The organism is Microcoleus sp. PH2017_12_PCY_D_A, assembly GCF_020738565.1.
In the GTDB taxonomy this organism is placed as follows: domain Bacteria; phylum Cyanobacteriota; class Cyanobacteriia; order Cyanobacteriales; family Microcoleaceae; genus Microcoleus.
Window position 1 is genome coordinate 1 of record NZ_JAEQCI010000048.1, and the last position, 53,720, is coordinate 53,720.

The window sequence follows — 53,720 nt, forward strand, 5'->3', positions numbered from 1 at the left end:
TCTCGAAGTAAAAACATATAAAATCTCTTTGAATACAACTCGATATTTTCATTATATCATATTAGTTGCTTGTGTAATTAATTTTGTTGAGCTACTTATTCGTCAGCTTGTAAGTTTGTTTGCGGTCTGACCGAGCTAGATCGATTACCGTTTGGGGCAATAGCGCTTGTAGGAGTGTCTCCACTTTGTAAATGCCACTCGCGCGAGAATCGGCTTTCCATCGTCAGATGAAGTGCTAAGCGCAAAGCCATTTCATCATGGTAGGCGTCAATTTTGAGAATGTCCTGAGCTAATAGCCAAACTGATACAAGGCTTCCTTGGCGAAGCAACCTGCTTTGTTCAAGAAGGCATGAGTTCAGAGTCCCGGTTGGACGGTGATGTAGACTTCATCAGGATCTTCTATTTTGCCCTCTAGATTCTGCTGACCTGTTAACTGAATTTGAATATTCCACATTCGCGAGGTGTCAACGCTGGCTCTAATTCCACCTTTTTTGTGTTTGCCTTCAATCCATATGGCTTTGATTGCTAAGCAACCTAGAGCATACGCAGTTTTAGCTATTTCATTCAGTTTTTGAGAGACTGGCAAGTCTGTGCGTTTGTCCCACCCCATTTCCTTGATTAAATCACTGCCTTCGAGAGTGAATAAGCTTTTCCACGGCTCTTCTTGTCTCATAATGTGAGCTGCAAAAATTAGGTGCAATTTGGCAGCAGTCAGCCCAAATTTGTTAATAATTTGCATTGCCTCGTCTAAAGGCAACAGCGTCATGTCGTCGGGGGTGGCAATGTAATGCTTGATGATGTTGTTGGGGTTGCCCTTGGCTCGGTGTTGGAAGTAGCCGACACCTGAAGGGTATTGCTGCCACAAATCTGTTCTAAGTTGTGCGTGGAGGCTAGATACCATAGGAGGGGGCGTCGCAACAGGGGCGATCGGTATATTCGGGTACAGACGAGGTTCTGTAATGGGTTTGTCTGGGGTATCCCTAACTTCAGCCAGACTTTCTGAGCTGGTGCTGTCACTCATAGTTTTAGTCAATAGTTAGAACCTAGTATTTTGCTCACTTTTTTTTTAAATTTTGAGATTTTTAAGTCGGCATAATGTTGTCTAGTTGCAGTTGTAAATTTGGAAATAGGTAAGAAAAAATTGGTTCAAACTAATGGATGCGGATTGCGATCGGATAAATCGCCTCGTGCCGATTCCAGAGAAGCATCCATTATATTCCAATCAATGTCATCATCGGGGAACAGCGATAATTGCCCAGGTGATACGTTGGATTGACCGCGATTATGATACGAAAGGTGACAGGCAGTACAAAGGGCTATTAAGTTTTCTGGGCGATTGTCTTCCGGTATTCGATTGCGGTGGTGCACCGTCAAAGTTAACTTTAAGCGTTCGGATTTGGTTAAGTCACTTTTCTTACCGGGTCGGAGGCATTGTTGGCGGCACTTAGTGCACCGCCATTCCGCACTTTCTTTTATCGAAAGTGCAATCTCTTGCCAATTATCGGGATACCTTTTTGGTTTTCTCATAGCTCATTTCTCACAATATGACGATCGCTTTTATTGCCATCACTCAGAAGCCATCAAGTTAAAGAGTGCTGTAAATTTATTCAATATTCCATATCTCTTAACGCCTTCTTCACTATTATTTCACGCTTGTCTCACTTAAGAGCGATCGCCATCCAGAACGCACAAAGTACAGAAAGTTGCATCAGGCGAAGATTGGGAGAAAAGCGATCGCTCAAAAATAGTCCTTTGAAGTTCTGAAAAATTAGCGATCGCGCGTAGCAACCGTTTCAGACTTTTTCGGTACTGTCGTGGCTAATCAAAAATCACCAATAAAAGTCTACTTGCTATTGACATATTTCGCTATTTAAAGTACGGCGATCGATAGCAAGAGGATTTACGACAACTGCAAATTAATCCTGAACACCATATATCGAGGCTGTACGTAAATATTAAGAGTTTTTAAGCATCCTGCTGTCACACTTGCTTGGGGCGGTGTCTCTGTGTTCGCCCTCAGTGCGATCGATCGCAACTCTATTGTATCTACCTGTCAACCTATATATTTCGTCATTCGCACGAGAGTAAGCTCAGCTACAAACCAGACGTGTTACTTTAACTCTATTGGTACGAAATAGCAGTAAATGAACTACTACCACCGCAAGCTTTATGCCTTGCTGCACGATGCGGAAAACCCAGAAACGTGTCTGTCTCTATGCAGCCAGTTAAACTGTTTTGAAGGGCAATTAGGGCAAATCAATACTTCGGATTTGTCGTTGCCACGGGCGATCGCAGATTCGTCCGATCGCGTAAATCTTCCCAGTAATACTACAACTAGCGATACTTGTGAAGTCCGACACCCGATTAGCGGTCAGCCGCAAACAGGGATTAACAGTAAATTACCTGGGATCGCGATCGATGAGTTGGGTGCGATCGCCAACGAGTCAGATGTTGAAAAAGTATTCTGGTGGTTTTGGCGCTTCTATCCAGATATTTTAGCACAAAAACAAACCGATGCTCTATTAGTTCCCGCCCACAAAATTCTCCCAGATTGCCCGATTCACTCGTACAAAGCAACCGTTTCTGCTTTAACCGGCGCGATGTTTCCCGATGGGGAGTCCGCCGAAAAAGAACATCCGTATTTATTGTTATTTACCTTTTCACCAGTCCAAGAATTTATTAAAGCATCGCGCAAGTTTTTAGACTTCTGGGCGGGGTCATATTTGCTACATTATTTAGGTGCCAAAGTCTGCTGGTACATAGCCGAAAAATACGGTCCAGATGCAGTAATTACGCCATCCTTGTGGGGTCAGGAAATTATCGACGCGCTTATTCTTGAAAAATACCCAAGCTTTGAAGCAGAGTTTCAGAAGTTACAGTTAGGTACAACTCCAGTTACTCGTTTTGAAGTTCAAGACCGACAATCAACCAGTTTGAGTACCGCAGGCTTTCCCAATACAATTACCGTCCTAGTTCCCGGTAAGGCAGCAGCAGAACAATTAGGTAAAGAACTGGAGTTATGGCTTAAAAAAGAATGGCAATATATCGCGCATAAAGTGCGGGAAGACATAAAAATAAAAGTGATCGCATGGTTGAAAGTTGGAGGAAATAGAGATAAAATACTCAGAGATAAAATAGTCAGAGATAAAATAGTCAGAGATAAAATAGTCAAATTGGGTTTCAACACCCCCGCTGACAAGCGAGATTTAGAAAAATGGCAGCAGCCCGGATGTTGGGAATGGAATTATCTTTGGGAAGCTCAAATCAATAATTCTTGGGAAGCTTATTGGACAGCCGTTCCTTTAGGTGATAGCGGTCAATCGCTGATGATTGAAGAAGAAGAAAACGGGAAATTTAACAATGATTGGAAACAAGCACAAGAGGCGATCGCACCTTCTCGTTCCAACCAATCTACACCAACTCCACCCGAAGAACTATTTTATAATACTCTTAATGTCGGTACTTGGTGGGGCAACGTTCAATCACGTCTCGGTCGATTAATTCAATCAATTAAAAATACGCGCACCTGGCAAATTCCCGCCGCACCGGGGGAACGTTCTACACTTTCCGGTCAATATAGTGCAGTGCATCCCAATTTACTTTACAGAGATGACTTTTGTGAAGGTGGGGGAGTATCGGCAGGTTCGATGCGACTGTTTTGGGAAGTGATGGCAAAGGTTTATCCGGGGGTGTTTAACGGTTCCGAAAAACTGAATGCTATTGAATTAACAAAGCGCATGGCTTGGGGATACGGCGGCGTGGCTGAACCTTTGGGAATTTCAATTAATAGAGATGAATCTGCTGGGGGCGATCGCCTTGACTATGAGAGTTTAATTCGCTTTCCTAATTTAAGTTCGATTGCCGCAGCAAGATTTACCTTCGATAATCTTCCCAAAGTGCAGAAATATTGGACTAATTTTAATCAATTAATGCGGCAGGAAATGCCAGAACAGCAAGAACAATTTGCTGCTCGCACGCGCGGCCGTCCTTTTCACGTTTACAAAACCGATCGCAGAATTAACCCTGAAAATCTAGCGGGGCAAAATTATAACGGAGTTATGTTTTCTAGCAAGTGGTTGGCTGAAGACATGAGCTTGGAGGGAGAACAACTTGAAACTCTCAGAAAATTGGTCGATCGAGCGCATAAAGACAGCGGTTTTAACGATGGCAGTCCGGCTGATTGGTGGGCAATTGTTCTGGCTGACGGCGATAGCATGGGCAAATACGTATCAGGCGGCAAACTCAAGGATTACAGGGAATATATAGTCCAACAAGAATCTGAGCAGTATGACAATTTGGATGAACTATTAAACACTAAAAAACGCATGGGTCCAGCCACTCACGTCGGGCTAAACCGTGCCTTATTGGATTTTTCAAATCGGTTAGTTCCTCACATCACAGAAAAGCGATTTTGCGGTAAAGTAGTTTACAGTGGAGGCGATGATGTAATGGCAGTATTGCCACTAGCCGATTTACCAGAATATCTCCTGTCACTGCGAGCTGCTTGGTGCGGCAGTCAAGACCCATTTAATGAATTTAATCACGTCGCTGAAAACGGAGATTCAACTGGATATTGGCAGCCCAGACAAACAATAAAAGGATTGCCAAATCGCCCTCTTTTCACAATGGGGGAAGGGGCAACAATGAGTGCCGGAATTGTCATTGCTCACAAGAGCGTACCTTTACCGACTGTGTTAGAAAGTCTCTGGACTGCTGAAAAGGAAAGAGCTAAGAAAATACCCGGTAAAGATGGCTTGTGCTTCCGCGTAATTTACGGTGGTGGCAATACCTTGGAAGCGGTGATGAAAGGTGATTTATTAGAGTCTTGGTACGGTTTTCTAAAGTCTCCGAGAGAGGAACTCAGCCCGCTGCTTTATCGCCTAGCTGAAGAATTGCCTCGGCGTGCCTGCGTTACCGAAAACAGTCACTTGTTTGAGAAAGCAGCACGAGTAATTATTGACAGACGAGATGAAAGTAAGACGCTGGATAAAAATGTTGAAACATCCCTACTTGAATGGCTAAATGCTTGGGAAAAATGGGTGAAGAGTTTAAAACCTAAAAAACCTGATTCTCAAGAACATGATTTAACTTTAGAAGATTGGCTCAGCACAAGCGAAGCTCAAAAAATGTTAGGAATTCAACCGCAAGATTTGGGTAAATTGTTAAGGTTCAGTGCTTTTTGGGTAGATAAGATGGTGCAGCAAGATAAATGGGGAAGTGAGGAGAATAACTGATGGATGATAAGATAAATTGGTACGCGATCGAACCTTTGGATGTGCTGTTATTTCGCGAAGCTACACCCTTCGTTCCTGGCGAAGGTTCTTGGGCAAAAGGGCAATTTCCGCCAATGCCAGTTACAGTTTTTCAAGCACTGCGATCGATCAAAGATTTTTATGGCGATCGAAAGGAAAATAAACTGCGCGATTTAAAGTTTATTGGCCCGTTTCTGTCATATGAAAATCAGCTTTGGTTGCCAACTCCCAAAGATTTGTTAGCTGTTAAGACTAAGCCAGAAAATCAAGAAGAAACACCCCAAGATGATTTAGACGATAAAACAGATGATTGGGACAGAACCCTGCGGTTTCAGCCGATGACTTCTGAAGCTATGGAAAAATTCGGTTTCGATCGAGATAAATTGCCGCCGATGGTAACTCCTGAGATTGGCAGAAATGAATTTATTTCCCGACCTCAGACTTGGATTAGTGCTGAAGCATTAAGCAAATACCTTCGGGGAGAAACGCTAGAACCTCCCAAGGATAAAAATCAGAAATATTTTCACTCAGATCCTTGGAGCGTGCAAATCATGCCGCACATTCACATGAAATCGGGAGAAAGACAAGTTAAAGAGGAGGAAGGATATTTTACTGAGGTAGCAGTGCGATTGCATTCGGGTTGGCAACTGGTAGCTGGGATGAGCCACAAATTAGAAAAAACTGAGGTTGTGCGCTTGGGAGGTGAAGGACATCGAGCCTTAGTTTCGCCATTATCTGAATTTAAACAATGGGAGCTTTTACAGGAATTTGAAAAACCAGAAGAAGCTAGCAATTTTGCTTATTTACTGACACCTGGACTGGCGGAAAAGCAAACAGCGATGTATGGAGTTTATCCGAGGAATTGGCAGAATTTGTTGAGGGGATGTGCGAGCGATCGCCCTTTGCTTTGGGGGGGCGTATCTAACATTCAACGCCGAATTCTCAATTCGCCAAATAAAGGAGATGCTGAATTTGCTTTGCTGCCGCAGCGGGCATTTGTGCCGCCAGGAACGGTTTACATTTTCAATGAAAAATTGCCTAAAGATGAAAAATTGCCTAAAGATGAAAGATTGTTACCATCTGCGGGAGGGAGTTGGTTAAAGACTTTTCAAGAATTAAGTTACGGAAAATTACTGTGGGGAAAGAGATCATGAATGCTTACATAACTTACTTACACTTGCTCACTGCTTTACATACTGGAGGTAGCGCTAACGAAGGCAATCTCATGGGAATTGCTCGCGAAGTTCATACCGAATTTCCCTACTTGCCTGCTTCTTCTTTACGCGGTAAAATTCGTTCTGAATTGGAACGAAATAATAAAAATGAAGCCGGAATCTTTTTCGGGCAAAAGATTAAAGACGGTCAACAACCTACGGAAGGAGAAGTTTGGTTTGCCGATGCGACTCTCCTATTTTTTCCGATCGCTTCCTTAAGCCACCATCTAGTTTGGATTACTTGTCCGCTGTGGCTGGAACGCTGGAATCGCTGGTTAATAAACTCTCCTTTAACTGCTTTAATTAAACAATGCAGAACAAGTATTACCGAACAAAGACCTGCTTTAGTTAGTTTTACAACCGACAATCTTTACCTGCAAACGGCACTGTTAAGACAGCAGCATCTAAATCTACTAAATCAAGTTGAAAAAAATACCCTTGACAAAGAACTGAAAACATTAACAGGCAATAATGGACTTATCGCTCAGTTAACTAACAAATTAGTAGTTTTGAGCGATGAAGATTGCGCGGCCTTAGTAGAAACTGGATTGCAAAGAGAAGTGCGGGTAGCTTTGGAAGTAGGTAGTAAAACAGTAAAAGGTGGTTCCTTCCGTTCGGAAGAAGCGATTCCGCCAGAAGCAGTGTTGTTCTTTCCTTGGGGAATGAAACCAGCTAAAGAAGCTGGCAAAACCAAGGAGATTCGCCAACAACTCCCAGAATTACTGAAAAAAAGGCTGCAATTTGGAGGGTTGGAAGGTTTGGGTAGAGGTTGGATAGATTTGAAGACAATTGAAACATCGATCGAAATAGCATAACTAACGAGGATAAGTCATGAATCTAGATCCGCGTAAATTTAGTCAAGAAGCTCATACGGCACTGACAGAACTCAAGGACGAGTTGGAAATATTTAACTTAGAAAGAGATAATTTGAGAGATAGACACCATAAAAAAGCTAGTGGACTGATCCAAGGCTTAACTGCTTATATCTCAACTTGGGGATTGCATCGCCTGAGTGGAGATATGAAAAAATTTGAGGGGGGAACTGCTGAAGATACCAGATATAAAGGCAAAGTTTACCGGAAGTTTTTGGTCAAACTTCAAACTTTTAGCGGTGCAGATTTTGATGTCGATCGAGAAGGAACTCTCCTCCATCTAAATTTAAGAAAATACACCGCTTTGAATCGCTTGGCAATCCAGTTAGCTAAAGAATGGTCGTTTTGGGCACCGTCAGTATTAGGAGAGGCTGAGGAAGTATGATTAATCGCAATAACCAGAATCGTAACGATCGAGGAGGAGGTCAAACTCCACAGCAGATGTGGTCGAATTTTCTGCAAAAGCTTCGCCAAGACAAGAATCCTCTTTATGATTTACTTCAAAATAGCGAGCTAACAGCAGCAGATAATTTGATTGTATATGTTCCAGATGGAGAGGTACAAAAACAGGCGAAAAGTAAACTCGGAAGAGTAACAGCAAAACTCTTTGAGCTGTATCCTCAATGGAATAAAAAAAAGCTTTTTTTTGAGGTTGGGAATTTACCTCAAACGGCAGCAATTCCCGAGCAGCAAAATCCCCCTAGAAACGGAGCTGCGACACCAGCTCGCATTCAGCAGGCTGCCGCTGGAAACGCAGCTATAGCAAGGCAACAAACGCTTCGCAGTCCCCTGCAAGCCCTCAATTTAGAGAAATTTGAAAAATCTTATCGGCCAGCTTTAGAAGCGGCTGTAGCGGCAGAAACAACTTGCGATCGCCTTTACCAACAACTAACAGAAAAAACTAAGCTGATTGCTACTGAAGTTTTGACTGTGGAGTTTCCCTGGCGAGTGCGAGTGGGGGGAACGCGCGGCTTTCAAGAAATACTTTTGCCTGTTTTTCATCCAGTATATGGCGTTCCATACGTTCCTTCAAGCAGCATTAAAGGAGCGGTGCTGGCTTGGGCTAGGCAGAACAATCAATCTGGAATAGACCGATTGTTAGGTGCACTGGATAATGGGATTGGTTGCGTGCAATTTTTGGATGCTTTTCCAACTAAGCCGTGTTTAAGTATCGATCTGGCAAATCCTAATTGGCATTGGGATGCCGATCGCATAAAATACAAGCCAGAACCCCATTTTTTGCTGTCAATGGAACAGCCGGAATTAGCGATCGGCTTAGCCCTTACCAGTAGAGGTAACAACCAAAACGACGTAAAAATAGTTAAAGAATGGTTAGAAAAAACTCTAGCAGAATCCGGTATTGGCTCGCGGGTAAGTTCGGGATACGGGCGGACAAAGCTGGCAGTAATAAGCTCGAATCATGGTGTTTTAACAACATCTTACAAATTCGATTTATGGACAGCAGGAATGTATGGAGCATTTGCACCTAATAAAAAAGATCGCCAGGGAACGCCAGAATTTCGCCCGACTGCGGTACGGGGGATGTTAAGATATTGGTTTAGGGCGATAGCTCTTGGTATTTATCCCCTACAGCAATGTAAAACCTTGGAAGCCGAACTTTTTGGTACGATCGAACCTCGGAGCCAAGTAGGTGCTATTCGTATTGCTGTAGAGTGGCAAGAAAAACAAGCAGGCAATCGATCTCGCCCCTTTCATTACAGCGGTACAATTCATTTAGAAGCAAGGCAAACAAATCGACTACCACTGATAGAAAAAAACCTGCAACTAATAGAAAAAATCCTGCAATTATCATCGTATCTTGGAGGAATTGGTCGAGGTTCAAGGCGACCTTTACATTGGAACAATCCTGAGCCTGGTTTGCGCGGATGTTATTGGGAGTTAGAAACTAATCAATTGCCATGCAAGGAAAGAGATTGGCAAAATTTTCTACGAGGAGTAAGGGGGGCTTTTCTTGAAGTACAGCAACCAACAGGAAATCCTGCTACTTGTCCGCCCGGAAAATCAGGCGATCGCAATCAGGATGTTTTGAATGGTCAAAGTAAAATTTATCTAGTTCCTTTTTCCGATTTATTACATCCAAGAAATGTAAAAAGCTGGAATCCTGAAGGGATTGAAGTAGATGTAAGAGGAGAAGCTTTAGAGTTGCTGTACGCACCTCGATTTAAAGGAGTCAATCAGCAAAATATCGGCAACAAAAATGTTGGTGGCTGCATTACTAAAGAGAATGATAATGAATCGACTTCTACTCCATCATATGTCATTATTAAGTCAAATTTTCCCCAAGAGGGAAGGCATTATCAAGCTGTAACTATTTTTGGAGCAAATCACCCCGATCGCGCTAATTTTGTGCAAGCTTTGCCTAGAGGGTCTATCAAAGTGTGGCCTTTGCCCCAAACTCAATGATTTCGTCATTCGCGAGACATTTATAGGATATAAGATGAGCATCGTCTACATTGTAAATACAGGAGCCATGTTGATTTAATTCTCCTAAATCTCGCTACATAGCCGTTGCTAGCAACTAATAACCAAGGACAAATTATGGCAATTCTCATCACCAACATCGGTACATCTGACATAACTGTAAAAATCGACGACTACTACATCCCCGTAGGATTCGATCGCAACGAACCAAACATAGACGAATCTGGATTAACCGACGATGAAAAAACTGTCTGGGACGCACAATTGCGACAAAGTTACATCATCAGCGAACTTTGTCCCGAACTGGGAGTTACTGTCACCGAAAATAGAAACGGTCAAAAATCATTTTCATTTCGCGAACTAACTCAAAAACTGTTAGCAGCTTATGAAAAAGACGAAACAGGAACCTGGCACGATCGCATTCGTCCCGGTCGTATTTGGGGTGTCTTACAAACTGCTACCCAAGACCCTAACTTTCAAGTCAAACAAGCTTACATTTTTGTTACCGACCAACCTGAGTTTATCTTGGATAAGAAATCAGGTAAAGAGAAATTAAATCTGCTGGGCTATCCCTCAGATTCTATCCATCTATTTAACATTCTGAAAAAGTGGTTTCAGCAGGAAATGCCAGACCTGGAATTGATATGTAAAGTCATTCCCAAACATATCCCAGCAGTCGATCGCGATGAATTACTGAACTATTACTATCAGTTTTTTTTCCAGCACATTCGCACCGAACAAACACTTTTAATTGCCATCAAAGGGGGAACTCCCCAAATGCAGTTAGCTTTGACAATGCAGGCGATCGCATCATCTGTCACTAGCCAACTGTTTATCAATCCTCAACTTTCAGTTAAAAATATTCTCAACGGGAAAGCATCAGAATGCGATTTTGCCTCCTACTGGCGGTATATGCGGAGTCAAAAATATCAAGACGTTCAAATTATCTTAGAATCTCGCTGGGATTTTCGAGGTGCTATTTCTATTCTCGACAAATGGCTGGCAACTTTGAAATTTTTAAAGCCCTATATCGATGACCCTAAATTGTCGGCTAGCAATGAATTGCTGTCTCGCATTGTTAAAACTCTGGAAGTTGGCGATTATTGTTTAAATTTAGACAGTCAAACTGCTAAGGATTTTTTGGTAAATAATCCTCAGCTAGCCTCTAAGTTATCTAAAAAGTTAGTTAAGCAAGTCTCAAATTATGACTCCCTGTTAAATCTCTACTCCCAGTGCTGCATTTACTACAACCTCGACCAAATAGCTAACTTTTTGTCAAGAATGAGCTCTTTTTATGAAGGAGTTTTAGAAAAAACTGCGACACAAATCGGAATTGACATAGATTTTCCTTATTTGAAAAACCGCTTTGAGAAGCGAAATTTCATCAGTGAAAAAATCCTACAGCGCAACCAAGCCTCGGAACAGCAAGCTTGGCAGGAAATTCTCTTGCTGTTAAAAAGTTTAGATTATTGGTGCAGTCATCGCAATCAATTGATTCACCACGGCAAAGGAATGTCAAAAAAACGCATGAAGTTATTGTATCAGGAGGAAGTTAAAAAAGAACATCTAGATACTTGTCCTCCCGATCGCATAATTGAGCACATGGCAAAAATCCTCACCAGCAATTTAGAAATCGTCAAACCCGAATATCTGCATCAATTCGTCCGTACTTCCACCCATCATTACATTTATAGCGAAGTCAAAGACTGGGCGATCGCTCAATTATTACACGAAGGACTGCAATAAATACCCTTCTCATCTCTTAGTCTCGCGTTGCGCGGACTTTGTTTGTATAGACGTAGTTTCAACCGCTAGGTGATATCAAATGGCTTCGTTTGTATAGACTGACTAAATTATTAAGACTCGGCGGTTGAAACTGCGTCTACATAAACAAAGTCGGCCTCCGCCGACTAAATCATCAAGCTAATCAATCTAAAATCCCAAATTTCACATCTAAAATTGTCCCAATTTTATCCAAAAATAACATGATTTGTCACCTTCTCATCGGCCCACCCGGCAGCGGAAAATCCACCTTTGCCCAACAACTAGCCACCCTAGCAAACTATCAGATTGTTTCCACCGATCGCATTCGCGAACAACTCTACGGAAATGCCAGCATTCAGGGATATTGGAACGAGATAGAACTTCAAGTATTGCAGCAAATTCAAAGCGCGATCGCACTTAACCAACCAGTCATCTACGATGCCACCAACGCCAAACGCGCATGGCGAATGTCACTCCTCATGCAATTAAATTCCGACTCCTCCCTAACTCCTGGGGACGATCGCAACTTAGAATGCAAATCAGAACCCATATTGTGGATGGCTTGGCACCTCAAAACCCCCTTAGAAATCTGCCAGCAGCGCAATCTACAGCGCGATCGCACTGTACCCGAAGAAGTTATCGTCAGTATGTTCAAATCCCTAAAAAACTTCCCGCCACTTCCCGCCGAAGGATTTGCAGCCGTCAACAATGTTCCCGCAACTGACGGTGAGTTTGACATAATAGCAATTCAGAACAAAATTCAAAATCTCGATCGCACTCTCACCAACCGCAGCAACCGTACCAAACACCGACAAATTACCATACACCAATATTCCCAACTGCAAGATTTCGATCGCCTGCTGCATCTAATAGCACTAATTATCCGCTATCTCGGCATCGGTTATTTGCATATCAATGACCCAAAAATGTTAGAATATATCTTGGGTAAAGTGCAGCCTTTTGCCACTACTTCTTTTAGCAATTCTATTGACGAAATTTGTGCTGTAATGCACCAGCAAAAAGGCAATATTTATGCTGATTATAATGCAATTGTAAGAGATTTGCAATGGTTGCAACAAAATCAATTAGTCAGCATCGAAGATAATACTATTTCTACGGGCGATCGAACAAATCCCATTACTCTTACTACTCCCCCCCGAAGCCCGGGGCGGTTGGGGGGTGTCAAAAATAATATGGGATTGCGGACAGTCAAAAACGGCAATTTGGGAGAAGTCGAAAACGATATTGATGTCACCATAATTGAAGACTCAAACCTAATTACTCACGCTTATTCAGATGTAGAACCATTCAAGCGGTTGCTGAAAATTATTCGATTTATCTTGCAACATCCCTTTTTACCCAACTCCGAAAATCGCAGCCAAAAAGTATTAATCGATACTCTCGCAGAAAACCAGATTCTTATCGGTGAATGCTTGGATACCTTACAGAAAGATATTGAAAATATCCTCAAGCCTTATCAGATTTTGCCGGAATTTCCCCTGCGACACGGCTACTTTGCAGGGACGGCTATTTTATCACAGCGCGAACTGAATCAAGTATTCCGAATTCTGCAATCTCAAGCTAAAAGTTTAGAAGATTCCGAAGCTTTAGCTGTTTTTGAAATGTTTAAAGAACGGATGAAACTCAGCAAGCTTAATTCGCCTGACTATTATCCTGTAAGGGCGATAGCCAATCGCTGCATCATCGATAATGACAGCCTTCCTAAGACCGCACTGTCATGGAAGTTAGACCAATTAGAAACAGCTATTATTAGTGGAGAACTATTAGAATTAAGTCGCGTTCTCGGTGGGGGTCGATTTTCGGGAGATGCGGATGGCTTCTTTTTGGTATGGCCGCTGCAAATAGTTTTTTATAACTTTGCTTGGTATTTGGGGTTTGAATGTGAAAGCAAAAAAGATAAGGGTTTGTTGCGTTTTGAAAGATTGGATAGATTGTTTTTGGGTCAACGTCAAGGGAGAAAGCGCGATCGCACTATTCAAGAAGAATCTTTGCAAAAACTGAACCAACTTTTAGCAGCAAGTGCGGGGATTTTTCTTGGTGACAACACTATTTTGCAGCAGCAATTTCTCAGTTCCGATAAAAAAGTGCGATCGGGCGCTGAAATTACTGTTGAACTTTGGTTTAGCGATGGTAAATTTCGATTTGTTGCTGAGGGAACCAAACGATTTCCCGTGATGAAGATGTCACCTCCTGCAGGAGGGAAACAACCTAGAGGTTCTAAATCTTTGTTTTCTTTGCAGCCAACTGGAGATGCTAAGTTTCCCCATCGGTTTCGAGTTGTGTTGCCGAAGTGGTCTTTAAATGATGTTAATCTCGAACAGTGGATTATCGGGTTTGGTGGCAATGTTAAGGTGGTGAAGCCGCCGGAGTTAGTGGAGAAAATAAAAAATATTGGCGATGGGATTGTGAGGGTTTATTGCGAATAAATTGGAGAATTTGTCGATCGGCTAACTCGCGAATCCGACAGTCCAACCGGGGTTAAAAACCCCTGTTTCATAGCGCAAGTCCTCTCAAAGAGGACTGGAATTGATGATAATTTAATTGAAATTTTCAGTCGGTTTTTAACCGATTTTTGCTAGGAGACGGGGAATTGATTCCCCGGCGGAATTGTGGGTAATGCAAAGACTTTTGACGGCGAAAGATTTTGGGTAATTTTCACAGTCCAACCGGGGTTAAAAACCCCGGTCTCATAGCGAAAGCCCTCTCAAACAAAACTAAGGTTAATGATAATTTAATTGAGGCTTTTATTCGGTTAAAAGCCGACTTTTGCTAGGAGACGGGGAATTAACTTTCCGGCGAACTTATGGGTAATGTAAAGACTTTTGATGGCGAAAGATTTTGGGTAATTTCCACATTTTAACCGGGGTTAAAAACCCCTGTTTTATAGCGAAAGTCTTCTCAAAAAAACTGAGATTAATGATAATTTAATTGAGGCTTGGCAGTCGGTTTTTAACCGACTTTTGCTATGAGACGGGGGTTTTTAACCCCCGGCGGATTCGCGGGTAAATGCAAGAATCTTTGGTTACAAATGAAGGTTGATATTTAGCAGCAACGACAGAATAAGGGTTTCAGAGATCGCCTACCCCCCACGAAAAAGCTAATAGCACTTACACATAGGGCGCCTGAAACCGGGTTTTTTACGAAAAAACTTGATTACAGCCCACAAATTCAGTAAAAACCCGGTTTCTTTGGCGGAGTGCATAAGCCCTAATTTAAATTGTCATTCGCACCAACAGGCTTGCAAAATCAGAGCAAAATCTGTCACCTCAATTCGTCATTCGCACCAATTGTCATTCGCACCAACTCTATACTTGAGTGCCGGAACAGAGAATTAATATGTCAATAACAACAGCGATGTACAAACAATTATCAATTCTCAAAAACGCACAATCATGTTAAATTCACACATCTCAACCAACAGCACCCCTTGGCAAACCTCTGCTAATTTAGATCCTACTGCTTTAGAGACAATTTTAGACCCCTTTGCCAAAACAAATCCCAGTCAAGCAACCAAAAAATTACCTAATGTCGGCACCTTCGTACCGGAACTTAATCTCAACTATCAAACACCAGATATCAGTAACTTTATCCTTGGCGAACAATCCCCAGCCAGTTCAGCAGATCCTTTAACATCAAGCATTGCCAACCTTCCTCAATCTAACGCACCTGTCGATATGCTGACAGGCTCAGTCCTGGGACAAGCTCAACAAATTGCCAGCAGCTACCTCAATAGCTTTGCTAATTCTGCGGATTTCAACCAAGAAATGAAACTCGCCTTTGGAGAAAAAATCGATTTAGCAGCCTCCCAAACTCTAGTACAAACCTTAGCCAGCGGCAACACCAAAAATCTGCCACCCGTAATAGTGATTTCTGGTTCTCAAATCAACAATGCTAACGGTGCTTTTGACAGCTTAAGCGGTCAGATTTATTTATCAAAAGAGTACATTGAGCAAAACGCCAACAATCCCGAATCAGTAGCAACCGTCCTCTTAGAAGAAATCGGACATTTCATAGACTCCCAAATCAACATTACCGATGCTGCTGGGGATGAAGGCGAGATTTTTGCCGCCGTTGTTCGAGGTAAAGAATTGAGCCAACCGGAAATTATCGCTCTCAAATCTGAAGATGATACAGCAACTGTTACCATCGGCGGCAAAACAGTTTTCATAGAACAAGCTTCCCCATCAGAATTTCAGATAAATCTCGGCTCAGTTAATTACAGCCGTGCCGGCAATAAATTTGTTGCTAGTAACGGCACTGGCGGCACCTATCTCTGGTGTACGGACTTTGCTTTTGGTCGAGCCTTAGAAAAAGGTTTGCTTCAAAACCATAGCGGTTTGGGAGGGAAAATTTCAGGTCATGCTGGTGTTTGGGACGACCAAGCCGGTTCCTGGGGCCGTCAAGCACGAGCTAACAGTTTAGTAGTCTGGGATCCCAATCAAGGCGGTGCAGGTAGTGTAGGCCATGTAGGCTTTGTAGAACGAGTTAATTCTAACGGCTCTTTTGTGATTTCCGAAGCCAATTTTGGTACTGCCAAAATGTCTTTTACCTCGCGGACTATTAACCCCGGCAGCAATGCTTTTAATAGTGCTAAGTTTGTATATCTCTCAGGAAATCCGACACAGCAAGATCCGGTAAGACCGGGTACGTTGTTCCGGGGTACAGTAGACGGACAGCTTAACGTCCGCAGCGGGCCGGGAACAAATAATTCGATCGTCAGTTCCCTCAGTCCCAACAGCAGCCGCAATTTTGACGCTGTTTCCCGCGCTACAACGGTTTGGGATGCTCGCGAACAGCGCAATGACGATCGCTGGTTCCGCTTGCAAAATACAAATCAGTGGGTTTCCGCCGCCTTTATCACCGGCAATCCCCTATTTAACGGCACCGCAGATACAACTGTAAATGTCCGCAGCGGGCCGGGGACAAATTTCCCAGTTGTAGGTTCTCTCGGTACGAATAACAGCCGGACTTTTGATGCTACGACTGTGGGTACGACTCACTGGGACCCGCGGGAAGGAAAGAATGAAAACCGCTGGTTCCGCTTGCAAAATACAGATCAGTGGGTATCTGGGGCGTTTATTACCGGCAATCCGAGCTACTAATTTAGCCTTGGACGCAGGCGCAGTCAGAAACCGGGTTTTTTACTAAAATCCTTCGTTGGAGCGCCCAGATTAACTAAAAAACCTGGTTTCGAGGAGTCTTAATGCGTCCAGGACTGTAATTCCAGACTTGTAGGGTAGCGCCGCGCCGTGCCTACCCCCGATCGCCCTTGCTTAACTGTACAATGCCCAAAGCTCGATCGTAATTCTTGTAGGGTGCAATATCTGCAATACTTTTGGGCGGTGCGAGTCTATCCATTCAGGCGGTGCGAGTCAATACTTTTGGGCGATCGTAAATATCAACACATATATTTAAATTTATAGCCCAAAAAACAACATTTTTTAGGCTATTTTTAACAAATATTTTATTTACGTATATAAAAAATGCTCAGCAAAAATTGTAGATGAAGCCTCTTGTTTCCATTATTATGTACCATCAAGCGCGATCGACCTTCCCTCCCATCCCACAAGGTAACACCAGTGAACTTCAACGGAGCAACAACCGACCAAAACGGGTCATTCATCTATTTCGTCTACCCATTTCTATTTGAAACCGCCAACTTTCAAACCCTCAAAAACAGCATATCCCAAACCCAAATACCAGCGCGACAAAACCAAATGCTGTGGGAATCCCAAACATTCCCCAAAGACGACTTACTATTCCACGTCGCCAACTACCTCAACCCCACAGACAATCACCCACCCACAGCCAGCCTCTGGAAACTCAACGAAGCAGCCCGCGACATCCTTGGTTTCCGAGCACAATGGGAATTAATTACCCCCATAGCAAAAATTCCCTTCAACTTTGGCGAAGCAGGAGAAGGCAACAAAGCAGCCCAACTAGCACTATTTCAAATAGGAGTCGGATTTTTAACAATCAGAGCTCAGCCAGAATCCAACAATATCAATCAATGGCTCAACTTTCTGCACTACTTTCGCTTTCTCGAAGGGCAGCAAGGAACCCACATCAAAGCCCAGCGGCGCATCGGTTTAAACCCCGACACAAAACAACCTCAATTCGAGCCATTCTTTCCAGAAATAGCAGGAGGCAATGACCAATATCAAGCAGGTAAAAATCAAGTTCACTTCGGTCAAATAGTGACAGCCTTACTCAAAAAATCAGCATTACCTCCCACAGAATTACCCGAACCCACATCAAAACAATGGTGGACTGAAGTCTTTATCCCCGGACAAATGCTCCCATTTACAGCCTTATTTGCCGACAACCTACCCCCAGACGAAACCCAACTCTTACTATATAAATTGCAAAACTTATTCCATGAAAAACAAGGCAATTATCCAGCCCCAGAAGACCTAGAGCCCAACAATCCAACTTGGCTGCCTTACGCCAGCCGTCAGTGGTTTATCTTCTCCCTAGAAGGCGGCAGCTTCCTAGCAGCCGATGCCCCTAAAAATGATTTTTTCCGCAAAACCCTACCATCTCACCTGCGCGACCAATATTTTTTACTATTTCTAATTGCCCTGCACCAGCGCTTTACCCTAATGATGCTATCATCAAAAGTAGCCATAAATTGGCTATCTGACAGCAACAAAGACACTAACAGCCAGCGCGAACAAATATTTGAAGAAATTCGCAACCAATTATTAGTATTCACAGCGCGGGGCTATTTCACCCAAGTCATGCAGCGCCAACACCACCACCGCTGTTACCGCCAATGGCACGAAGTATTTCAAATACAAGAATTGTACCAAGAAGTAAACGACGAAGTACGCGATATGTACGAATACAGTCTCATGCAGCAAACGCGCCGCCTCGAAACCACAATTCAAGTTATCGGCGTAGCCGTAGGTACAGGTGGCATTATTGCCTCCAGCATTGCTAACTACATCCAAAAGCCGCTCAGCTTGAAACCTACCTGGAAAATAGATACAATTCATCCAGCAGTGTTAGTTTTATTATTAAGTGTAGCAGCCGGTGTAGCAGCAGGAGTAGTGACTTGGTTGAGTACGGGCGGCTGGCATTGGATTTTGAAAGGCATCCAAAAGCGAGACAAAAACTAACATATGTGGTGTGTCTAAATCATTTAGATCCCCCCTAGCCCTCCTTAAGAAGGGAGGACAAGAGTATTCTCTTTCGTCCCCCTTTTTAAGGGGGATGCGAGGAGAAAGAAGCTTCGGACAAAAGCGAAAATTATCAATGGTTCCAGGCTTAAGCTGACACCTATGGGCAATGTTGTATCCTGTGGTCGTGGCTTCACCCTAAAAATCGCCAGGGAATTAATTCCCCGCCCAACTGCGGATTTAACGCCGTTATTCACTAAAATCCACAATTTAAAATCAATCTAAAATCCCATGAATATCTTAATCGCAAACATCGGCACTTCCGACCTCACCATCCAAATTTCCATAGAAGGCGAAAACTACTATTTACCCATCGACTATTTGTCTAACGAAGCCAACATTGGTGAAAAAATTGCTAAATTGAAGCCAAATCTGCAAAAACTGTGGGACTACAAAACACAGCGTAACTATATCGAAACTATCCTTTACCCTGAGTTTGGATTTCCGACTAATGTTAAACAAACTAGCCGCAAGTTAACTCAAATAGTGTGGGAAAAGTACCAAGCAAACGAGATAATCTGGCATCCTCGGATTAAACCAGCCCGCATCTGGGGTGTAATTCAAAAAGCTATTAGCCTCGGTGCAACCAAAGGCTACATATTTGTAACCAACCAAGTGACATTTCAAAATCCAGAAGGTCACGAAAAAGATACAATTTATATGTATGACATTTTAGTGAAATGGCTAGAATTGGAAAATATACCATTCAAAATAGAACGAAAATTTATCGATAGCACAATAGACGCTAACAGATTAGAACCCCTACTCAGCGACTACGAAAAACACCTCAAAGAGATTGCGAATGTTGAAAAGCTAAACCTATTATCCGCTGAACTTCAACCTAAAAATGACTTGGTTATGGCAAGTATCAAAGGCGGGACAGGCACAATGGTAACAGCCTTACAAATTAAAGCCATTGATTCAAATTTTAAGATTTTGGTTTTTATCGACCCTGAGTTAAATCTAGAGAACATTTTGCAAGGAAAACCTTCCGAGTGTACGCTAACTTTGTATTGGCGGCACCTGCGGAGTCAAAAATACGACACCGTAAGGCAATTACTTTTACGCTGGGATTTTGACGGTGCTATTCTGATTCTGGATGGGTGGCAAAAAAATCTGGATTTACTGCCCAGTGGCATAATAGATGAGACTAATATCGAAGCAAGTAAGGTCGCTATAAAATCCGCAATCGCAGCCCTAAATCTAGGCTTATCTTTTATCAATTTAGACCGCGCTGAAACCAAAAATATTCTTAAATTTAACCCGGCAATTTCGGTACTAAGTGAGTTAGAAAAAACTTATGAACCTTGGCTAAACTTATATGCTCAATGTCGCATTTATTGGGAATTGAATCAGGTCGCAAACTTTTTATCGCGCTTGACTTCCTTTTATGAAGAGTTGCTCAGTTATTTAATTATTGAATTAGGTGGCAGTAAATACTTTGCAGGCGATATCTATAATTGGCAGTTGCAAAAAAGCTTGTTTGAACCAGAACTGTGGGATAAATTCTATCAGTATGCAAGCAAAAAAAATAGTAAATTTAAAAAATATGACTTTGACAATCAAAAATATTGGCTAACAAATCGATGGGAAAAATTTAAGTTGGTTGCAATATTAGTGGATTCTCAAGAAACAGACAACCCAAATTGGAAATATATTAAAGAATCATTGCCGATGTTAGAATATTGGATAAAAAAAAGAAATAAAATGATTCATCTAGCCAAGGGTGTATCAAAAACAACCATGTGGGAAATGTTAGAATTAGACCGCAAATCGGAAGACAAACAAATAAAGAATGAAGCAATACAAGCCTGCAACCCGGATGAAATATTGCAGGTGACGAGTGAAATATGCAGCCGAGCTTTTAAATTGCTAGGCTTGGAGGAGAAATCTTTTGTGGGGTACAGCAGCACTACTCCCTACTACCTCTATTCTGAGATAATTGATTGGGTACTCCGCCACCTAGAAACTGACAAATTGAGATAGTTGATGTCAATAATGGCGAAAGCGGGTTTATGAGATTGTTTGTGGGTGTCATAGATGGTTTGTGAACCCGCTTCTACAGGATTTTTGGATGTTTTTTATGAATTAGTAATCCTAGGGTGCGTCGCCCTGAAAAATTTCCAAAAAAATATCAATAATCTCATAGCGACGCACCTGACAAACTACATAGAAATTACAGAATCTCATTTGTAGGGAAACAGCATTGCCGTGTCCGGCGGAGGGTTATGCAAATGAAAGATAATTTTCATAGCGCTAACAATTGCAGCAACTCTTTTTCAGATTGGTATTGCTTTCGCTTTGTTCTTCGTAACAAGTAAAAATAAAAACCGCTGGCAAAATCGCCAGCGGCTTTGACTTTAGGGATACCTAAACTAATGCAGGTGTTTCCATTAATTCGACTTCCAAGAAGCCATGCTGATAGAGTAATTGACACAGCACTCCGAAAGACAGGTCACGCTGATATTGATAAATTCCCTAATTTGTGATACGCCGCTAAATCCTGCTTTTTTCTTCAGTCGGCGTCCGGCAGGCATTGTTTGTATCGACGCGGTTTCAACCGCCGAGTCTTCTTTGTCTAGCCGGGGTTTCAACCGCCGAGTCTTCTTTGTGTAGACGCGGTTGAAACCGCCGAGTCTTCATTCAGAACGCGAACACAGCAGCTTCCAAAGTTCGTCGGGAATCTCCTCAAAATGCTCCAACAGAAAGTCCATTAAAGCCAAATGGCGCAAATCAGCAACAGCAGGGACTCGGCGATTTTTTCCGCGCTTAAACCAACCGCGTACTGTAGAATCAGAACGGGAACAAATAAAAGCGATTTCCTCATAAGTCACTCCCCATTTAGCATAAAATCGCTTCGGTGTCATTCCTAATTGGCATTGACTGTAAACTGCAATCAACCTGCGCTCTCTATCTGTCAAAATCTGCGGTTTTTTCATGCTCAAAAACCTCGAAATGTTCCTCGCACTGTGGAGACGCACCATTTACAGACCTGCAAAAAATTGGATTTACTGCTGCTAGTGCGAATCGATTTCCTGAATCGAAATTGTTTGCTCTCCCGCATACTCCCAATAAAATCTCAAAGCCATTGAAGCCGCAGAACCCCAAACTTCACCTTTTTTGTGTTTGTATCGGTGCGTTCTCAAACTTCTGTATTCTGGCCCCGCAGATGCTATTGTTTGAAAAGCTTTGCGGTATTGTTTTTGAACTTTTACGGGGAGCGCTTTTAGTTGTTTTGTGACTTTGGGAGAAAACCGCAGCCGAAATTTAGCAGCTTCATCGCTCATATATAATCCAAAGTCTTGTAGGGCGGGTTTACCAAAAATATCGATTTCAAAACCAACAATTTCATAAACCCGCCCCGCCCATACCAGCAAGTAGTAGGGTGCGTCAGAGCTGAAATTTGTGATAATTGCCCGAGAAATTCGGCTGACGCACCCTACAAGCACCGCTTAAACGATGAAAGCTTCATCGTCTATGACAAACTTGGGCTGCACTCCCAGCACGATTACTTTGCACCGACAGTGAGCAGAAAGAGGATAAAATCGTATTTGGTCTTGCTGTTTGTTTAGCATTTTCAACAGCCGTTTTTGCAGTTGTTCTTGCCGCTTTTCATCCAACACGCACTCAAATACCGATTTCTGTACTCGGCAACCGCAGGTTTCCAATAACTTAGAAATTTTTAGGCGGCGGCGATCGTCTACAATGTCGTAGCAGATGAGGTAAAACATTACATTTTTACCAGCATGGGATATTCTGCTTCCAAGTCGCTAGCATCGCCAGCAGTGTTGTTTTTTGGAAATGGCCAAACCAGCGGGCGGTAATGCTGAACGTCCCCCAGCACGCAGGCGATATATTCCCGTACTTGCAACTCCAAACAATGGCGGTAGCTAACGGTTCCGGCGTGGGGATGGGTTACTAAAGTTTGCAATTTTTCTTCCCAATGCTGGATGAATGTTTGGAGGGTGCGAGGGGAAAGTAAAGCGCCGCTACCATTTTCAGGGATGATATCTCGCGCGGTAATGATGCGGGATTTGGCTAGGTTGACCGCTAATTCATCTACCAACATCGGGCGAAATTCCGACATCAAATCGCAAACTAGGGGTTTTTGGTGCTGGCTGGGAATGTGCAAGTGACTGATGTCGGCATCCAATCCCAACACCTGCACAAAGGCAGATGTTTGTTGGTGCAAGAGGGTATTTCCTAGGTTCAGCATTCGGTTGATGATATCTGCCGGATTCTGCAAATTGCGCCACCGAAAACCTAGCTCGAAGGGCAGCAAGGAGCCGAGGGCGGGATAATAAAAGCTCTCGGCTGTGACATTGTAACCCTGCAATTCGTCTAGAGAATATGCCATCGGCAAGTCATCTATTAATAGCTTGAAAAATGCGCGGTAAACTTCGGGCTCGAAGGTTGAACTGCTGACGTGCAACTGTTGGAGCAAGATGCTTTGATTGTGCATTTTTGCCCAGGTGATGCTCTCGGCAAAGGCGCGGGCAAATTCGGGGTTTTGCAGGCGTTTGAGCTGCTGGGAGCGATATTTTGCCCGCTTTGATTGGGGTTCGCAACTTCCCAGTTCTTGGCCTTGGCGGCTGATATAATAGATGGGAATTTGGCGGGATGAGGCTAGTTTGACGGCTGGGCGCGACAGTTGGCAAATGCAAAACAGAATAATTTGGGTGACTTGCGTGACTGGTACGCTTTGATAGAGTTTTTCTTTGTGAGTGATTTGGAAGTGCTGGTGTTGGACGCTGAGAGTTGAGCCGGCTTGTGTGATGTATACTGCGGTCATGTTTTCCCTCTTGTGAATGTGGTACTGGGGGAAAGTGGCGGTTTGAGAGGTGTTTGTTTGGCTCTCGTCACACTTTCTTTTGTCCCTGTATTTCCATGTTCTCAGAGGGGTATTTGAATTCGTATTCGAGTAGGAGATTGGTGTATATGAGTTCGTATATGAGTTTCGTAGGTTGGGCTCTTGCGAAGCGAACCCTCTGTTTCCCTACGGCCGATCGCACTTTTTGCACAAATCCTTTAGCCTTACTATATAATTGTACTGGAGTCCAGAAGAAATTAAATTTCAACATCCCTATTTAAGCATGACCATAGACCTTTGTACTGGAGCAGCAAGATTACGATCCAAGTAATGATTAGCCCACAATCTTTGCTGGGAACAGGCATTAAAGTTGAGAAAGTTGATAACCTTCGACTCTTCAAATTTACCGACGAGTTACAATCTCGTCTTGAAGACCTGCTAGAAAATAACAAGACAGGTTTGCTGACCCTAGAAGAAGAGGCAGAACTCAATGCCATAGGAGAACTTGACCGCATCTTTACTTACCTCAATTCCCTCTTGATTGCCCAGCAATGACTATTAATGAATTGACAAGGCAATTTGTGCGGAAACGCGCAGGCTACCTGTGCGAATATTGCCACTCTCCAGAGAAAATCAGCACCTCTCGTTTCACCATCGATCGCATCCAGCCACGCTCTCTAAGTGGCTCTGACAATCCTGATAACCTGGCTCTGGCTTGCAGCCGCTGTAACCAGCGTCGTTATAACTTTATTGTTGGTCGGGATGTGGAAACCTCAGCAATTCTGGCCTTATTTAATCCCCGTCAACAGCAGTGGTCTGACCACTTCATCTGGAATGCAGATGGCACGAAGATTGTCGGTACAACTCCCATCGGTCGAGCCACTTGTGAGTATCTTGACCTCAACGACGAACGCTATAGAGGAGAATGTTCTATCCAAGAAGCCTGTGGGCTATGGGTTCAGGCAGACTGGCATCCTCCCTCAGAAGATCCCCGGCAGCTTGAGTAAACAGAATATGCTACGATCGAGCTGAATTCAGTAACGAGGTAAAGTCTATGAACTTGACTGCTACTCAATACAAGTATATAGAACTGAATGAAAATAACGTTCCCTACATTGGCGGAACAACCATGAAAGTAATTGAATTAGTTTCCGGTCATCTGGCTTTTGGCTGGAGTCCTGAAGAAATTAAATTTCAACACCCCTATTTAAGCATGAGTCAAATTTATTCTACCTTAGCTTACTACTGGGATAATAAAGAAGAACTAGATGCCGATATGCAGCGGCGATTTGAGAAGGTTGAAATGTTACGTCAACAAGCTGGTGAATCTGCTTTAGTTAAAAAACTTCGCAGCCAGGGGCTAATTAAATGACTTTAGATCTTTATATGGATGAACACGTTCGCCGAGCCATTACAAATGGTTTAAAATTGCGGGGTATAGACGTTCTTACGGTACAAGAAGATAGCCGAACTGGTACACCTGACCCAATTTTACTCGATCGCGCTACCGAACTAGATCGAGTTATGTTTACCCAAGATGATGATTTTTTTGTAATAGCCAACCGCCGCCAGCAGGAAGGAGTAAAGTTTAGTGGGGTTATTTACGCGCATCAACAGTATGTAACTGTCGGGGAGTGCGTGCGGGACTTAGAAATAATTGCGAAAGTAAGCGAACCAGAAGATTTAGTTAACCAAGTTCAATACTTACCGTTATGATTAATTTTTGCTAAATTAGAAAGTATTCTCTCTTTTATAGCATCAAAGAAGCATTAATTACTATTCTATCAGATCGCCCAATTCCCAAGCAGCCATTCCAATTCACTTATCACGAGTTCTTGTCCAAAATTCTTAAAACCCTTACAGGGAAAAGAGTTGACACTTATCACGAGTTTCGGCGGTTTGCCAAATACAACTATTATCAAAAGCTCGATCGCACCTGTCACTCCATACTATTCTATCAACGATCGCGAGTTTTCCTTCAACATCAGTTGAAATCAGTTGCAACGAGTTCCTGTCCAGATTCCTTGAAACCATTACAGAGAAAAGATTTGACCGTTGCAACGAGTTTAAAAAATCGCCCTTAAATCTTGCTTGCGAAGCACTATATTTTATTTACTCCTGGACGCACAAATACCAAAGAAACGGGGTTTTTGCGAGAATACTCGTTACAGCCCGCAGAAACGCATAAAAACCCGGTTTCTGACCACCTGTCGCCAACCCGCGATTCCGAGAGTCCAACCGGGGTTAAAAACCCCTGTCTCATAGCGAAAGTCCTCTCAAAGAGGACTGATATTGATGATGATTTAATTGAGGTTTCCCAGTCGGTTTTTAACCGACTTTCGCTATGAGACGGGGAATTGATTCCCCGGCGGACTTGTGGGTAATGCAAAGACTTTTGACGGCGAAAGATTTTGGGTGATTCCCAGAGTCCAACCGGGGTTAAAAACCCCTGTCTCATAGCGAAAGTCCTCTCAAAGAGGACTAATATTAACGATGATTTAATTGAGGTTTCCCAGTCGGTTAAAAACCGACTTTTGCTATGAGACGGGGAATTAATTCCCCGGCGGACTTGTGGGTGAATGCGAGATTTTTTGGTTACAAATAAATGGCAATATTTAGCAGCATCGCCTTTCTATTCCTAATATTTATCAAATCAAATCCCTAGATATTAAAAAATATCTAGGGATTTCTTGTTTCCATTAATTCGACTTCCGAAGAAGCCTAAAGCCACACTTACTGAAGCGTTCAATAAGAAGATCATTGTTTCCATTAATTCGACTTCCGAAGAAGCCTAAAGTTGGGGTGGAACCTCGACCTTAATTGGATCACCTGTTTCCATTAATTCGACTTCCGAAGAAGCCTAAAGTCTGGCATGTGAAAGTACAACCTTTAGATTCAAAAGGTGTTTCCATTAATTCGACTTCCGAAGAAGCCTAAAGCCACAATGCGTCGGGTCACCAGGTCAAAGCGGTACAGGTGTTTCCATTAATTCGACTTCCGAAGAAGCCTAAAGCACGAGAAATATATAGAATCCAAAATACTCTAAAGAGTTTCCATTAATTCGACTTCCGAAGAAGCCTAAAGATTTACTTGTTTACTACTGGGGATTTCATGTAATACCAGGTTTCCATTAATTCGACTTCCGAAGAAGCCTAAAGATTGGGATTTCCGAAAAAATCGAAGAAGCAGAAAGGGTTTCCATTAATTCGACTTCCGAAGAAGCCTAAAGGCGGACGGAGTTGAGGGCTGTCCTCTCGCGGAGTACCCATCGTTTCCATTAATTCGACTTCCGAAGAAGCCTAAAGATGATATCGATCCTGAAGATTCGACAGATTCTTCAAGTTTCCATTAATTCGACTTCCGAAGAAGCCTAAAGATTTGTTTGTTGGTGATGATGAAGATGACTTAGAAGTTTCCATTAATTCGACTTCCGAAGAAGCCTAAAGCTATCACTCCTGCCCAATCTTCTTCAATCCCTGTTTCCATTAATTCGACTTCCGAAGAAGCCTAAAGTTAGAAGCCACCATAGAAGAAGATCCTCTCCCGGAACGTTTCCATTAATTCGACTTCCGAAGAAGCCTAAAGATGAATGTTACTCTGATACCCTACGGCGACCCCGCTGGTTTCCATTAATTCGACTTCCGAAGAAGCCTAAAGTTCACCCTGTACGGACGACTCTACGGCGAGTTGTTGGTTTCCATTAATTCGACTTCCGAAGAAGCCTAAAGCAAATTTTGTAGCTTCATTAAGATCTCCAATTATGGAGTTTCCATTAATTCGACTTCCGAAGAAGCCTAAAGCTCCAACTCCAGCTGCGACTCCAACTCCAGCTGCGAGTTTCCATTAATTCGACTTCCGAAGAAGCCTAAAGCTCCATTCAAATTTCAGCGATTTGGTTTTGGGTAAGTGTTTCCATTAATTCGACTTCCGAAGAAGCCTAAAGCTTGGCAGGTCTAAGTGTCTTTGGGCCAACACAAGCTCAGTTTCCATTAATTCGACTTCCGAAGAAGCCTAAAGTCTTTCTTCGCAAAATTTGGATGGTTTTGGCAGCCAAAGTTTCCATTAATTCGACTTCCGAAGAAGCCTAAAGCCTTATTGCAAATGAGGGCAACATCACTGTTAATGGTTTCCATTAATTCGACTTCCGAAGAAGCCTAAAGGAGTGGTGCGGTTTATGAAAATCTAAGCCAGGCAATGTTTCCATTAATTCGACTTCCGAAGAAGCCTAAAGACCCGCTGAAGACGGTCGCAACCCGCCACCGTGTGTTTCCATTAATTCGACTTCCGAAGAAGCCTAAAGTGGTATAGAAATATACCAAAACACGACCCAGCTCCAACTGTTTCCATTAATTCGACTTCCGAAGAAGCCTAAAGTCGTGTCACACTAGACGACGGGAAAGAGGACTCAGAAGTTTCCATTAATTCGACTTCCGAAGAAGCCTAAAGATTTTCTAAATGGAAATGCCGGGGCTGATTTCCTAGTCATGTTTCCATTAATTCGACTTCCGAAGAAGCCTAAAGTCGTTGTGGATGCCAGCTCGGGTGAGTTGATAGCAACCATTACGTTTCCATTAATTCGACTTCCGAAGAAGCCTAAAGCCAGGCAGAGACGCTCCAGAGGCACCACCGGTGCCACCCGTTTCCATTAATTCGACTTCCGAAGAAGCCTAAAGTAGTAATCCCGGGATGCACCTCGGGGAAAGGAAACTCGTTTCCATTAATTCGACTTCCGAAGAAGCCTAAAGTCCTGCACAGTCTAGTAGCATAGAGCAAATCCTCACAGCGTTTCCATTAATTCGACTTCCGAAGAAGCCTAAAGCTTGCAATTACTGGAGCAAATCGGATTGCCATTTATGTTTCCATTAATTCGACTTCCGAAGAAGCCTAAAGCTGGACCAGGACCAACTACCCACCCCACTAAACATGTTTCCATTAATTCGACTTCCGAAGAAGCCTAAAGCTTTCTTCCCTGTATCCGTAAGGATCTCTCCTTCAGGATTGTTTCCATTAATTCGACTTCCGAAGAAGCCTAAAGCCGTGGAGAACTACAGATTACCGGAAATGAAATCCGGTTTCCATTAATTCGACTTCCGAAGAAGCCTAAAGCTCAGGGAAAGGGGACTGCGTCTCCAATGCATACGGATTGTTTCCATTAATTCGACTTCCGAAGAAGCCTAAAGACTACAGTACGGGAAACTTTCACTATCGCGGAGTTTACAGTTTCCATTAATTCGACTTCCGAAGAAGCCTAAAGCGATACCCTAATTGGAGGGGGAAACAAACCCAATTCGTGTTTCCATTAATTCGACTTCCGAAGAAGCCTAAAGCTCCACTGTCTCTTATATTTTAGGAGATAAAATTGACCCAAAGTTTCCATTAATTCGACTTCCGAAGAAGCCTAAAGCCCTTTTGTGAAAGGGTTGATAAAAGGATTTATGAAAGTTTCCATTAATTCGACTTCCGAAGAAGCCTAAAGTCTTTGCTCATTAACGGAGATTTGAAAGTTTCCGGTTTCCATTAATTCGACTTCCGAAGAAGCCTAAAGCACACGAATTACCGCGTCCATTACGAGAAATGGTAATGTTTCCATTAATTCGACTTCCGAAGAAGCCTAAAGGGTTTCAGGTAACGATAGTGGTAGCTTCACAGTCCAAGTTTCCATTAATTCGACTTCCGAAGAAGCCTAAAGGTGGCAGTGCCTCTGCCTCTGCTCAACAAGCACCAAGTTTCCATTAATTCGACTTCCGAAGAAGCCTAAAGGGAGGCAAAGGCGATGATACCCTAATTGGTGGGAGTTCCAAGTTTCCATTAATTCGACTTCCGAAGAAGCCTAAAGTCAATTTGGAGCAACTCGAGCTACCGTTTTCCAATGTTTCCATTAATTCGACTTCCGAAGAAGCCTAAAGCCACCCCAATGGGTGCGGTGGTTGAAGCATGCTTGACGGTTTCCATTAATTCGACTTCCGAAGAAGCCTAAAGATCCATCTCGGACATCACCTTGATCTAATCTTTTCTTGTTTCCATTAATTCGACTTCCGAAGAAGCCTAAAGGTAACATGACTGCCACCGCCAACTAACTCAACCAACGTTTCCATTAATTCGACTTCCGAAGAAGCCTAAAGTTTTGGAGATTCCCCGCAGACCAACGACATTATCCTGATCTAGTTTCCATTAATTCGACTTCCGAAGAAGCCTAAAGACGAGGATCTGGAAGCCCGTGAAGTGGTGGATCCTGAGTTTCCATTAATTCGACTTCCGAAGAAGCCTAAAGTTTTGGACCCATTTCGGCGTTCTGGCTAATTGTTGTTAGTTTCCATTAATTCGACTTCCGAAGAAGCCTAAAGAAGATCTATTGAACGGATCTTCCCAATTATAGTGTTTTGGTTTCCATTAATTCGACTTCCGAAGAAGCCTAAAGCTGCAGTTGATAGCCATTGCTGGAAAAGAACCCCAGCGGTTTCCATTAATTCGACTTCCGAAGAAGCCTAAAGAAACGAAAATCCTTGGATAGTTTTGATAGTTTTGGAAAGTTTCCATTAATTCGACTTCCGAAGAAGCCTAAAGAGGGGGGACGAAACCCCGCCCCATGCACGGATAAAAAAAGTTTCCATTAATTCGACTTCCGAAGAAGCCTAAAGCTTTTCGCCCTTCAGACTTTAAAAGGCGAGAACGTTTCCATTAATTCGACTTCCGAAGAAGCCTAAAGAGCGGGGAAACCTGTCGCGACCCCGGAGTCGCAGTTCAAGTGTTTCCATTAATTCGACTTCCGAAGAAGCCTAAAGGTGCTCGGTGCAGCGGTTCAGACGATGTATGTGATGTTTCCATTAATTCGACTTCCGAAGAAGCCTAAAGAGGTGGGTACATTACCGTGGATGCGGGTGGAAGTCTTGTTTCCATTAATTCGACTTCCGAAGAAGCCTAAAGAGTGCATCCCCTCCGCGGGACGGCCATGCACACCTCGTTTCCATTAATTCGACTTCCGAAGAAGCCTAAAGCAGGGAATGTGGAGGAGATACCTCCCGTCTAGCAACTGTTTCCATTAATTCGACTTCCGAAGAAGCCTAAAGGCGGCTGTTCTCTTGGGTTTAGTTGGTTTCCTGACTGTTTCCATTAATTCGACTTCCGAAGAAGCCTAAAGATAAAATTGTAGCCAATTTCACCTCCCCGCTGTGGGGTTTCCATTAATTCGACTTCCGAAGAAGCCTAAAGAATCCGGATATCCTACAATAAGAGTATCCGTGGTTGAAGATGGTTTCCATTAATTCGACTTCCGAAGAAGCCTAAAGTTTGCCTCGAAAAGTTTCGGAGCTATCGCCCGAACGTTTCCATTAATTCGACTTCCGAAGAAGCCTAAAGTTTTTTGGTTTTGGAGTGTTTTTTACCTTCGCAGTCGAGTTTCCATTAATTCGACTTCCGAAGAAGCCTAAAGGGATAAAATCGACCCAACACTTGCTTTCCAGTCCATGTTTCCATTAATTCGACTTCCGAAGAAGCCTAAAGCGACAAAAAAAGACGGTGAAGATACCGTAACAGGGTCTAGTTTCCATTAATTCGACTTCCGAAGAAGCCTAAAGGGCAAACGCTAACTCTAGCGGAAATAGCGTAACCGTAGGTTTCCATTAATTCGACTTCCGAAGAAGCCTAAAGCTCTGGATCAAAGTGGGTGTGAAGTACCACTTGACAAGTTTCCATTAATTCGACTTCCGAAGAAGCCTAAAGTGCTCGCCTTCAAGTCCATTGAACAAATGGCAAACGTTTCCATTAATTCGACTTCCGAAGAAGCCTAAAGCGGTGCCACCCCCGCCTCCCCCCCGGGATGAAGACCCGGACGTTTCCATTAATTCGACTTCCGAAGAAGCCTAAAGCCAGCAGCATAATGTTCCTTTCATTATTACAGAAAAGTTTCCATTAATTCGACTTCCGAAGAAGCCTAAAGAACTTGTTCTACAACAAAACGGCAAAATATCTGTGACAATGTTTCCATTAATTCGACTTCCGAAGAAGCCTAAAGTTTAGGTAAAATTGAACCTAATTCCTGCCGAGTTTACGAAGTTTCCATTAATTCGACTTCCGAAGAAGCCTAAAGAACTCTGTGGTGACTCCTGCACAAGCCTCGTCTATTCAAGTTTCCATTAATTCGACTTCCGAAGAAGCCTAAAGATATTTCAGTAGATGTTACTCTTCCGGGAGGAAAAGTTTCCATTAATTCGACTTCCGAAGAAGCCTAAAGTTGAATTCCTTCGGAGACTCCACTTGGTGGTGTGAGTTTCCATTAATTCGACTTCCGAAGAAGCCTAAAGTGCCCTTGCATGTCAACTTGGCCGACCCCGAGCTTCCGGCGTTTCCATTAATTCGACTTCCGAAGAAGCCTAAAGCCGTGGATGTCGTCGGAATAAAAGACGAAGACAAGAAAGTTTCCATTAATTCGACTTCCGAAGAAGCCTAAAGAACTCGTTTTGTCGAAAAAGATACAGTACCAGAAAGGTTTCCATTAATTCGACTTCCGAAGAAGCCTAAAGCAGATGCAGTACCTGCAACGGTACCAGGACCATCATGTTTCCATTAATTCGACTTCCGAAGAAGCCTAAAGAAGTTGCAACCGCAATCACTGCAGTAGCTACTTTAGGGTTTCCATTAATTCGACTTCCGAAGAAGCCTAAAGTAAGAATTGCTGATGTATCAGAGTTGACTTAATCAAAAGTTTCCATTAATTCGACTTCCGAAGAAGCCTAAAGCACTAGAGGACGGAGATTCTCATTCTGGTGATGATACACCGTTTCCATTAATTCGACTTCCGAAGAAGCCTAAAGGTGGTGGCAAAAGAAGGGGAAACAGCCCAAGAAGGTTTCCATTAATTCGACTTCCGAAGAAGCCTAAAGTTGTTCGTGAAGGTGCTACCCCTGTCTTGGTAACTGTTTCCATTAATTCGACTTCCGAAGAAGCCTAAAGCAGTTAAAAGATAAACCAACAACGCCTGGCAAAAAAGTTTCCATTAATTCGACTTCCGAAGAAGCCTAAAGACCTCATCCAACCCTGATGGCACTTTCATTTCCACGTTTCCATTAATTCGACTTCCGAAGAAGCCTAAAGCGCTTGGCGACAGTTGACGGGAGGGTCTACAGCTCGTTTCCATTAATTCGACTTCCGAAGAAGCCTAAAGTGGGAACCCCCGGTTCCAGGCAGAGACGCTCCAGAGGCGTTTCCATTAATTCGACTTCCGAAGAAGCCTAAAGGGTTGAAAGAGGCGGTAACCTACAGGTCTCTGCATGTTTCCATTAATTCGACTTCCGAAGAAGCCTAAAGCAGCGTCCGCCGCTGGACAAAGGCCCCGCCGAGGGATGTTTCCATTAATTCGACTTCCGAAGAAGCCTAAAGGCTAGCCCCTAAAAGCCTTGCCCTGAGCTAAGCCTACAGCACTTTTTCGTGGGATGCAAGTTAAACCCTCTATCCAAGCCGACATCTTGCCAAAAAGCGCCACAATCAGAGACTTCAAAGCCATACCAGGAGAGCAATTCGTGGGATAGAACCACAGAATGCGGGTTTCAGCGTTTTGCCTATCCCACGAAAATCTCTCATGGTTGTGAGTCAACCCTATTCTATTTATCCCAGAGCATCGGGCGATACACCTCCACTTCCCCCATCAAAGCCGAAACATACTCCCGCACCTGCAACTCCAAGCATCGGCGGTACGCCACCTTATAACCTGTATGCGGATGAGTCGTCTCCGACAATAACTTTTCATCCCAATGTTTGAGAAACTTCTTCAAAGCATGAGGCTGAAGAAACACCCCGCCCCCTTCGTCGGGTGGCGTAAAATCCTCAAAAACAAAAATTTTCTTATTCACCAAATAAGTTACCAAAGAATCCACAACCTGAGCCCGAAACTCCTCCATCAAATCCGAAACCAAAGCCGGGTGATTGTCCCGGGGAACGTGAAGATTGCCAAAATGCGAGTGCAACCCCACAGCCTCCACAAACGAACTCACATTCTGACTCAACAAAGTGTAACCCAAACTCATCAAACTATTAATCGGATCCGTAGGAGGGCGCTTCGTGCGAACTTCAAACACAAAGGGGCCCGAAAACAAAGAACCCAAAGCTTGAAAATAAACAGTAGCCGCCTTCCCCTCATAACCCCGCAGCGCATCCATCGACTCAGCCAAAGGCAAACTATCCATCAACATTTCCAGCATTTCCACCGCCTGCAAAACCGACTTTTCCCCCGCATCCTTCGACTTGCGATAGCGGTTCAACCGCATCAGCAGAATCCGCGAATTGTGCAACTTTGCCCGCACAATAGCCTCCGCTTGCAGCCGCACAAACTCAGGATTCATCGAACAAATCACCTGCTTTGTCAAATATTCCACCTTGGCCCGCCCGTCATATTGCAACCGCCCAAAATATCGCCCCCGCTGCGACAAATAGAAAATCGGAATCCGCCGGTGCAGCGCGCAAGCCACCGCCCCGTGAGACACATTGCAGCAACCAAACAAAATAATGTGACTCACCCGACTCACAGGAACTTTGATCCGCAGTTCCTGCTGAGAATACACCTGAAACTGCTGGTTGCGAACGCTGAGATAAGCCCCCTGATCCGTAACATACAACGTACTCATAGGTTCCCTCCAAAAATGTTCCGAATTAGCGCGCGGCAAAATAATCCGCTTCACAGAAATACTGCAAGCCAAAGGCTTCCCAGAAAACACGGGTACTTTGCGAGTTGTCGGGCGAGAAACTGCTGTTCCCGAAGGCCGCAGAACCCGCCGTTTATCCAAAGGAATTTCTGGAGGTTCCGGTGCAAAAACCTCTCCATCGCGAAACAGGTAGCCGAGAAAAATAAACTCCTCATCCGGCGCAAAAATCCGCGTCTTTTCCGGCTGAAGCTTCAAATACAAACTCCCCAGCCAAACACTAATCTGTTCCAAACAGCGATTTGCTTGAATAGAATCCGCACAAGCAATAGCAAAATCATCGCCAAACCGCACCAAATTAAAACCGCGACTCAAACAAAGTCGGTCAAACTCATTCAAGTACAAATTAGCCAAGGCACCGGAAAGAATCGCCCCTTGCAAAACTCCCTGTTGCGGATAAAAAGACTGACCTTTAACAACAATTCCCGATGCAAGCTGCTGTTCGATTAACTGCCGCAAAATCGGTTCCAATTGCAACTTTTCCAAATCAGCCAATAGCAGCGGCCAACAAAGATTGTCAAAAAACTTCTCAATATCGGCCTTGACAACCCAAGCATTCCCGAATCGATAATAGGAATAGAGGTGTTTGACAGCCACCTGAATTCCCCTACCGGGACGGTAAGCGTAGCTGCAATCGAGAAAAACATCCTCCAGCGGCCAATACAGTTCGCCCAGCAAAAAGCGCTGCACAACTCTGTCCCGAACAGTCGGAATGCCAATCAAACGCTTGCCGCCGCTGGCCTTGGGCAGGTAAAAGCCTTTGGCGGGGCGGGGAAAATACGATTCTTGCTGCAACTGTCGCAGCAAGATTTCTAGTTGGTGTTGGGCTACACCTGCGAACAAATCAAGGGTGATGCCGTCAATTCCGGGGCTGCGACTGCCTTTGCGGACTTGGTGCCATGCGCTGTGCAGGGGTTCTGGTGTAAATTCCATGTCCCTCCAGATTGGGTTTTTAACCTTACAACTTCGATTCTGGCAGTGGAGTATTTGAGTTCGGATTCGAGTAATGGGGAAACTTGTATGAGTTCGTGTATGAGTTGGTATTTGACTCATTAAAATTATTTGATTGTCCCACCGTCCGATTGTCGATTGTTCCACAGTCCGACAGGGGTTTAAACCCCTGTCTCAAAGCGAAAGTCCTCTAAAAGAGGACTGAAGAAGTGAAGCAAGATTAATTTTTTGAAATATTGATATTTTGAAACATTGATATTTTAAAATATTAATCTTATCGAGATTTTTCATTACCAACAACCTGTAGGGGCGGGTTCGCCAAGGACTTTTCAGGTAACAAACAAGTTAAATAAACCCGCCCGACCCCACGAATTAACCCCGTATCGGAAAAAAAAATACAATACCTGACATTATGTAACAGAATTTAAGGGCGATCGCAATTTTTTCTTATTTGGCATAATCCAATAAATACAGGGGCAATCGAGATGTTTCTTTATCGTGAATTCTCTAACAAAATCTAGGGTAGATTGGGATTTTTCGTTGGGTGGGGGCGGGTTTATGAGATTGTGGGTTTGAGACAAATATTGTTGGCGAACCCGCCCCTACAATACCTGGAATTCTCTAACAAAATCTAGGGTAGATTGGGATTTTTCGTTGGGTGGGGGCGGGTTTATGAGATTGTGGGTTTGAGCCAAATATTGTTGGCGAACCCGCCCCTACAATACCTGGAATGATGTAATAGGATGCAGGGGCGATCGCAATTTTTCGTTAAAGGGGCAGATTTATTGTATAATCGATCGCAGGCACAGATTGTTGGTGAACCCACCCCCACAAAACTTCACACCTCCTATGTCAAACCGCACTCTCCAAGCCACACCCAAAGGAATCGAACTCGCCAAAAGAGCTTTGGAACGCAAACATTTGACCCAGAAGGCACTTGCCGTTGAACTGCTAATTGCAGCTTGGTCAACCATCAACGGATTTTTTACCGGCAAGGCGATTTCTCGATCGATTTTCATGGATATTTGCGATACCCTAGAACTAGACTGGCAAGAGATAGTTGGTCTAAAAACAGAATCCGATACAATAACTTCCGCTGTATCCGATGAAAGTATCGCCAATTTAATATCAGAAACAATATCAACAACCAGCTACAACCTCCCACCCAGCGACGAACTATTTGCAGCAACAGAACGCAGCGCCGCCCGCGCCAGGGCAGCCCTCAATCCCTACATTCTCCCCCCCATTCCCCGCGAAACCCTGCTGTCCAAATGCTTGAAAGAAATTCGCGCCGGAACCCTTGAAAACAAACGCCGCATCGTCCCAATTTTAGGCGCCGCCGGATACGGCAAAAGCACCATTCTCGGCAGCATTTACGATAAACTGCACGCCGAACAAACCCAATCGGACAGTGGCTGGTTAGCCTTAGCCCGGTGCGACGATTTAATCGAATCCGCTGAAACATTTGCCCTAGAACTCGGTGAAAAAATCAGTGGCAAGCGACAATCAATTGTGGAAGTTGCCCGACAATTAACAACCCAACAAAATCGCGGCATTCTGCTGATTGACACTCTAGACATCGTACTGACAAAACCTTTAGTTACGGTGTTGCGGGGCATTTTGTCCCAACTCTTAGAAATCGGCACAACAGTCGCCTTCACCTGCCGCGATACCGACTACAGCAACTTTTTTGAACCCTACCACGAAAGCTTTGCCGGATTCCGAGAAAGCGTCAGCGATAACTGTAAAATAACCCCCTTCACCACCGAAGAAGTCAGAACCGCAGCCCAAGAATTCATTAAAACCCAACCCGGTTTCAACACCTTAGCCAGCCAGCAATCTTTTGCCAACCAAATTATTGCCCTTTCCGCCGACAGCGTATCCCTGCAAGAAATTGTCTGCCATCCCTTGCTGCTAGCTTTACTTTGCGACTTGTTTGCTGCTGAAGAAACAGTCCCCGAAGATTTAACAGTCAGCCAGTTATACGAAAAATATTGGGATTGGAAAATTGCCAAAGTCCGCCATAACTGGCAGTCCGAACACCTCAGCCTCGCCAAACAAAAACTGTGCCTGAAATTAGCACGACTAATGTATGAAAACTCTGGGGATAGATTGCGTGACTTTGTTTACGAGGGCGATTTAGAACTTAGCGAAACAGAATTTTCTGCTTACAATTCACTCAAAAGCGACGGAATTTTTAAAGATTTAGGAGGAAAGCGCGCGGGATTTTTCCACCAGACATTTTTAGAATATACAGTTGCCCGCTGGATGAATACTAGCGAAACAGGCGAAGGAGCTAAAAACCAACTAAAATATGATTTAATTGCTGCTAAAATAGCTGATTCCAGATATTATATTTGGTCGATATTTCGCCAACTTTTAACCCTCTTAAGTCTACCAGAATTCAACCAAATTTCTGATGAATTAGATACAACCAAAATTTTACCTTTTCGCGCTGTCACCTTTGCCAGTGTTTCCCGCACCGAACCCGAATCCTCAGCCGTGTTGCTGTCCCTGCTGGCGATCGCCCTTATCAGAGACTACAGCTTCCAAGAAACCCTGCTAGCAGCCGCTAGAGGAGCACCACAGCGCCACAGAGACACTGTTTTAGAACTCGCAGTGCAACTGCTGGGAAGAGTCGGCCCGGAACTAATTAATAAAGCAGCCGAAACAGCGGCCGAATTGCTAGCGCGAGTCCCCGCAGCCGGGCCGGCAAATCTCGAATTACCCGGTGAAATTTCTCAGTTCGATCGAGCCCTAGCAGCCATCGCCAACCGACAGTCTCAAATAACCGAAAATAACCAACAGTCTCAAATAACCGAAAATAAACGACAGTCTCAAACAACTGAAAATAACCAACAGTCTCAAATAACCGAAAATAAACGACAGTCTCAAACAACTGAAAATAACCAACAGTCTCAAATAACCGAAAATAACCGACAGCCGCAAATAACCGAAAATAAACGACAGTCTCAAACAACTGAAAATAACCAACAGCCGCAAATAACCGAAAATAAACGACAGCCGCAAATAACCGAAAATAAACGACAGTCTCAAACAACCGAAAATAAACGACAGTCTCAAACAACTGAAAATAACCAACAGTCTCAAATAACCGAAAATAAACTACGACAAGAACGCTATCAGATTTGGGGTAAATTTATCGGTGTTTTTTGTGAGAATTATGCAAACAAACGGACAGATAAGATTGACTTAAAAATTTTAGAAAGCCTAAAAAAATATTACTTTTACTTTGGCGGCAACGTTCGTTCTACTGTCATTGAACTTTACCTAACTCCGGGCATTCCGGCAACAGTACAGCGAGAATTTCTGCTAACAATTATCTCTCAACCAATTTCCGAACAATTCAAAGAACAAGAAAACACCACAAAACTTCTCAGCAGCCTACTACCAAACTTTTTGGCTGCGGGCGACACCCTCTTCGGAACCACTTGGCAAGATGCACTCCGCGCCCCACTAGGCAAATACTGGACTGCGGTTTCCGCCGCTGCTGTCGGTCGCGCTGCCGCATCAGATACACCCTTGCTAGAAGCAATTTTAAAGAGTACATTCAGCGATAGTTTGCCAAGCGATATGGGGGATTTGACAGGGCGCAATCTCGCTGCTATTACATCAGCGATTCACAGTGGTGCGACTGATTTAGTTGCTGCTAGTTTACTAAAAATTTCCATAGAAACTATCCCAGCGAATCGAGCATCAACTATTACTTTAGTATTCAGAGAACTAGCAATTTATGGTAATGGTTTGCATCCCCTCAGCACCGAACTGCAATTAGCTTTGGTTCAGTGGATTGTCCCGGCGATAGAGCGAGCTCCTGTAGAATTCATTCGTGCGATAGATGCCCTTGCTAATAACCTATCGATACAGCAGCTTTTGGCAGAAATCCTAGAACAATTACTTCCCACGCTGCCAGCCTCACAAACAACTCAAATCCTCAAAAAACTCAATAATGTTCCTCCTCGACTCGAACCTTACTTACAAAAAAATGCTGATTCAAAAGAAGTGCGAGCGGCCCTAGTCAAATTGTACCGCCAACAAGCAGAAAATACAGCGGATTCCAGCAATGACAAGACATTAACGTCAGCGGATTCCAGCAATGACAAGACATTAACGTCAGCGGATTCCAGCAATGACAAGACATTAACGTNNNNACATTAACGTCAGCGGATTCCAGCAATGACAAGACATTAACGTCAGCGGATTCCAGCAATGACAAGACATTAACGTCAGCGGATTCCAGCAATGACAAGGCAATACCGTCTCCCTACTCGTTATCTATTTCTGAACTCGCAAAACTATGTTTAGATTCCTCGCGAGATGTAGCCCTCAATGCCTCCACAGCCATACTCGCCCTCGCCGAACAAAAAAAACCGATACAGTTACAGCAATTGCTGCTAATTTTAGCAAAGTCTCCCCTCGTTGGGGTGCGCCAAAACTGTTTAAAATCTTTCATTGAAAAAGTCAACTCGCAAGTAGTTGCAACCTCAGAAATTATCGCTGTTTTTGAAACTTTAGAAAACGATTCGGCTGCCGAAATAGTGCAATTTTTGTACAAATTAATAGACACTGCCCTTTGGAATCATCCTTCAGGCATAAAAACAATTGACCCCGATTTAGCAGAAGCCACCTTTGAGCTAACTCGCAGAATTGTTAAAAGTTCAGATCGAGATGTTATCAGTATGGGAGCAGCTTCAGCGCTGATTGCTTTCAATCAAATAGCTCTTTTAGAACAGAAAGAATTGATGCCCCAGATTGGTACTTGCACTCGCACCTTACTGCGAATTGTAGACATCAGCCGCAAAGTAGATAAATTAGTTGTCACAGGATTGCTGACTAAAATTGCTAAATTTGACTCCGAGTTTTTAGCTGCTATTGTCAGGGAAGATTTGATTGTTGGCGATTCCCTGATGCCAGTACCGAATCAGTGCGCTGTGGCTGTGGCTGTTGCGAACGACTGCGGCAAGAATTCACCGCTGCTAGATGAGATTTTAAACGATGGTAGAATTCCCAATGAGGTCAAAAGTCGCATTATTCGCGATCGGGAAGCTTGAGAATACAAGTTGTTTCATCATTTAATAAAAAGATACCATGCTTAAATTAAATAGAATCCAATCGTTCGGACAAGTTGACTAAACTTTCTTTGAAAGCGATCGCCAATCGAGTTTTCCTTCTGGATTAATCGTGCGATTCTTCATGTTTCCCTTCTGGATTAATCGTGCGATTCTTCATGTTTCCCTTCTGGATTAATCGTGCGATTCTTCATGTTTCCCTTCTGGATTAATCGTGCGATCGCTACTTTGTGGGTGTTCAGTCTGGTACGACGAAGCCGCCTTGGTCAATAAATAAGCCACCAGAGAACTCAGGGAACGCTGCTCGCTCTGGGCCCATACTTCCAACACTTGCTTGACTTCCTTATCCAGGTAGGCAGTAATTACGTCTGCCTTTCTTCGGCTTGGCACTTTTATATCAATCTATACAACTCCTGTCATCTTACCGCTTGCAAAGCGAAAAACAGTTTGTTACACTATATAGCAGTAAGTTACTGTAACAAACCGCTCGAAATCAAAGCCAACAGTACAAGCTCGAAATCAAAGCCAACAGTACAAGCTCGAAATCAAAGCCAGCAGTACAGGCTCACAATCAAAGCCAGCAGTACAGGCTCACAATCAAAGCCAGCAGTACAGGCTCACAATCAAAGCCAGCAGTACAGGCCAGCAGTACAGGCTCACAATCAAAGCCAGCAGTACAAGCTCACAATCAGCTCCACTGGCTCCCAAAACAAAAAAGCTGGCCCGCTAAGACCAGCTCACATTAAATAAGTTAAGGACAATCTATCATGTTTCACTCATCCCCGGACACCAGCGTCGATGTGGAAACCGTCCCAACTCTTGACAGAGGTGCGTTCTCTTCCACGGACATCCCCAAAAGCCTCAAAAAATACCCCTACTCCAGTTCCACCAGTCCCGAAACCATAGTTCAACTAGAAAAGCAAACCTCCGAAATCCGCACTAGCTACCGCACCGTCAGCGTTGCCCTGTTCGAGTTTGGGGACAAACTGCTTGTACTCAAAGAAAAAGTCAAAAAAGCTCGATTGAAGTGGTCAGACTGGCTCCAGTACCATTTTCCCGATACAAACAAACAAACTAAAGACGCAATGGCGATCGCCCGTATTTGGCGGCAGTTGAGGGATACAGAATGCCACCTCGTCGAAAAAATGAGCGGTTGGGGAACCCCCGTCATCGCCGTTTTTTGTAGAGGTGGGATCGAACTCGTCAAAAAGTTTCTGTCTGAAAACGACAACCGCTCGTAAGAACCTTGACAAAGCTACCCAAAAATAGTCAATGTTAGATATCTACGTTGGTAATTTTAGTCCACAGTCCTAAAACTACAGGAATAAACGGCAATCCCTCTATTCCCTTTATGAAGTCGGGAATTACTTTTCTCGCTATATTTATGCTGCCATTAGTATCAGCATTGATTGTTTTGCCAGTTGAGGCTCTATATAAACCACGCTGAACGCGTTTACCGCTAAAAACAGGCTTGACCTCTGTCTTTTTGTTATACCTCGGCAAATTATCACCATCTAAAGCACTCGCTTTCGATGTGTAACTTTCCTCAGTTAATGTAACAACAATCCCTACCAATTGTGCTTTATAGGTCAACAAACTAATCAGCTTGGCATGGGGAATATTGGTAAATGCTTGATTGTTTTTTTTACCAATATTGATTGACTGTTTCCATCCGGGGTTTTTGCCGATAATTAACTGACCAATATCGTTCAACTGACACCAATCAATTACACGACGACTTGCCGTGTGAAGATAGTTGTCAATTCTTCTGTTGCGCTTACTATTTAGTGATTTAATCTGTCTGCTAGCTTCGATTGATTGTGATGCTGCTACCCGTTTATTGAAGAATTGATTAATACTTTTCAATGGTTTACCATTAATCAACAGCGGCTTGATGCCGGGATGATTGGATGTTATAGCCATCAAATTATTTAAACCAAGGTCTACACCAGCCACATATTTCCCGTGGGATAAGGGTATGTCATTAACTGTGTAAACAACTTCAATAACATAATGGTCAAGCTTTGGCACAATCCTTACTTGGTCTACATTTTTAGCTTGAGTAGCCAACTCTATATTAGTCTGAGACAGTTTAACATTCCCGATCGTCAAAGCAGGTTTTGATATTGCATCTATCGGATAAATGACAACATTCCTACCATACTCTTTATGCTTGTATCCTGGTATTTTCGGTTTGCCCTGATATTTTTCAGGGTGTTTTGACCAATCTTTGAGTGCGGTCAACCATCCCTTCCAAGCCTCAGCAACTCTCCGAACAATCTGTTTGCTAACTTTTGTTGGTAGATACCTATAAGCTTCTAAGTTCTTAGTCTGGTGATAAATATTGATGGAGTTGTAATACTTATTGGTTTCAAAAAAGTATTGGCGCTGAACGTAGTTAGCAGAGTTGTATAGATGTTTAGATTGTAATGCCAAATAATCGCATTCCTTCCAAAATCTATGTTGTTTGTTAATTACGTGTTTTTCTACGAGCTGCATTTGACTCGACATGAGTAAATGTATTGTGCTTTGTATTATATACGACTTCCTGCGAGCGTCAACATGGCAGGTCAAAAAATTATAATGATTCCAAAGGCATATTCCTCTGACGCAAGACGCCCGCATCTGTAATCGAATGGCACGGGGGCAAAAACAAATTGAACCAGGGGCAAATAGTCTCGTGCGATCGCCAGAGTTGCGGACAAAGCTACCCAAATAGTCAAGTATGGGTAGCTTTGTTAATAAATTAAGTTACAGTTTCAAACCCCGCAGGATGGACTGTGAAAGCCGTCAAAACTTTCGTACAGCAGTGGAAACAGCCCAACGGCTGCAACAGCAAGCGCAAGCACTCAACAAGAAGTGCCGCCCCCAAAAGTGCAAAACCAAATTTTGAACCCACCCCCGACTCCACCACCAACCGCCGGCTGATTCTTGAACTAGCCCATTTGCGGAACCTGAAAGCCACGCTGAACGAAGAATTGGACGTTTCAGTCACACAAGAAGTCAGGGAGAAGCTCAGACAGGACATTTTGCACGCTGACATCAAGATTGAGAGGGCGATCGCGCAGCTAATCGAATCATCAACACCTGCTGCCGCCTCAAACCAGCAAACTGAAACGGATACAGCCGAAATCCAGACTGAAACGGATACAGCCGAAATCCAGTTAGAATCCAGCTTGCAAATTGAAGAACAACTGCGACAAGAAAACAGATTTCTCAAAGCCAAACTAGAGCAACTGGAAACGCAACAGCAGTTCAATTCAAACCCGCACTCTCCTAAAGTCACTGCCGCGATCGAACAAAATCAACTGCAACAAAACCAACTGCAACAAAACCAACTGCAACAAAACCAACTGCAACAAAACCAACTGCAAATGAGCGCTCTCAAAGTTCAGCTAGAACAACAGCAGCAAGAAAACGCCAGACTGCAACAGCTATTCCAAGAAAAAGAAGCCTTCTGGGTACAGAGTGCAAGCAAAAACTGGCGAACCGAAAAACAAGCACTCGAACATAAAATTGCCGAATTGGAAAAAGCCCTAGAGCAGACAAAAAGCACCGCAGTTAACCCGTCAAATGATGTGACTGCCAACAAGGAGCCAACGCCGACAAACCCGATGACATAGTAAAAATTACCCAACACAGCGCCGAAGCTAACGCTGGCAAAATCGGTAGATTTGCAGGTACGAAAATAGCAGACAGCGGACTGTTTGAAGTTGAGTACGCGATAGTCATGCCTGATGAAGGAGCACCTTTTCAATATCTGTAGTGGTAGGGTGGCCACTAGCCCGCGTCTTGGTGAGTGCCGAGCAAGGGCGAAGCCTTGCTGTAGAAAGATGACGGTGACGTGAGCAAGCCCGCGTCTTGGTGCGCGATCGACCTTACGTCATCCTACCAGTTGGCGATCGGCAATAAATCTAGTTTATTGGTAATTACCTGTTAAAAGAAGAAATTTTAGCGATCGCCCGCAACCAATTTTTAAGGATTTGAGAGCCTTGTTTACCACCTTTTGATTGATTTTGATTTAAGCAGATATCGCGCTGCGATTTTTGAGTGAGAAATTGACCTTAAAACTTATCAAAACAAATCAAGTGCATTGACTGCACAGTTAAAAACTCATGTCAATCTTAAAAACAAAGCGAGATTTGATTTCTGCCCTGCCACTCAAACATTTGAAGGATATACCACCTTCAACTGAGTTGCCGGTCAATTTTGCCAAAATTCATCCTCCGCGCTTTGAGTGCGGCTTTAGGGTGCGCTGGGTCGATGTTGGCGAAGAAGCTGACTGGGGAATAGTTATCGGCAAATTTTACAACTACGAACCGCGCCTGCGCTGTTGGATATGGTGCTACATAATTTGCCTTAATCCTGATTCCAAGAGTGCAGCTTGGTGTCAATTTGATACGGCGTGGGAGGAAGATTTAGAGAGGTATCAGGATGAAAAAGCCATATACTTTGACAGATAGAGAACGCAATTTAATTGCAATTTACAGCCAATGCCAATTGGGCATGACACCGAGACAGTTTTATGTCAAATGGGGGGTAAGTTACGAGCAAATTGCCGAAATTTGTTCCCGCTCTAATTCGACGGTGCGGGGTTGGTTTAAACGCGGAAAAAATCGAAGATTTCCTACTGCTGTCGATTTGCGTCATTTGGCTCTAATGGATTTTCTGCTCGAACACTTTGAGGAAATTCCAGAGATACTGGCGAGCTTGCTGTGTCCGCCTTCTGAATAATAGGGTGCATTCAAAGAGAACGCGGTGAACTACCAGGCGCTGACCGTTTAGGCGGTACAGCGCTGGCTTCCTGATTCATTGGGCATAGCGTCCAACAAAACCGAAGTTTTGCCTCTTCGACTTACATCCCCTCCACAGGCATTAGCGCTAGTTCCTAACGCCAGAATCCGCAAGGCTTCATTTCTAATATTGATCGCTGCATTTACATCGCGGTCATGGTGAGTACCGCAATGCTTGCAAGTCCATGCTCTTACATCAGTCGTTAAGATTGTCAACTCGATTCAGGCAAACATGGCAAGTCTTTGAACTAGGAAAGAATCGATCTCGATCTAAGTTTTTCCGTCGCTTTCAGTCTTGTACTTGAGCATTGTGCAGAACATACCCCAGCCAACATCGCTAATCGCTTTGGCGAGATTATGGTTTTTGACCATGCCCTTGATATTGAGATTTTCTACTGCAATAACTTGGTTTTCGTTTACTATCTTGCGGGATAGCTTGTGTAAAAAATCTTCACGACATCTAGCAGTTTTGGAGTGGACTTTTGCCACTGCCAATCTTGCCTTTTTACGATTTTGACTACCTTTTTGTTTGCGAGATAGCTTTTGCTGTTTACGCTTTAAGTTGCGCTGACGCTTGACAAAGTATTTGGGATTATAAAACTTCGAGCCATCGCTCGTGATAGCAAAGTGAGTTAATCCCACATCAACCCCGATAGCTTTGTCCACCGACAATAATTCGGGATTGGCTTTGCCATCGTCAACTAGGACGGAGACCAAGTATTTACCGTCAGGATTACGAGACACAGTGACAGTTTTGATATTACCTTCAAAGCCACGATGAAGCCGACAATGTACTAATCCAATCTTAGGTAAATTGATATAGTCGCCATTAAATTTGACGTTTTGAGGATAACCAATTGATTGCCTACCATGCTTTGACTTGAATCGTGGCAGGATCGCCCTTTTGCCAAAGAAGTTCTTATAGGCAGTGAATAAATTTAGAGCTACTACTTGCAAACATTGAGAATACGGGTCTTTTAACCATTCATACTCTTTCTTGAGTGCAGGAAGCAAACCTTGTATATATCCTCTCGATAATCCCTTGCCAGTATTCTTATAGGTTTCTTGACATAGGTTTAAGGCGTAGTTCCAAAACCATCTCGCACAGCCAAACGACTTGGTAAGCAAGGTTTCCTGCTCACTTGTGGGATAGATTCTGTATTTGTATGCCTTATACATTTATCAATACTATTGAATACTGATAAGATTATAGCATACAGGAATACCATATTTATTCGCTATCGCTCAATTTGTTTCGGGCTGCGCTTTCATCCCGTCGCTCATCCTTGTAAACGAATAGAGCGCGGGACTTGCCGTTGGCATTAGTTAAAACAATAGTTCGGACACTTTCGGGGAAAATGGCTGCAATGTTTGATTTTTCGTGAGTCCTTACTTACCTCCAACCCTGATTCTGTCTTTGACAATCAAAAACTGTCCGAAGTATTGTTAAAAGAGAATTTGAGCTGTTTGATGCACAAACCTAATTAATTGTCAACATCAACGTGACCTTTCTTGAAGAATATTGTCTCAATTAACGTAATGACAAGCAATCAACAACGACGCAATCTGTTACTGTCACTGCTGAGGTGAAAATGACCTATTCTGATAGATTACATCCGTGGTGCATCGTTAAGTTACTGCCTAATAGTCAGCGTATTATTGTAGCGCGATTTCGCAGGAGGAACGATGCAGACGATCATTTTCGGGTTTTGCAACGGTTAGTCAAAGAATTCACATTTGTGATTGTTTTTGACATCCCACCCAAGCCTATTTTACCTAAAGGATAACGGCGAAGGCAGTTCTGTTTCAAGTCGAATTAATCGACGAGATACCTGGATTAGCTGAATCAGCATTCTAATATCAACTCCCTCCAGGTAGGTGAGAGTTGATATTAGAATGCGACGCTATACACATACCTCTTTGGGAAAACGCTGTGGCACAAGTTTATATTGTTTTTCTAGCCATAACTTCGCCTCTTCATAAGTGAAACTTAAAAATATTAGTTGATAATTTTGAGATGGATCGTAAACACAGCTAATTCCCTGCTTATCTCTAACCAATAGCATAACTTTTAGAGGAAAATTAGTTGTATCTATCCACAGTTCTGTAAATTCCCAGTCATCTGCTGGATGTTCCATGAGATAAAATGATGTACTTTCAATTTCCCAATCAACCCATTCTAACGGATCTTCAAACGCACCTTCTAGCCCAAACAAACTTACTGTTTGACCAACATCGGGAAAATCATCATCTATGAGTGTTCTAGAGTTTTCTTCTAGAGGTTTGAAATGATGAGTTCCAGAAGGTTCTTCTATATATCCGGTTAACTGACGTACCGATGATTTCACTCCCTCGAAAATCAGGTAAGATTTTGACAGGAAAATTATTTCATTTTGGTGATTAAGTGGATGACTTGGTAGTAAGCCTAGTTGACGGGTGGGAATGATGATTTTTGAATCGCGAATTAAAGGTGGATCGAAGTTACAATTGGTAAAATAGAGTAGGTCAAAATGATTGCTAATTATAGTCATTTGATTTTCTCCAAAATAGTAGTTTTTAAGCTAGATAACGGAATTTCTAAAGTGCCATCATTTCTGGGAGTTTCCCTGGAAAATTTTTGGTTGGTAAATCTGGTGTCTAGTGGCGCGTTTTCTTGCACAACTATTAATCCCAGTTGCTCTAGGGTTTCGGCATTTGGGAGTTTGCTGAAAGGATTTCTTTTCGTGGCATTGATATAAATACGACCTCCTAGTTTTAGTACGGGTGCTGCATATTCAAGGAAATATGCCTGGGGGTTACTGGCGATAATTTGGTCTATACTCTGTCTAGGTAGTTTTGGTAACAGTTCAGCAATTGATGTTTTAATTCCTGACTCAGCTATCTTGTCAACGTTAATAGCTTCGGGAATCAGAGATGTTTTACCGCCAAATAAATCGAGGGTTATATTTTGTCCTAAGATAAGTCGATTGGTAATGAACTCGACTCGTTCTGTTATATTTAACCTTAACTCAGAAGAGAAAGCCAACGGATCGCTATTTTGAGCGGGTTCTGTGGGTTCATTAGGCGATGTTGACCGCTCGTCTTCAGTTGGCATTGTGCATATTTTTTGGGGATACTTAAGTTTGGAAAGGGTAAATAATCAAAGCGCGAACTCTTTTATATTTACTCTAGAACATAACATAGATTGCATGGAAAGGCGATCGCACTTTTTTATGCAATGGCGATCGCTCTTTGATCTGGGCGATTGTAATTGGCAAATAAATGATCTGGTTATACCTCTTTTAGGAGCGATAAGTTGAAGGGATTAGGTGCGATCGCAATAATCATATAAAGTCCAGCCCCATATATTGTCTAATTTGTGCAAGTAATCTTGACGCAAGTCTGTTAACCAATACTCCGGACAGTTTTTGGAACGATACTACAAGCTTTACAGGCTAAGGATCGCGAAAAAGTCGAATTAAATGCCGCGTCTGGGGTGGACATGACTTTGATTTAATTATCCACAGTGGCTCAAAGTCAAGCGAGGATAAGTCATTCAGTCATAGAAAAACTGTCCGAAGTATTGTTAACGAAAAACGAGCTTGCATCCCCCGTGCCCCGGCCGTGGGGATGTAAGCGATTCGCGGATGGGGCCGCCAATCTAGACTTCGATCCTTTAGCCTTCCTTACTCCTTGCCGTGGCCACAAGAAAAAACACACGAGTTCGCTCGCCGTCCGGCGAGGATTCACGGAATAAGAGCCAAATCGATCGAAATTTTGCGCCGAAGGCGGCGTAAAATTTAGTATTTATAATATCAGTTTGAAAGAGTAAATGCTCGACTTACTTGGAGAGCAACAGCCAGAAACCTTGAATCTGCCCTGTCCGGTGCCCCTGACTCAGCATCCAGCAGCAGTGTACCTCGACAGTTTGGGGAGCGAACGGTCAAAGGCAACCATGAGAGAAGGACTCAATATCATGGCCCGAATGCTGACTTGTGGGGAGTGTGACGCAATGACTTTGAATTGGGCTGCATTGCGCTACAAACATACGGCGGCTCTGCGCTCGGCCCTGGAGAAAAAGTACGCCCCGGCGACGGTGAACCAAATGCTGTGCGCCCTGCGACGGGTGTTAAAGGAAGCTCTGCGGTTGGATTTAATCGACCCAATAGATTACAGTAAGGCGGTGGATGTCAGGAGTATCAAGCAATCGGGAAAAGTTAGGGGGCGGGCGCTAACGCTCTCTGAGATTGCTGCATTGATGCAAAGCTGCTCTGGTAAGACTCCTATTGATGTTAGGGATAAGGCGCTGATTGCTATCTTGCGTGGGGGTGGCATCCGTCGCGGTGAGGCGGTTAATCTGTTGAGGCGAGATTTTAACTTATCCACGGGAGCGCTGTTCGTCCGAGAGGGCAAGGGTAAGAAAGACAGGACGGTTTATCTCCCGGAGTCTGCTTGCGTTTTGGTGTCCGAGTGGCTGGGGTTGAGGGGAGAGGCTCCGGGCCCTCTGTTGTACCCGATTCGGAAGGGGGGAGAAATTCAGCACCGACGCATGACGGAGGATGGTGTGTTGAAGATTGTGCAGCGGCGGGCTAAACTCGCTGGGGTGGAGTCTTTTAGTCCCCACGACTTCCGGCGCACGTTTTGCTCGGACCTCCTCGATGCTGGGGTGGATATTGTTACGGTGCAAAAGTTGGCGGGTCATGCTTCTCCGGTAACTACGGCAAAGTATGACAGGCGTGGGGAGGAAACTAAGCGGCGGGCCGTGCAGCATTTGGAATTTTAGCGCTCGCTTTGTGACGTTCTCTCCCGTTAAGTGCTGACGCACTTTGACACTCCCCGACCTTAAGGTACGGGGATTCTTAAGACATTTCGATCTTAATATCCCGCGCAAGTGTGCGGGTTCTTGGGCGCAATCCTTTTGCCTAAAAAGGTGGGCTGCTATCCTTGTCTTGCAACAAGCTCCTCAAGCGTTTGGGGATTAAAAAAAATCCCTGGTTTCGCGGAGTCCCCGCGTACCATTTTTAAAGCTCTATCTCTGATTGTTTTTGCAGCACCTATATCGGCGTGTTCGTGATAGCCGCATTCAGTACAGATGAATTTTTCTCCATCTCTGCTAGACTTGTCAATATGACCGCAATTCCTGCATTCAATGCTCGAATATTTAGGATTAACTTTAATTACGACTTTTCCTTGCTTCGCAGCTAGATACTCAATCTTTAAAGTTAATTCAGACCAGCCTGCATCAGAAATAGAACGATTTAAACTTTTCTTTCGGGATTGTCCGTTTTTGAGAAATCTTCCCGTTTTTTTATCGATTTTTACGCGACATCGGCGCATCATTCCTGAAACATTCAAATTTTCTAAGGCAATTGCATCAATATTTCGACCGACTATTTTCCGAGCGATTTTCCATTGATATGCTTGACGCTTATCGCTAATTTTTTGATGAAACAACCCGACTTTTTTAGCTGCTTTTTTGCGATTTTTACTACCTTTGACTTTACGACTAACCCGTCTTTGTCTAATCTTCAGGGTACGTTTAGCTTTTTTATTGGTCGCAAATTTAGGATTTTTAATCTGATGTCCGTCAGACAAATGAACTAATTTGGTAATCCCTAGGTCACAGCCAATTATTTTCACAACATCCACCAGAGATTTTGTCAGGTAGTCGGGAATAGACTTGTCCTCAATTCGGATAGATACATACCAGCCATTTTGCCGTTTTCTTACCGCACAAGCCTTAATGGTAAAACCATCGGGGATTGAGCGCGAGTTGTAAAACCGCATCCAACCTAGTTTGGGTAGGTAAATTTTATTACCTTGTATTTTGACTCCCATTACGAAGGTGAAAGAAGTAAAGTTACTCCGATTTTTGAATTTCGGGAATCCTCTACCTTCAAAGAAGTTTTTGTAGGCAATGTCTAAGCGTTTAACATTCTGTTGTAAAACTGTTGAGTCAATGCCACTATACCAAGGTCTAGCTATTTTTAAGTCAGGTAATGCTGTTATTTGAATGTCGCCTGCACTGCGACGGGGGTTCTTAGTCTTACCTGAAGCATCGGTTTTTGAGTCTTTCCAAGGATTTCCGGTTGCACCATTTTTACTGACATAGCAGGTTAATGGGGAAACTTCGCTTTGAGTTCTAATCTCGCAGTAATTTCCTTGGATGAATTGTTGGTTGTAGTGAGTAATTCTGTCGTTGAGACACCAATTGTAGTGGCTTCTTAACATATCTAACCAGCAAGACATTTTTGAGTCTTGTGTTTGATTTGGACGCAGTTTGTAAACATAGTTTTTGAGCAAGATTGAGTTACCTCTTATTTGAAGAGTGAACTGATTTTATTCTAGTCTCAAAACTTACTTTATTCAAGGATTGTCGCAATTCTTAATTTTTCAATGATTTAAATTTTTACGCATTTACTTGACTTAAAGCCGTCCTAAAAATACGGTGTTTTCAACCCATTTTTCTGATAAAAGGTGGACAAAATTGACATCTAGGACTCTGATGAAACTTATAGTTCCTTTATCAATAGCCTTTGCTAATTCTGGGTTTAAGCTACAGAATAATTGGCTGTTGTCAGGTTTTTCGTAAGCTACTTGAACAACATAATACCAGTCCCAAAAGATCGTGCAACAGTAGCGGCAGTAGGTCGATAGATATGAAGTTAATCCAATAATGCAGATTGTAAGCTTGTAAGATGGCAAGAGCATTGTTCGGATCATCATTTTGACTGAATTCCTGCGCTTCTGCAATTGGCTCTCCTTACTTTATGGTGTATAATGCAATAAACAATACATTTACTAGCGTGGACTTTTAGTTGGACTATATATTAGACTTGCCTGGAGTGAAGGTTGAAAGTTGTACTCAAATTGATGGAAAATTTTTATGTTTGACTGAGAATTTTAGGAGAAGGTAAGGTTTGTCATCACTGTCAAAATTATACCGAACAACTGCATCAGAATCGAGCAATCTTAGCAAGAAATTTGCCAGTCTTTGGTCTTCCTGTTTAAAAAAAATTCCACGGCGGCAGTTTTACTGTCCTAATTGCCAACGATATCCCACAGAAACAATACATTTTTTGTATACAAAAAAAGGCATATTTAACGATACGAACAAAATATTTATGAGCGCGTTCAGCAATCGAATATAGAACAGATTGGGCGATAAAAAAACTGAGTTAGGACGAAATAAAAAGAATATTCGAGCGGGTAATTAAGCTAAAAAAAAACTTGGAAGCCAGCGCCGAGCGAATCTCTCTGGATGAAATAAGGTATGCGGAAAGGTCAAGGAAAGTTTGTGACTGTTATTAGTGATATTTCGGAAGGTGATTTGATTGAAATGATTGACTCTCACCGCTCCGAGTAAATCTTTGAAGTCCTCCCGCTCCGAGTAAATCTTTGAAGTCCTTAGGTCACAAGCGATTGAACTTCGCAAACAAGTTGAAGAAGTGGGTGTTGATATGTGGGGACGATTCCCTAAAGTTATCAAACAAGTATTCCCTCTCTTCCCAAATTGTCATTGACCATTTTCATGTCATGAAAGTGGTAAATCGAGATTTAAATAAATTACGTAGAGCAGCAGGTATTACAGATAGATGTAGTAAATATTTATTATTAAGTAAGGGGAGAAGATCTTAATCCAGAGCAGCTTGATATATTAGATTTCAATAGGGTTGACTTAACGCTTTTTGACGAATGTCCGAGATCGATTTTCTAGGCAATACAGGCATTTGTTGAAAGTCAGATTGTTTTTAAGTCAACCGTATTGGATTAGAACAGACATTAAAAAATCAGAATCTTTGAGAATTGCCTATCAGATAAAGGAAGATTTTATCAAAATACATGAAACTAATTTAACTGTCACAAAACTGCAAAAAAACTTCAAAGAATAGCTGAATCATGCACAATTCTTCTTGAAAGAATCTGCGCCACAATTGAGAATAATTTTGACGGTATTTGCAACTACTTTTTTCATCCCACAACCAGTCGAGTGATGTCATACCAATTCACTATGAAGCTGCACGACCTGGGAAGCCTAAAATCCTTTCCGGTAAAGGATCTATTCCATGCAGCTTCATAGAAAAATGGTATCAGGAATTAACAATAAAATTAAGTTGATTATGCGACAATGGTATAGCTTTTCTAACGCAAGATAATTAGAGAAATCGCGTATTAGCTTGTTTCTTGCATTAGATAAAATTATCACCATAAGTTCTGGAGAGCCGCAAACACTCAAGCGCGATCGCCGTGATGATGCCCAACGATAGCAGCGTCAAGGGCAAAGGTTGGAAAAGTTTCAGAGTCTCGGTGAAGCAAGTAGAGCGGGAGACGGGGCTGAATTTCTTGTCGAACATACCCCCTCCGGTTCAGCAAGTCATTGAGAGCAAAGTTGACAGCCAATAACCCCAGCTTATGACCCCCATCAGTTAAGCTGTCGTTACAGGCCTTTACAAACCTTAACGATACCGTTAATAATAGAGACATCATCCGAACATTGAAAAACCAATAGCAATCATAAACACATGACGGCAACCTTACAGCAGCGCGAAAGCGCCAATATCTGGTCGCAGTTTTGCAACTGGGTCACCAGCACCGACAACCGCATTTATGTAGGTTGGTTCGGAGTCTTGATGATTCCTACCTTGCTAACTGCAACAATC

At 43.2% G+C, this 53,720-nt stretch carries 36 protein-coding genes, 2 pseudogenes and 1 CRISPR repeat array; of the genes and pseudogenes, 24 read left to right on the top strand and 14 right to left on the bottom strand.

What is annotated here, in order from left to right; all coding sequences use genetic code 11:
* Nucleotides 1-355 precede the first annotated feature (355 nt).
* Both JGK39_RS15550 and JGK39_RS15555 read right to left on the bottom strand, forming a co-directional pair.
* Nucleotides 356-1,021 (bottom strand): hypothetical protein, encoded by a 666-nt coding sequence (locus JGK39_RS15550; RefSeq protein WP_293253950.1) that lies wholly within the window; start codon nt 1,019-1,021, stop codon nt 356-358.
* A gap of 125 nt (nt 1,022-1,146) precedes the next feature.
* Nucleotides 1,147-1,527 (bottom strand): HNH endonuclease, encoded by a 381-nt coding sequence (locus JGK39_RS15555; RefSeq protein WP_293253953.1) that lies wholly within the window; start codon nt 1,525-1,527, stop codon nt 1,147-1,149.
* Between the two features lie 617 nt (nt 1,528-2,144).
* Here JGK39_RS15555 and cas10 point away from each other — a divergent pair.
* From cas10 to JGK39_RS15605, 10 genes are all read left to right on the top strand, one after another.
* Nucleotides 2,145-5,234 (top strand): type III-B CRISPR-associated protein Cas10/Cmr2, encoded by a 3,090-nt coding sequence (cas10, locus tag JGK39_RS15560; RefSeq protein WP_293296766.1) that lies wholly within the window; start codon nt 2,145-2,147, stop codon nt 5,232-5,234.
* Nucleotides 5,234-6,406: a type III-B CRISPR module-associated Cmr3 family protein gene (locus tag JGK39_RS15565; RefSeq protein WP_293253959.1), complete on the top strand. Its 1,173-nt coding sequence runs from the start codon at nt 5,234-5,236 to the stop codon at nt 6,404-6,406. The genes cas10 and JGK39_RS15565 overlap by 1 nt, the downstream gene beginning before the upstream one ends.
* Complete coding sequence (gene cmr4, locus JGK39_RS15570) at nt 6,403-7,281, top strand: type III-B CRISPR module RAMP protein Cmr4 (RefSeq protein ID WP_293253962.1); 879 nt, start codon at nt 6,403-6,405, stop codon at nt 7,279-7,281. Before JGK39_RS15565 ends, cmr4 begins: the two co-directional genes overlap by 4 nt.
* Before the next feature lie 16 nt (nt 7,282-7,297).
* A complete protein-coding gene (locus tag JGK39_RS15575; RefSeq protein WP_293253965.1) occupies nt 7,298-7,723 on the top strand; it encodes a hypothetical protein in 426 nt (141 codons plus the stop codon).
* The gene (gene cmr1 / locus JGK39_RS15580) at nt 7,720-9,762 is read left to right on the top strand and encodes a type III-B CRISPR module RAMP protein Cmr1 (protein WP_293296768.1); all 2,043 of its coding nucleotides are present in this window, start codon (nt 7,720-7,722) and stop codon (nt 9,760-9,762) included. The genes JGK39_RS15575 and cmr1 overlap by 4 nt, the downstream gene beginning before the upstream one ends.
* A gap of 135 nt (nt 9,763-9,897) precedes the next feature.
* Nucleotides 9,898-11,526 carry a hypothetical protein gene (locus tag JGK39_RS15585; protein WP_293296770.1) on the top strand — a complete coding sequence of 543 codons (1,629 nt, stop codon included), beginning with the start codon at nt 9,898-9,900 and terminating at the stop codon, nt 11,524-11,526.
* A 239-nt stretch (nt 11,527-11,765) separates the two neighbouring features.
* The gene (locus tag JGK39_RS15590) at nt 11,766-13,991 is read left to right on the top strand and encodes a WYL domain-containing protein (RefSeq protein WP_293253975.1); all 2,226 of its coding nucleotides are present in this window, start codon (nt 11,766-11,768) and stop codon (nt 13,989-13,991) included.
* A 966-nt stretch (nt 13,992-14,957) separates the two neighbouring features.
* Entirely contained in the window at nt 14,958-16,667 is a 1,710-nt protein-coding gene (locus JGK39_RS15595) for a CHAP domain-containing protein (RefSeq protein ID WP_293253977.1), read from the top strand.
* A gap of 411 nt (nt 16,668-17,078) precedes the next feature.
* Entirely contained in the window at nt 17,079-18,686 is a 1,608-nt protein-coding gene (locus JGK39_RS15600) for a hypothetical protein (RefSeq protein ID WP_293253980.1), read from the top strand.
* 291 nt (nt 18,687-18,977) lie between these two features.
* Nucleotides 18,978-20,732 carry a hypothetical protein gene (locus JGK39_RS15605; protein WP_293253983.1) on the top strand — a complete coding sequence of 585 codons (1,755 nt, stop codon included), beginning with the start codon at nt 18,978-18,980 and terminating at the stop codon, nt 20,730-20,732.
* Between the two features lie 653 nt (nt 20,733-21,385).
* Here JGK39_RS15605 and JGK39_RS15610 read toward each other — a convergent pair.
* The 4 genes from JGK39_RS15610 to cas1 (JGK39_RS15625) all read right to left on the bottom strand — a co-directional run bounded on the left by JGK39_RS15610 (nt 21,386) and on the right by cas1 (JGK39_RS15625) (nt 23,538).
* A complete protein-coding gene (locus tag JGK39_RS15610; RefSeq protein ID WP_293253986.1) occupies nt 21,386-21,685 on the bottom strand; it encodes a helix-turn-helix domain-containing protein in 300 nt (99 codons plus the stop codon).
* A gap of 78 nt (nt 21,686-21,763) precedes the next feature.
* Nucleotides 21,764-22,195 carry a hypothetical protein gene (locus tag JGK39_RS15615; RefSeq protein WP_293253989.1) on the bottom strand — a complete coding sequence of 144 codons (432 nt, stop codon included), beginning with the start codon at nt 22,193-22,195 and terminating at the stop codon, nt 21,764-21,766.
* A gap of 3 nt (nt 22,196-22,198) precedes the next feature.
* Nucleotides 22,199-22,477, bottom strand: coding sequence for a CRISPR-associated endonuclease Cas2 (gene cas2, locus JGK39_RS15620; RefSeq protein WP_293253992.1), 279 nt, complete (start codon nt 22,475-22,477; stop codon nt 22,199-22,201).
* Nucleotides 22,477-23,538 (bottom strand): CRISPR-associated endonuclease Cas1, encoded by a 1,062-nt coding sequence (gene cas1 / locus JGK39_RS15625; protein ID WP_293253995.1) that lies wholly within the window; start codon nt 23,536-23,538, stop codon nt 22,477-22,479. The genes cas2 and cas1 (JGK39_RS15625) overlap by 1 nt, the downstream gene beginning before the upstream one ends.
* Before the next feature lie 348 nt (nt 23,539-23,886).
* Between cas1 (JGK39_RS15625) and JGK39_RS15630 the strand changes: the two genes are divergently transcribed.
* From JGK39_RS15630 to JGK39_RS15645, 4 genes are read left to right on the top strand one after another with little or no spacing between them, the layout of a single operon-like run.
* Nucleotides 23,887-24,111: a hypothetical protein gene (locus JGK39_RS15630; RefSeq protein WP_293253998.1), complete on the top strand. Its 225-nt coding sequence runs from the start codon at nt 23,887-23,889 to the stop codon at nt 24,109-24,111.
* Nucleotides 24,108-24,563 carry an HNH endonuclease signature motif containing protein gene (locus tag JGK39_RS15635; RefSeq protein WP_293254001.1) on the top strand — a complete coding sequence of 152 codons (456 nt, stop codon included), beginning with the start codon at nt 24,108-24,110 and terminating at the stop codon, nt 24,561-24,563. The genes JGK39_RS15630 and JGK39_RS15635 overlap by 4 nt, the downstream gene beginning before the upstream one ends.
* 47 nt (nt 24,564-24,610) lie before the next feature.
* Entirely contained in the window at nt 24,611-24,928 is a 318-nt protein-coding gene (locus JGK39_RS15640; RefSeq protein ID WP_293254003.1) for a DUF433 domain-containing protein, read from the top strand.
* Nucleotides 24,925-25,272 (top strand): DUF5615 family PIN-like protein, encoded by a 348-nt coding sequence (locus JGK39_RS15645; protein WP_293254006.1) that lies wholly within the window; start codon nt 24,925-24,927, stop codon nt 25,270-25,272. Before JGK39_RS15640 ends, JGK39_RS15645 begins: the two co-directional genes overlap by 4 nt.
* A gap of 976 nt (nt 25,273-26,248) precedes the next feature.
* A CRISPR array of direct repeats spans nt 26,249-32,931; the repeat unit is 35 nt; unit sequence GTTTCCATTAATTCGACTTCCGAAGAAGCCTAAAG.
* Between the two features lie 221 nt (nt 32,932-33,152).
* On the opposite strand, the gene cas1 (JGK39_RS15650) is transcribed toward JGK39_RS15645, so the two are convergent.
* Nucleotides 33,153-35,180 (bottom strand): CRISPR-associated endonuclease Cas1, encoded by a 2,028-nt coding sequence (gene cas1, locus JGK39_RS15650; protein WP_293254009.1) that lies wholly within the window; start codon nt 35,178-35,180, stop codon nt 33,153-33,155.
* An 867-nt stretch (nt 35,181-36,047) separates the two neighbouring features.
* Here cas1 (JGK39_RS15650) and JGK39_RS15655 point away from each other — a divergent pair.
* Together JGK39_RS15655 and JGK39_RS15660 are read left to right on the top strand one after the other, a co-directional pair.
* Nucleotides 36,048-39,377: an NACHT domain-containing protein gene (locus JGK39_RS15655; RefSeq protein WP_293322270.1), complete on the top strand. Its 3,330-nt coding sequence runs from the start codon at nt 36,048-36,050 to the stop codon at nt 39,375-39,377.
* A gap of 230 nt (nt 39,378-39,607) precedes the next feature.
* Nucleotides 39,608-40,270: a hypothetical protein gene (locus tag JGK39_RS15660; RefSeq protein WP_293302616.1), complete on the top strand. Its 663-nt coding sequence runs from the start codon at nt 39,608-39,610 to the stop codon at nt 40,268-40,270.
* Nucleotides 40,271-40,462: 192 nt separating this feature from the next.
* On the opposite strand, the gene JGK39_RS15665 is transcribed toward JGK39_RS15660, so the two are convergent.
* Nucleotides 40,463-40,678, bottom strand: a complete 216-nt coding sequence (locus tag JGK39_RS15665; RefSeq protein ID WP_293254018.1) for a hypothetical protein — start codon at nt 40,676-40,678, stop codon at nt 40,463-40,465.
* 57 nt (nt 40,679-40,735) lie between these two features.
* On the opposite strand from JGK39_RS15665, the gene JGK39_RS15670 reads away from it, so the two are divergent.
* On the top strand, nt 40,736-41,038 hold the full coding sequence (locus JGK39_RS15670) for a hypothetical protein (protein WP_293308624.1): 303 nt from the start codon (nt 40,736-40,738) through the stop codon (nt 41,036-41,038).
* Between the two features lie 17 nt (nt 41,039-41,055).
* On the top strand, nt 41,056-41,529 hold the full coding sequence (locus JGK39_RS15675; RefSeq protein WP_293254024.1) for a hypothetical protein: 474 nt from the start codon (nt 41,056-41,058) through the stop codon (nt 41,527-41,529).
* 34 nt (nt 41,530-41,563) lie between these two features.
* On the opposite strand, the gene JGK39_RS15680 is transcribed toward JGK39_RS15675, so the two are convergent.
* Entirely contained in the window at nt 41,564-42,787 is a 1,224-nt protein-coding gene (locus tag JGK39_RS15680; RefSeq protein WP_293254027.1) for a transposase, read from the bottom strand.
* A gap of 281 nt (nt 42,788-43,068) precedes the next feature.
* Here JGK39_RS15680 and JGK39_RS15685 point away from each other — a divergent pair, with 281 nt between their 5' ends.
* The 3 genes from JGK39_RS15685 to JGK39_RS15695 all read left to right on the top strand — a co-directional run bounded on the left by JGK39_RS15685 (nt 43,069) and on the right by JGK39_RS15695 (nt 45,022).
* Nucleotides 43,069-43,911, top strand: a complete 843-nt coding sequence (locus JGK39_RS15685; RefSeq protein ID WP_293254030.1) for a hypothetical protein — start codon at nt 43,069-43,071, stop codon at nt 43,909-43,911.
* Between the two features lie 492 nt (nt 43,912-44,403).
* Nucleotides 44,404-44,751 carry a hypothetical protein gene (locus JGK39_RS15690; RefSeq protein WP_293183638.1) on the top strand — a complete coding sequence of 116 codons (348 nt, stop codon included), beginning with the start codon at nt 44,404-44,406 and terminating at the stop codon, nt 44,749-44,751.
* Nucleotides 44,723-45,022 carry a helix-turn-helix domain-containing protein gene (locus JGK39_RS15695; protein ID WP_293183636.1) on the top strand — a complete coding sequence of 100 codons (300 nt, stop codon included), beginning with the start codon at nt 44,723-44,725 and terminating at the stop codon, nt 45,020-45,022. Before JGK39_RS15690 ends, JGK39_RS15695 begins: the two co-directional genes overlap by 29 nt.
* A gap of 47 nt (nt 45,023-45,069) precedes the next feature.
* On the opposite strand, the pseudogene JGK39_RS15700 reads toward JGK39_RS15695, so the two are convergent.
* The 3 genes and pseudogenes from JGK39_RS15700 to JGK39_RS15715 form a co-directional block, all read right to left on the bottom strand.
* A pseudogene (locus JGK39_RS15700) lies at nt 45,070-46,260 on the bottom strand (RNA-guided endonuclease TnpB family protein).
* A 725-nt stretch (nt 46,261-46,985) separates the two neighbouring features.
* A complete protein-coding gene (locus JGK39_RS15710) occupies nt 46,986-47,612 on the bottom strand; it encodes a hypothetical protein (RefSeq protein ID WP_293254036.1) in 627 nt (208 codons plus the stop codon).
* Nucleotides 47,609-48,175, bottom strand: a complete 567-nt coding sequence (locus JGK39_RS15715; protein WP_293254039.1) for a hypothetical protein — start codon at nt 48,173-48,175, stop codon at nt 47,609-47,611. Before JGK39_RS15715 ends, JGK39_RS15710 begins: the two co-directional genes overlap by 4 nt.
* Before the next feature lie 717 nt (nt 48,176-48,892).
* Here JGK39_RS15715 and JGK39_RS15720 point away from each other — a divergent pair.
* Nucleotides 48,893-49,843: a site-specific integrase gene (locus tag JGK39_RS15720; protein ID WP_293254042.1), complete on the top strand. Its 951-nt coding sequence runs from the start codon at nt 48,893-48,895 to the stop codon at nt 49,841-49,843.
* Nucleotides 49,844-49,998: 155 nt separating this feature from the next.
* Here the strand turns inward: JGK39_RS15720 and JGK39_RS15725 are convergent, their stop codons facing one another.
* Complete coding sequence (locus JGK39_RS15725) at nt 49,999-51,363, bottom strand: transposase (RefSeq protein WP_293254045.1); 1,365 nt, start codon at nt 51,361-51,363, stop codon at nt 49,999-50,001.
* Between the two features lie 1,550 nt (nt 51,364-52,913).
* Nucleotides 52,914-53,060 carry a hypothetical protein gene (locus JGK39_RS15730; RefSeq protein WP_293254048.1) on the bottom strand — a complete coding sequence of 49 codons (147 nt, stop codon included), beginning with the start codon at nt 53,058-53,060 and terminating at the stop codon, nt 52,914-52,916.
* A 214-nt stretch (nt 53,061-53,274) separates the two neighbouring features.
* Between JGK39_RS15730 and JGK39_RS15735 the strand changes: the two genes are divergently transcribed.
* Together JGK39_RS15735 and JGK39_RS15740 are read left to right on the top strand one after the other, a co-directional pair.
* The gene (locus tag JGK39_RS15735) at nt 53,275-53,463 is read left to right on the top strand and encodes a DNA/RNA non-specific endonuclease (protein WP_293254051.1); all 189 of its coding nucleotides are present in this window, start codon (nt 53,275-53,277) and stop codon (nt 53,461-53,463) included.
* 119 nt (nt 53,464-53,582) lie between these two features.
* Nucleotides 53,583-53,720 (top strand): annotated as a pseudogene (locus tag JGK39_RS15740) (photosystem II q(b) protein); the annotation flags it as partial.

Bases quoted from the DNA above. Each gene is read 5' to 3' on its own strand.
- cmr1 (WP_293296768.1), top strand. From the start codon at position 7,720: ATGATTAATCGCAATAACCAGAATCGTAACGATCGAGGAGGAGGTCAA.
- JGK39_RS15710 (WP_293254036.1), bottom strand. From the start codon at position 47,612: ATGACTATAATTAGCAATCATTTTGACCTACTCTATTTTACCAATTGT.
- JGK39_RS15585 (WP_293296770.1), top strand. From the start codon at position 9,898: ATGGCAATTCTCATCACCAACATCGGTACATCTGACATAACTGTAAAA.
- cas2 (WP_293253992.1), bottom strand. From the start codon at position 22,477: ATGTTTTACCTCATCTGCTACGACATTGTAGACGATCGCCGCCGCCTA.
- JGK39_RS15690 (WP_293183638.1), top strand. From the start codon at position 44,404: ATGTCAATCTTAAAAACAAAGCGAGATTTGATTTCTGCCCTGCCACTC.
- JGK39_RS15675 (WP_293254024.1), top strand. From the start codon at position 41,056: ATGTTTCACTCATCCCCGGACACCAGCGTCGATGTGGAAACCGTCCCA.
- JGK39_RS15635 (WP_293254001.1), top strand. From the start codon at position 24,108: ATGACTATTAATGAATTGACAAGGCAATTTGTGCGGAAACGCGCAGGC.
- JGK39_RS15605 (WP_293253983.1), top strand. From the start codon at position 18,978: ATGAATATCTTAATCGCAAACATCGGCACTTCCGACCTCACCATCCAA.
- cas1 (WP_293253995.1), bottom strand. From the start codon at position 23,538: ATGACCGCAGTATACATCACACAAGCCGGCTCAACTCTCAGCGTCCAA.
- JGK39_RS15730 (WP_293254048.1), bottom strand. From the start codon at position 53,060: ATGACATCACTCGACTGGTTGTGGGATGAAAAAAGTAGTTGCAAATAC.
- JGK39_RS15680 (WP_293254027.1), bottom strand. From the start codon at position 42,787: ATGCAGCTCGTAGAAAAACACGTAATTAACAAACAACATAGATTTTGG.
- JGK39_RS15565 (WP_293253959.1), top strand. From the start codon at position 5,234: ATGGATGATAAGATAAATTGGTACGCGATCGAACCTTTGGATGTGCTG.
- JGK39_RS15550 (WP_293253950.1), bottom strand. From the start codon at position 1,021: ATGAGTGACAGCACCAGCTCAGAAAGTCTGGCTGAAGTTAGGGATACC.
- JGK39_RS15575 (WP_293253965.1), top strand. From the start codon at position 7,298: ATGAATCTAGATCCGCGTAAATTTAGTCAAGAAGCTCATACGGCACTG.
- JGK39_RS15715 (WP_293254039.1), bottom strand. From the start codon at position 48,175: ATGCCAACTGAAGACGAGCGGTCAACATCGCCTAATGAACCCACAGAA.
- JGK39_RS15595 (WP_293253977.1), top strand. From the start codon at position 14,958: ATGTTAAATTCACACATCTCAACCAACAGCACCCCTTGGCAAACCTCT.
- JGK39_RS15640 (WP_293254003.1), top strand. From the start codon at position 24,611: ATGAACTTGACTGCTACTCAATACAAGTATATAGAACTGAATGAAAAT.
- JGK39_RS15720 (WP_293254042.1), top strand. From the start codon at position 48,893: ATGCTCGACTTACTTGGAGAGCAACAGCCAGAAACCTTGAATCTGCCC.
- cas10 (WP_293296766.1), top strand. From the start codon at position 2,145: ATGAACTACTACCACCGCAAGCTTTATGCCTTGCTGCACGATGCGGAA.
- cas1 (WP_293254009.1), bottom strand. From the start codon at position 35,180: ATGGAATTTACACCAGAACCCCTGCACAGCGCATGGCACCAAGTCCGC.
- JGK39_RS15695 (WP_293183636.1), top strand. From the start codon at position 44,723: ATGAAAAAGCCATATACTTTGACAGATAGAGAACGCAATTTAATTGCA.
- JGK39_RS15645 (WP_293254006.1), top strand. From the start codon at position 24,925: ATGACTTTAGATCTTTATATGGATGAACACGTTCGCCGAGCCATTACA.
- JGK39_RS15555 (WP_293253953.1), bottom strand. From the start codon at position 1,527: ATGAGAAAACCAAAAAGGTATCCCGATAATTGGCAAGAGATTGCACTT.
- cmr4 (WP_293253962.1), top strand. From the start codon at position 6,403: ATGAATGCTTACATAACTTACTTACACTTGCTCACTGCTTTACATACT.
- JGK39_RS15590 (WP_293253975.1), top strand. From the start codon at position 11,766: ATGATTTGTCACCTTCTCATCGGCCCACCCGGCAGCGGAAAATCCACC.
- JGK39_RS15630 (WP_293253998.1), top strand. From the start codon at position 23,887: ATGATTAGCCCACAATCTTTGCTGGGAACAGGCATTAAAGTTGAGAAA.
- JGK39_RS15610 (WP_293253986.1), bottom strand. From the start codon at position 21,685: ATGAAAAAACCGCAGATTTTGACAGATAGAGAGCGCAGGTTGATTGCA.